Raw genomic sequence first — 57,671 nt, 5'->3', positions numbered from 1 at the left:
CTTCAATCGCCGTAATGGCAAGAGTATAGATGATGTTATACAAGAGTCTTTTGAAAATTTAGATACAGAATATATAGATCTTTTTCTTATACATTGGCCATGGCCTATGTGTGGAAAAATGTATCAGGCGTTAGAAAAGCAATATCTTTTAGGTAGAATAAAGGCTATAGGTGTTAGTAATTTTCTTCCACCACACATAGAATACCTCAGAGAATTCTCTGATATAGTACCTGCTGTAAATCAGTTTGAAATAAGTTCTTTGAATACAAATAAAGGTATAATTTCTTATTGTAGAGAAAAGAATATTGCTGTTGAAGCAATGTCAACTTTTAGCCATTATCGGTCAGTAGAGCCAAGAGCAGAGATTTTTAATAATAAAATATTACTTAATATTGCTCAGCGACATAATCGTTCAGTTGTTCAGGTTGTGTTAAGATGGTTTTTACAACAAAATATAATAATGATTCCTAAGACATGGGAGACAAAGCATCTTAAAGAAAACATATCAATATTCGATTTCAAATTGTCAGAAGAAGAGATGACTTCAATTGATACTCTTAATGAAGGTAAATTTCTTAATTATATTCCATTAGGAGAGCAGTATTGGTTACCAAAGAAATATTGGAATTGGCCTGGTTTTAAAGAATGGGAAAAATATAATTCTCCCGATAGTTTTAGTGAAAAATTGAAAAGAATTTTAAGAAGATAGTATGAAGACAGTAGTTGTGTTTGGCGCGACTGGTAATCTAGGAGCTCCAATTTGTATGCAGTTGAAAGCGGATGGAAATCGTGTGATAGCTGTTGGTAATAGAAAATGTGATAATGATTTCTTTGAAGGTAATGATATTCCATATTATTCTTTGGATATAAAGAAAATAGAAACCTTTAATTCATTAGATGATATAGGAGATATTGATGCTGTATGCCATTTTGCTGGTAGTTTACCATCACGTTATGACTATGACCCACAAGATTTGATAGAATCTATAACAATTGGAACTCTCAATGTGTTACAGTTTATGCAGAAGCATAATTGTAAGAAAATTATATTCCCACAGAGTCCATATGACTTAGCTGAACATTTTGAAGGATTTAAAAATGGAGGTAAGTTAGGGGCAGATTTGCGAAGAGGATTTCCTCTGACAGGAGACCATGCTGTTTATGCTATAGCTAAAAATGCTGCTGTAGATTTGATAGAGCATTATCATGCTTCTTATGGGATAAATAGATTTATCTTGAGATTTTTCACAATATATGAGTATCATCCTAATGCATATCACTATGCTGATTTTAAGCGAAGAATGATGCCTTTTAGAATGTTGATGGATAGAGCTTCAAAAAGTTTACCTATTGAAATTTGGGGAAATTATAACAAGAAGAAGGAGATGGTCTATATTAAAGACTTCACACAACTTGTTTCTAATTGTGTCGCTTCTGATATAGAAGGAGGTATATATAATGTTGGAAATGGTTGGCAAGTTTCTCTTGAGGATCAGATTAAGGGTATAATTGAGGTGTTCTCTCCAAAAGAGAATCCTTCTAAAATTATTTATGTTAGTGATAAACCAGATCCATTGGAAAATGCATTTGATGCTACAAAGACATTTAAAGAACTTAACTGGAAGCCAAAATACTCATATTTAGAGCAGCTAAAGGATTTTAAAGAAGAGATGAAATTGAATCCTTATGAAAAGTTATGGGGTAAACCAGAAGACTATCATTTAGACGCAAAAAGATAATATGTATCAGTATTTCTTTAAAAGATGTTTCGACATTGTTTTATCTTTGTTGGCGATTATTTGTATTTCGCCAATACTGATAGTTTTTTCTATTCTCTTGTATTTTGCAAATAATGGTGCAGGCGTTTTCTTTTTTCAGCCCCGTCCAGGATATAAAGGCAAAATTTTTAAGGTAATTAAGTTTAAGACAATGAATGATAATAAAGGACCAGATGGGAATTTATTACCAGATACTCAAAGAATTACTAGAATAGGAAAATTTGTAAGGAATTCTTCTATAGATGAATTACCCCAATTTTTTAATGTTCTTAAAGGAGATATGAGCTTGATAGGACCACGTCCTTTACTTGTTAAATATTTACCTTTATATACAAGTGAACAGATGCGTCGTCATGATGTGCTTCCTGGAATTACGGGCTGGGCACAATGTCATGGTCGTAATGCAATGACATGGAAAGAAAAGTTTGAGTATGATGTTTGGTATGTTGATCATATTTCTTTTGTGACAGATATGAAAGTTATATGGTTTTCTATTAGGGCTGTATTGTGTCGTGAGGGCATTAATACTAATAATGATAATGTGACAGTAACTATGGAAGAATTTAATGGAAAAAATTAAATTACATACCCCTTGTTTTATACTTGATGAACAAGATGTAGCTCATAATATTTGTGAGTTCAAAACAGCGTTAAGTACTTACTTTGCAAAGAGTATTATAGGGTATTCTGTGAAGACTAATTCTTTACCTTACATATTAAAAATAGCAAAGGATAATGGTTGTTATGCAGAGGTTGTATCATACCACGAGTATCAACTTGCCTTAAAGGTAGGATTTCAGAAGGATCATATTATATATAATGGTCCTATGAAATCAAAAGAAACTTTTCTTGATGCCATCAAGCATCGGGCAATAGTGAATATTGAGACATGGAGAGAAGTAGATTGGTTAGATGATTTGCCTAAGGATCAAGTGTATGAAATTGGTATTAGAATAAATATTAATACTTCTCTCGTATCTCCTGAAGATGAAGATCATCCAGAAGATGATAGTCGATTTGGCTTTTCTTTTGAATCAGGTGAATTGGATAAAGTCATCAATTTAATTCTCAAAAAGAATAATATAAAGATTGTTGGTATTCATTCCCATAGAGAGCCTAAAACGAGAAGTGTGAGGTTTTATGAAAGAGTTATATGTTATGTACAAGAAATAATTCTTAAATATAATCTTTCTCTCAAATATTGGGACTTGGGTGGAGGTTTCTTTGGGTGTATGCCTAACAAGCCTACTTATGATGAGTACTCTAAAGCATTTTTTAATGCTTTAGATGTTAAATTACGTGATATTACTTTTATTGTTGAGCCAGGTAACGCTATCGTCGCTTCTGGTTTTGACTATGTTGCAGAAGTTATAGATATAAAGGATCATGATGGTAAAACATATGTCTGTACAGATGGAACACGTAATGATATAGATCCTTTTTTTCGTAAATCAGATTATTTTAAAGAGTTTTGCTGTCAAGGTGATATTTCTGTTTTTAGTCAATTACCACAGGTTGTAAGTGGCTTAACTTGTCTAGAGTATGACAGAATGTTTACAATCCCTGCAGGAGAGAGGAAACTTAACATTGGTGATCGAGTGATTTTTCATAGGGTAGGTGCCTATACAATGAGTTTAACACCTTTATTTATTCATTATTTTCCAACGATTTATTTAAAAGATTCTAAAGGTCATTTATTCGTAATCCGTGAAGAATGGTGTGAGGATGAATTTATTCAAAAATCAAAATATTAATTGCATATGAAGAATATTATGTTTTGCAGTTGTGGACGTCGTGTACAACTGTTCAAGTTTTTAAAAGATTCATTAGGTGATAGTTGTAAGATTATAGCAACTGATAATCAAAGCATAGCTCCTGCATTATATGCTGCTGATGAACATTATTTGACACCACGTATAGATGATCCTAATTATATTAATACTATCTTGAAGATTACAAAAGATAATGATGTAAAGGCTATTACAACATTGATAGATCCTGAGATAGAGTTACTTGCAAAGAATAGAGATAGATTTGAAGCTGAGGGTATTATTGTATTAGCACCTTCTAAAGAAACAGCTGCATATTGTTTTGATAAGTATGAGATGTTCCGTTATCTTGAAAAGAACAATATTCGTACAGTTCTTACTTATGATAGCTTAGAGCATTTCAAGACAGGGTATAAGAACAATGAAATAACTTTCCCTGTATTTATTAAGCCTAGAACAGGTAGTGGAAGTGTAGGTATTCACAAATGTATTACGATGAATGAACTTGAAAATTATTTTTCAGAGGGTAAGTTTGATTATATAATTCAGGAGTTCATGGACTGTGAAGATTGTGATGCAGATGTTTATATTGACTGTTACAGCCATAAACCTGTTGCTGCATTCTCTAAGAATAAACTTGAAACCAAAATTGGAGGTGCAAGTAAGACAATTTCTTTTAAAGATCAAAAATTGTTTGATTTTATTGAAGAAATATGTCAGGTGTTAGAATTTAATGGCCCTGTAGATATGGATTTCTGGTACAAAGATGGTCAGTATTATTTGAGCGAAGTTAATCCTCGTTTTGGTGGTGCTTATCTTCATGCTTATGGGGCTGGAGTTGATTTCTTCAAGTTGATTCAAAATAATATGGAAGGAAAAGTTAACGAAAGTATTATAGGTAAGTATGATGATGGTGTTTTAATGATGATGTATGACAGTGTTGTTATTGTTAGCAAGGATGAACTTGTAAAATAGAGTAAAATGGAAAGAAATCGTGTTTTACTTTGTCTCGCTCACATGAGTGGTAACGAGATGAAATACATCCAAGAGGCGTTTGATACCAATTGGGTGGTGCCATTGGGACCAAATGTCAATGGTTTTGAAGATGACTTGAGACGTTTCTCTGTCTCTGTAAGTCCTTCAGGTGAAAGGAGAAACTTCCTTGAAAAAGAGGAATATCCACAGACAATTATGGCGCATGAGGATAATCCTGATAATCTTTGGAAGGAGTCTTTACCAGAATTGAAGGATAAGCGTATAGTTGCACTCTGTTCTGGTACCTCTGCTGTACACCTCGCTTTAGTTGCATTGGGAGTTAAAGCAGGCGATGAGGTCATCTGTCAGAGTTTTACCTTTTGTGCCAGTTCACATCCAGTAACTTACCTTGGTGCAACTCCTGTGTTTGTTGACTCAGAGAAGGAAACATGGAATCTTGACCCTGCACTTTTAGAGGAAGCAATCAATGATAGAATTGCCAAGACGGGTAAGAAGCCAAAGGCAATTATCGTTGTTTATCTTTATGGTATGCCTGCGAAGATAAAAGAAATTCTTGCAGTAGCAGATAAATATGATATCCCTGTTGTAGAGGATGCTGCAGAGGGTTTAGGTTCAAGATACGAAGGACAGGTATGTGGTACCTTTGGTGAGTATGGTGTTCTGTCATTTAATGGAAACAAGATGATTACCACATCAGGTGGTGGTGCACTTGTTTGTCCTAATGAAGAGGCTCGTAATAATGTGATGTTCTATGCAACACAGGCTCGCGAGGGTTATCCATACTATCAGCATGAGAAGATTGGTTTCAACTATCGTATGAGTAATGTTTGTGCTGGTATCGGTCGTGGTCAGATGACAGTTTTAGATGAGCATATTGCTCATCACCGTCATATTGCTCATTTGTATGAAGAGGCTTTCAGTAAGATAGATGGTATTACCTTCCATGCAAACCCTTCATCAGAGTTTGATTCTAACTTCTGGCTGAACACAATGGTTCTTGACCCTTCTGTTAAGGTGAAAGGTCAGGAGAATGCATATAAGACAACAGTACAGGGAGCAGTAGGTGGTGCAGCTGGTGTTATTCATTCAGTAGATAATGCTCATACAGATTGTGAACCAAATGCTAATGTTGAGGCTATGCGTGTCTTCCTTGATAAAGCCAATATTGAGAGCCGTCCTCTTTGGAAGCCAATGCACAAGCAACCATGTTATAAGGATTGTCCAGCATACGTAAATGGTGTGAGCGAAAGTCTTTTCAAAGTAGGTATGTGTTTACCAAGTGGACCATTAGTAACAGATGATGATGTGAAATATATTGTGGAGAAGATAAAAGAGGCAATGGAGTAAACACCTTCTTTTATAACCCATATTAAGGGCTGACGTCGGAGATCTTAATGTCTTCGGTGCCAGCCCTTGTTGTGTTTCTCCATATATTAGATTATGGTAATATCTGATTTACCTTACCTTCTTATCCTCTACATAAAAGCCGTTGGATTTTCAAATGAATAAATAAAAATCTCAATCTTTATTAGGTTTGTATGTCAAGTGGATAAAAGGCATGATTTTTCTGCCATTTTTGATATGTACGTGTCGCAAAAGTACGAAAAAAAACTGAACGAACGAAGAAAAGAATAGAAATTTAGTACTTATTTTTCAAGTTTTATTTTCTCTTCTTTTTTGATAATATCTTTTACATTATCTGGCGTTGTAGATGGTAATAACATCGTAGAAATCAATGAGTTGATAATTGTCGATATGTTTTTTAATTGCGTCGTTTTATTATCTTTATTGGTCGTGTTGTCTGTTATTTTCGACAAAGAATCCTTTGGCAATGTAGCCTCATAATTTGTCCAACAAGCAGTAGCCATACGTTTTATCTGTGCAAGTCGTCCCTGCACATTTTCTTCCTGTTTATACTGGTTATAAATCTTTTCAGCATTCATATATTGGTCATATGCAGGTTTCCATGATTGAAGAAACATATTGCATAGACCTAACCGATAATAGACATCCCCTTTTTCTCGTTCATAACATACGGTTAGTGTTTTCTCATAATAGGGGATTGCTTCCTTGTATTGCTTTAAGTTAAACTTACTTTCTGCAGTGGTATAATAGTAGACTGACCGCTCATGTGGCGCAAATACTTCCAGTTTAGGCATAACACCCTCTAAGTATTTAACTGCTGCTTCATAATCCCAATCATGGTAATAGCAAAGACCTATATAAGCCTTAAAACGTTCGTTAAGCTTATATTCTTTATCCAATCGCTGAAAGATAAGCAGGGCTTCATGATACTTTGCTGAAGTAAAGTATTCCAGTGCTTTCCCTAATTCTTCAGCATCCTTACTCTTTTGTGCAAATGCAGGGATAGAAGTTGTAAGGCATAGCAGAAGCGTTATGATTAATTTTCCTGTTCTTCTTACAGCCATATTATCTTTTTTACAATCTTCTCGCCATATTGTGCGAGGTCAATATCAATCAGAACTTTTCCTATTTGATGATTTTCGTGAGAGTCACCCATAGTTTGTTCTATTTCCTTTAAGCATTGTATTACTTGGTTGAGAGATAATTTTGTATCAAAAGTTCCTATACAATTCAAGAATTTGTCAGACTTTATTCCAATCGGTTCAGTCCATTGTGCATCAGAGAATTTGACACCCTCGAAACGTTGTTTCAGCAGTGTCTGAGCTTTGAAAATATTCTCCTCCTGATTATAATTTGAGCCAAGTGCAATGATTGTCTTCATGAATACAAAGTTACGTATAAGTTTTGAAATCTTTGTGAGATTTAAGATAATTCACTTTGTATTATATAATAAAACCCGTATTTTTGCAGTTATATAATCTAAAAAGAACTTTTTATGAAGCGATATATCTTCCTTTTTATCTCATTCCTCTATATGTTTTCTACCGTAGCGTCGGGACAGGCAAGGTGGAATCAAGTTTATCAATCCTATATTGATCAGTATAAAGACATGGCTATTGAAGGTATGCTGAAGTATGGCGTACCTGCAAGTATCACGTTGGCACAAGGTCTGCTCGAGAGTGGGGCAGGGCGTGGAAGACTTGTTCTTCTTGGTAATAATCACTTTGGTATCAAATGTCATGGTTGGCTGGGTCGTACGATTTCGCATGATGATGATGCAAAAGGAGAATGTTTCCGTGCGTATGATAGTGCGTTAGAAAGTTTCGAAGATCATTGTAAGTTTCTTCGTGACCGTCCCCGTTATAGAAGTCTGTTCAGTTTGGATAGATCCGATTACCGTGGTTGGGCGTATGGGTTGAAGCGAGTAGGTTATGCTACTAATCCTGTCTATGCACAGAGTCTCATTAATCTTATTGAGCTTTATAAGCTTTACGAGTATGATAAGGCGAAAAGTTATGACCGCTTTATGGCTCATCATAGTGGTGAGAATTCTGTTGTTCGTGGCATAGAAAATGGTCGTCCAAATCCTGTTCAGGTTTTGGGTGCACATCCTATCAATAAATACAATGACAACTATTATGTTATTGTAAGACAGGGAGATTCTTTTAAGTCGTTAAGTAAAGAATTAGAAATTAGTGTAGGTAAGTTGGCTAAGTACAATGAACGTGATAAGCATGAACGTCTGATTCCTGGAGAGTATATCTGGTTGAAGAAGAAACAAAAGAAAGGTCCGAAGGAGTTTAAGAAGCGTCCATATTATGTACGTAAGTCAGAGAGTTTGTATGATATTGCACAACGTTATGGTATTCGTTTGAAGAGTCTTGTGAAGAAGAACGAAAAGATTGCCGAGCGTGGTCTGAGAATTGGCGATGAGGTGATATTATATTAATCCCCAATCTCTGTATTCATTGCAATTCATATTGTAAACTTAGAGCTTTGGATTAAACGTAATATCTCTCTAAAATGGTTTATCTGATACCTGCCCAATCAGTCATAAGACTAAAGAAAGTTTAGGCTTTAATGACTAATAGGAGGCCAAGATAATTATTAATACACATAAAAAAGCCCTTATTTATCTGCTTATAGATAAGTAAGGGCTTTGTTATTTGTTTGTCTTTACGCTATTTGCTACGCCTTTGCAACAAATGCAAACAATCTGTTCGACAGTAAAATAGTTAGAGTTCCTAAGAAGCGGATAAGGACCAATGACTGATTAGAAATCAGTCAGACAGGTATCCAATGCTTTGGTGATAGCCTCTTTGTCGAGGTCTTGACCAATAAATACGAGTTTCTGCATTCTGTCACCGTATGGCTCCTCCCAATCTTTCTTAAGTTTAGGATTATTCTCAAGGAACTCGCGCAACTGGAATGGTGGCATAGTAGCATACCATTGACCTGCATTGCGAAGGCTCACCTGCTTACCAGCCTGCTCAAAGACATAACAGATATCCTTCTCATTAGAGAAATAGCAGAGACCTTTACAACGAATAATCTGCTTAGGCCACTGACGTGCTACGAAGTCATCAAAGAAATTGATGTCGAATGGACGGCGTGCATAGTAAACGAAGGTCTGGATGTTATATTCCAAAGCTTCACCGCTTTCTTCATTTTCCAAACCGTGATGATGGTGGCAGTGGTGGTGATGGTGATGCTCGTGATGCTCGTGATGATGCTCGTCATGCTCATCGTGGTGGTGTTCATGCTCATCATGGTCGTGATGATGTTCATGTTCATCCTCCTCATCATCGTGACCTTCTATCTCTGCAATCCATGAAGCAGAGGTAGCAACCTTGTCAAAGTTGAAATCTCCTGTATTGAGGATTTTGTCTAAGTCAACATCTCCATAATTACACTCGATAATCTCAGCCTTTGGTTGAAGTGAACGAATAATCTTCTTCACCAGTCCTAATTCCTCTTTGCTGACATCATCCACCTTATTAAGAAGGATAATATTGCAGAACTCAATCTGCTGGATAAGTAAGTTCTCAATGTCATCTTCTTGCAAGTCTTTCTTCAAAAGGTCGTTTCCAGCAGAGAACTCATCACACATACGACGTGCATCAACAACGGTCACAATAGAATCAAGTACTGCCTTACCTTTCTTAGCAAGGTCTGGATACATTTGTGGATATGCGCAGATAGTCTGTGCGATAGGGGCAGGCTCGCAGATACCACTTGCCTCGATAACAATGTAGTCGAACTTCTGCTGTGAAACAATTTCGTTCAACTGCTGCACTAAGTCCATCTTCAGCGTACAACAAATACAACCATTTTGGAGTGCAACGAGCGAATCATCCTTCTGATCGACAACGCCACCTGCCTCGATGAGGTCAGCATCAATATTCACTTCACCGATGTCGTTGACAATAACGGCAAACTTAATACCCTTCTTGTTGGCAAGAATCTTGTTTACTAACGTTGTCTTACCGCTGCCTAAATAACCTGTAAGCAGGAGGACAGGAGTCTCTTTTATATTCATCTTATGTGTCTTTTGTTTTATAATTCTTAGACTACAAAGTTACAAAAAATATGCCAAGTGACATATTCAATACGATGAAATATTATGTAATTTAGTCTTTCTTATTCTTTAATTGAAAAAGAGTGGCTATGCCAATCAACGCATAGCCACTCTTTTGGGATGTATATTGATCTCTAATATGCTTTATAGACAAAGGGAAGCCTCAACTACTTATCCTATTGAAAATAGTTCTATATCAAAAACCAACGTGGAAAAAGCAGGGATATCACCATCGCGTTTTGTTCCATAACCCTCTTGATAGGGGATATGAACACGCCAATGGTCACCCTTATGCATCGCACAGAGTGCCGTTTGAAATCCTGTAATCAGTTCGTTTACACGGAATGCCTCTGGAATACCTCTCTGCCAACTATCATCGAAAACATTGCCGTTAATAAGACTACCACGGTAATGACAGGTGGCAATAGAACGTTCTGTAACTTTTCCTTCACCGCTTCCTTCCTTTATTACTTCGTATAGAATACCATTAGGAAGTTTCTTGATACCTTCCTTCTGACTAAGTTCTCTAAGGTATTCTTCATTCTTTAATTTGTATTCTTGTTTCTTTCCCATACATTTTAATTCTACATTAATGCACGCAAAATTAGCCAATATCTTTTGATTTCACAATTAATTCAATTACTTTTGTTTCGGCATAGTATTTGTTCTATAGCTTATAAACGTACGATATGAATTTTGATAGAATAGAGAATGATACACGTCGGGCAGAGTTGATTCGCGTGTTGGAGCATTCAATAGAGCGATTGTCATTGGCAGAATTGGAAGCTTTGTATTACGACCTTGTTGCTAAGGATTACATAAGGGAGTAGCGAAATGCAGTTGTTGGATAACTGGAACAAGGAGATTTTACGCCTTGCCATCCCCTCTATTATAAGTAATGTGACTGTTCCATTGTTAGGTCTTATTGACTTGGCGGTGGTAGGGCATATTGGTAATGAGGCTTATATAAGTGCGATAGCAGTCGGTTCGATGATATTCAATGTGATGTACTGGTTATTAGGATTCCTACGTATGGGAACGAGTGGAATGACATCACAAGCATATGGACGACAAGACGGACAGGAGTGTATGAATATTCTTGTGCGCACACTGACAATAGGAGTGGGAATGGGAGTCCTCTTTATCGTGGCACAGCGTGGTATAGAGTGGGGGATGCTTCGGCTGATGAATACGCCAGAGGCTTCGTGGCACTTTGTTGCTACCTACTTTAGGATCGTTATATGGGGTGCGCCAGCTATGTTGGGACTCTATGGACTGACTGGATGGTTTATCGGAATGCAAGATACGCGTACACCAATGATGGTGGCTGTGTTGCAGAACGTAGTTAATATCCTTGCCTCTTTATTCTTCGTTTTTGTATTAGACTGGAGAATCAGTGGTGTTGCAGCAGGTACAGCTTTGGCTCAGTGGGCAGGCTTTGTAGTCTCTTTATATGCTGCATACAAGCGGATAACATCAAGAAAAGAGCGAGGATTGGCTTTTGGGAAAGAACGTTGTGTAGTCTTGCAGACAACCTTCCGTCATGTATTTATCATGAGAGGAAAATGGGGTGAGTTCTTCCGTGTAAACAAAGATATCTTCTTGCGTACGCTTTGTTTGGTGGCAGTGAACTTCTTCTTTACGTCAGCTGGAGGAAAGCAGGGGGCTATGATGTTAGCTGTGAATACATTATTAATGACCTTGTTTACGCTCTTCTCTTATCTGATGGATGGTTTTGCCTATGCTGGAGAGGCGCTTAGTGGTAAGTATTATGGTGCAGGAGATAAAGAAGGACTGCACATAACAGTTTGTCGACTCTTTGGTTTTGGTGTCATTATGGCATTGATGTTTACTGCGGTTTACGTCTTTGGCGGCGTAGGTTTCCTTCGTCTTCTCACAAGTGATACGGCTGTTGTGACAGCTGCACAGCCTTATCTCTTTTGGGCTTACCTTATTCCTATAGCAGGAATGGCGGCTTTTGTGTTAGATGGGGTCTTTATCGGCTTGACAGCTACTAAGGGAATGTTATTTTCAACAGCTATGGCAATGATAACCTTCTTCGTTGTCTATTATTTGTTTTGGAATAGTTATGGAAATAACGCCTTATGGATAGCTTTTCTATCGTTTCTTGGAATGAGAGGATTTGCCTCTATTCTCTGGGCACGTAGATATTTAGTGATAATTTAAGAAAAAGATTGTAAGATGGGTTATGGTTGGATAATTGTGTTTCTTTTGGTCCTTTTGCTGGGCTGTGGATATGTAAGTTGGCATGTATGGCAGATTCTGCCCCTTGCTGTAGTAGGTAAGTGGATTGTCGTTGGAGCATTGTTGCTTTGCATCGTATGCTTCTTTACCAATTTTATCTTAGGCTTGGATAATAAGCCAATGCCAATAGCTATAACTTTGTATGAAGTTGGCAATTCTGCTGTGTTTGTCGGGCTGTATCTGTTGTTACTCTTCCTTGTGCTCGACTTGGGAAGATTACTTCATTTTGTTCCTCGTTCTTTTCTTTATAATAGTTGGACAGGTACAGTGTCAGTAGTTGTCATTATGATAGGATTGTTCGTTTATGGATATTTCAATTATTTGCACAAAGAGCGTGTACCCTTAACTTTGCAGTCGGCAAAACCGATGAAACAGCAACATCGTTTGGTAATGATGACCGACCTTCATTTAGGTTATCATAATCGTGCAGATGAGTTTAGAAAGTGGGTTGATAAGGTGAATGAAGAGCAACCAGAGGCTATTCTTATAGCAGGGGATATTATTGATGGTAGTATTCGTGCATTAATAGACCAAGATATGGCAGCTGAATTTCGTCGTCTGAAGGCTCCTGTTTATGCATGTTTAGGCAACCATGAATATCTAAGTGGGGAACCTCGTGCAAAGAAGTTCTATCAAGATGCAGGGATTCATCTGCTCATTGATAATCATAGTGTGGTGCCTTTGGCAGGTGGTGACTCAATTCTTATTGTAGGACGCGATGATAGGACGAATAAAAAGCGTGCCAGCCTACAGCATTTGATGAAGTTTGCTCCAAAGGGTTATTTTACAATTCTTATGGATCATCAGCCTTATCACTTGGAGGAGGCACAGCAGGCAGGTATAGACTTTCAACTCTCTGGCCACACGCATTATGGTCAGGTGTGGCCTGTGAGCTGGATAGAAGACCTTATCTATGAGGATGCTTTCGGACCTTTACAGAAAGGGAATACTCAATATTATGTGTCTTCTGGAATCGGTATTTGGGGTGGTAAGTTCCGTATCGGAACAAGGTCTGAATATGTAGTAGCTGATATCAAGTAGGGATTAACCATTCTGTTTGTTTAGAACAATATTTTAAACAAACTACTTATAGCATAATATGCTTATTGTTAGTGGTTTAATTTATATCATTAAATGATATCTACAAGTTGAATTCTTCATCATCTGTTATAACGTTCATGCTGCGCACATATGGTGCGGAGCATGAACACAATAGGTGCGGGGCGTAAGCACCATTGGTGTTCATGGTTTAATGTTTTATTCTTTTTTGTTGAGAGGGGGCTATGCATTGTCGGAAAAGAAGCATATAACCAAATATAAACGATAAGATCGGTAATTGTACGATTAATTAAGAAATAAAACTTCATTATCGCCTATCACCAGAGTGAGATATTAAGACAGAATAATTCTAAAGATGTTCCAACGTTTTCTTAATAAGATAAGTCGTTCGTTACGATGTGTTGAAGAATCTAAAAAGAAAAACAGATATTAGTTTGCGGTTATCAGAAAATAGTTGTATTTTTGCAAAGAATATATTTCGATCGATGAAATAAGGAAAGAAGTTCCTTTGTTTTCGTTCGTTTTTATTTTGCTAAAATTAATGTTGATAGTTGACTACACGTTATTTGTTCAAATGAAAAAAATTATTTTCTCCCTCATAGTTACGGCTATGATTATGACCATGACGGGATGTGGCTCAAGTAAGGGCTTTACTTACTTAGAAAACGCTGATTCTATTAGCCTTGCTGCTTCACGTGGCTTGTATGATGCACGCATCATGCCAAAAGATGAATTGACGATTACTGTAAACACTACTGACCCAGATGCTGCAGCTCCTTTCAATTTGCAGGTGCGTAACCAGTTGGGTAGTGGTAAGCAGGTTGCTTCGGGTGGTGGCTCTTTGCAGGGTTACTTGGTAGACAACTCTGGATTCATCAATTTCCCAGTAATTGGTAAGATTCATGTAAGTGGCTTGACAAAGCCTGAGTGTGAAGACCTTATCAAGAGTAAGATTCAGCCTTATTTGGCACGCACTGAGAATCCTATTGTGACTGTTCGTATGAGCAGTTATCATATAACCGTTCTTGGTGAAGTTGGTAGTCCAGGTGTTATTCCTGTATCAACAGAGAAGATGAGCGTCTTGGAAGCAATTGCACAAGCTGGTGACCTTGGTGTTTATGGAAAGCGTGATAACATTATGTTGATTCGTGAAGATCCAACAGGTCAGAAGCATGTTGTACGTTTGAATCTCAATGATGCAAACTTGCTTAACTCACCTTACTATTATCTTCAGCAGAATGATGTCCTCTATGTTCAACCAAACAGTGTAAAGGCTAAGAATTCTGGTATCGGTAGTTCTACTACCCTCTGGTTCTCTTTCATTGGTATTGTGACATCAGTGGCATCGTTGCTTGTAAACGTATTGAGAAAGTAAAATACTGTCCTTAGAGGCTTGTCTATAGCCTTTCTTTGGATAAAATATAATAGGAATGAGAATATCTTTGATATCCATGTCTTGGGTAGACCTTAGTGGACTACTAAAAAGAGAGGGTGTGAGAGGTATTCTCTTTTTGAATTTGGGGTAACTGATTGTATAAGGATTATGTGTGGAATTGTAGGATACATTGGAACAAAGCGTGAAGCTTATCCCATTTTAATTAAAGGCTTACAGCGCCTTGAATATAGGGGATATGACAGTGCAGGTGTAGCATTGATAAATAAAGGTAAGGAACTGAATGTTTATAAAACAAAAGGAAAGGTTGCTGACCTGGAAGAGTATTGTTCAGATAAGGACATAACAGGTAATATCGGTATTGCTCATACGCGTTGGGCAACACATGGTGAACCTTCATCATTAAATGCACATCCACATTATTCACAGTCGAAGAATCTTGCTATTATTCATAATGGCATTATTGAGAACTATGCTGAAATTAAGCATAATCTCATGGAAAAAGGAATGACATTTCAGTCAGAAACTGATACGGAAGTATTGGTACAATTGATTGATTATATACAGACAAAGAAAAACCTCAGTTTACTGGAAGCTGTTCAGTTAGCACTTCATCAAGTCATTGGTGCATATGCTATAGCTATACTTGACAAGCGCAATCCAGACACTATTATTGCGGCACGTAAGCAGAGTCCATTAGTAGTAGGTATTGGTGATGGGGAGTTCTTCCTTGGCTCGGATGCAAGTCCTATTGTAGAGTATACGGATAAGGTAGTATACTTGGATGATGGCAATATCGCCGTTATGAAGTTAGGAGAAGAACTGAAGGTTGTTAATATTCTAAATGAAGAACTGTCACCAAAGGTGCGTACAGTAGATATTAATCTTGGAGAGATAGAGAAAGGAGGTTTCCCTCACTTTATGCTCAAAGAGATTTTTGCACAGCCAGAGTGTTTGAAGAATTGTATGCGTGGACGTGTACATCCAGAACATACTCAGGTAACATTGAGAGCTTTGATAGATCATCGTGATAAGTTGTTGAATGCAAAGCGCATAATTATTGTTGCTTGTGGTACAAGTTGGCATGCAGGACTAATTGGTAAACAGCTCATAGAGGAGTATTGTCGTATTCCTGTTCAGGTCGAATATGCAAGTGAATTCCGTTATGGCAATCCTGTGGTTGGTGATGGTGATGTTGTAATAGCCATCTCACAGAGTGGTGAAACAGCAGATACACTTGCTGCAGTAGAACTTGCAAAATCAAAGGGGGCTTTTATTTATGGTATTTGTAATGCCATTGGTTCAAGTATTCCACGTGCAACAGACACCGGAACTTACATTCATGTAGGACCTGAGATTGGTGTAGCATCAACGAAGGCTTTTACAGGACAGGTTACAGTGTTGACAATGTTTGCGCTTGCACTTGCCAATGTAAAGGGAACTATCAGCGAAGAAGATTACAAGAAAGTGATAAAAGAGTTGGCTGAAATGCCATCTGTTATAGAAGAAGTCTTAAAGACAAACGATCAGATAGCAGACTTAGCACGTACGTTTACTTACGCCCGTAACTTCCTCTATCTGGGTCGAGGATATAGTTATCCGGTAGCTCTGGAAGGAGCATTGAAGTTGAAAGAGATATCCTATATACATGCTGAAGGCTATCCAGCAGCAGAGATGAAACATGGACCAATAGCTTTGATAGATTCAGATATGCCTGTCGTAGCTATTGCAACACATAATGGAATGTATGAGAAGGTTCGTAGTAATATCCAAGAGATAAAGGCACGACAAGGACGCGTGATAGCTTTAGTTTCAAAGGGTGATACAACCATCTCTAAGATAGCAGATGCTGTTATAGAACTCCCAGACATGATGGAATGTCTTGAGCCATTAGTAGCAACGGTTCCATTACAGCTGTTGGCTTATCATATTGCTGTATGTAAAGGCAAGGATGTTGATCAGCCAAGAAATCTGGCTAAGTCTGTAACAGTAGAGTAGGGGGAGGTGATTGGTTGACGCCAAACATTATAAGACATAGTCTGTGTATTTATTCTTAATGAATATAACGAATGCACAGACTGTGTTACTCCTAATAAAGTGAAGTTTATATTCATCTTCCTTTTTATTAAGGGAGACATGAAGATAGATATACGATTTTAAAAGTAAAAGAAAGATAGAAAACCTTATCAATGGAAAAGAACATTCATGAAGACTGCGGTGTGGCAATGATTCGATTGCTGAAGCCGCTTGAGTATTATCAGGAGAAGTATGGCACCTGGATGTATGCACTGAACAAACTCTATCTGATGATGGAGAAACAGCATAACCGTGGTCAAGAGGGAGCTGGTATGGCTTCTGTAAAACTGGATTCTGAGCCAGGTAATGAATATATGTTCCGTGAACGTGCAGAGGGTAAGAATGCTGTCGCTGAGATTTTTGCTAATGTTCATAAGCATTATAAGAACCTTTCACAGGAGCAGTTGTCTGATGTTTCTTTTGCTAAAACTAATCTCCCCTTTGCGGGAGACCTTTATATGGGCCACCTTCGGTACTCTACTACCGGCAAGAGTGGCCTTTCTTATGTTCATCCTTTCTTGCGTCGCAACAACTGGAAAGCAAAGAATCTCTGTATGTGTGGTAACTTTAATATGACTAATATTGGAGATGTCTTTGAGATTTTGACTGAACAGGGACAGTGTCCACGTATCTATAGTGATACGAACATTCTTTTGGAATTGATGGGACACAGACTTGATCGTGAGGTTGAACGTAACTTTGTGGATGCGCAGAAGTTAGGTTTGGAGAAGCGTGCTATCACCAACTATATTGAAGAGAACGTACAGATGAGTAATGTTCTCAAGACAACGATGCAGCACTTTGATGGTGGCTACGTTATCTGTGGATTGACTGGTTCGGGTGAGATGTTCTCTATTCGTGACCCATGGTCGATTCGCCCAGCTTTCTATTATAAGAATGATGAGATTGTTGTTTTGGCAAGTGAACGTCCTGTTCTGCAGACTACATTCGACCTTGAGTGTGATGATATCCAAGAGTTGAAACCTGGTCAGGCACTGATAGTTAATAAGCGTGGTGAATGTTCGCTACAGCAAATACTTGAACCTAAGCAGAATGCAGCTTGCTCTTTTGAGCGTATCTATTTCTCACGTGGTTCAGACCGTGATATTTATAAGGAGCGTGAGACATTGGGACGTCAGTTGACAGAGCCTGTATTGAAAGCAGTTGACTATGATACAGAGCATACAGTTCTCTCGTATATACCTAATACTGCGGAGGTTGCGTTCTATGGTCTTGTTCACGGCTTTAAGGAGCAGATTGATAAGAAGAAGGTTGAGCAGATCGCAGCTTTAGGTTCTAAGGCTTCTTCAGAGGAGGTCTATCGTATTATACATCAAGATGTACGCTCTGAAAAAGTGGCATGGAAGGATATTAAGTTACGTACCTTTATCACAGAAGGAAACTCGCGTAATGACCTTGCATCGCATGTTTATGACGTAACATACGAGTGTATTAAACCTTATGAGGATAATCTTGTCATTATTGATGACTCTATCGTTCGTGGAACAACATTGAAGGAGAGTATCCTTCGTATTCTCGATCGCTTGCATCCTAAAAAGATTGTTGTCGTATCCAGTGCGCCACAGATTCGATTCCCAGACTACTATGGTATTGATATGCCACATCCAGAAGAGTTCTGTGTCTTCCGTGCAGTAATCGAACTGATACGTGAACGTGGTATGGAAGACTTACTTCGTGAGGTCTATGAGAATTGTAAGAAAGAATTGGCAAAGCCTAAGGGAGAGACCATTTCAAATGCTGTACGTGCAGTTTATAAGCCTTTTACGGTAGATGAGATTAATAAAAAGATAGTTGAAATGCTGCGCCCAGAAGGTATGACAACACCTGTAGAACTCGTGTTCCAGAGTGTGGAAGGACTACATAATGCAATACCTAATCATCCAGGTGATTGGTATTTTACAGGAAACTATCCAACTCCAGGTGGTATGCGATTGGTCAATGAGGCCTTCGTAAGCTATTATGAGCGTGAACATCTAAATACAGTAAAAGCGTAATAACCGCTTGTCTGTGAATTATCATCATGAAAAAAAAGAATTATTTTCATGAAAAGAAAGATTTCTTTTCACGATAAAAAATATTTCTTTTCATGAAAAGAAATTTCAATCCAACAATACTATAAGCAATGAGGAACGTAACTTTAGTCTTAAGTGACGGAACAAAATTCCATGGAAAGTCGTTTGGATACGATGCCCCAGTAGCTGGTGAGGTGGTCTTCAACACTGCGATGATGGGCTATCCAGAGAGCTTGACTGACCCTTCATATGCGGGTCAGCTACTAACAATGACCTTCCCATTGGTAGGTAACTATGGTGTACCACCTTTTACTATTGAGGAAAGTGGTATCCCAACCTTCATGGAGAGTGATAAAATCTATGTCTCAGCCTTGATAGTGTCTGACTATACAGAGGAGCATTCACATTGGAATGCTGTGGAGAGTTTGGCTGACTGGCTGAAGCGTGAACACGTACCAGGTATTACTGGTATTGATACACGTGAACTTACTAAGGTTCTACGTGAGCACGGTGTGATGATGGGTAAGATTCTCTTTGATGATGAACCTAATAATATCCCAGAGGCTGATTATGAGGGAGTAAACTTTGTTGATCGCGTTTCAACAAAAGAGATTATCCACTACAACGAGGGCGCTGGTAAGAAGGTTGTCCTTGTTGACTGCGGTGTGAAAGCTAATATTATTCGTTCATTGATTACCAGAGGAGTTGAGGTTATCCGTGTACCTTGGAACTATGATTACACTGGTATGGATTATGATGGCCTTTTCCTCGGTAATGGTCCTGGTGACCCTGATATGTGTAATGATGCTGTTGAGGTTATTCGTAAGCAGATGAGTATGAGTAAGAAACCTATCTGTGGAATCTGTATGGGTAATCAGTTGCTTTCAAAGGCTGCAGGAGCAAAGATTTATAAGTTGAAATACGGTCATCGTGGACATAACCAGCCTGTTCGCATGGTAGGTACTGATAAGTGTTATATCACCTCACAGAATCACGGTTATGCGGTTGATGCTTCAACATTAGACAAGGATTGGCAGGAACTCTTCGTTAACATGAATGACGGTAGTAATGAGGGTATTCGCCATAAGGAGAACCCTTGGTTTACCTCACAGTTCCACCCAGAGGCTTGCTCTGGTCCGGTTGATACTTACTTTATGTTTGATAAATTTGTAGAAACACTGAAATAATGAAAGACGAGTCAATAAAGAAAGTCCTGATACTTGGTTCAGGCGCATTGAAGATTGGTGAAGCAGGAGAGTTTGATTACTCTGGTTCACAGGCGTTGAAGGCATTACGCGAGGAGGGTGTTTCTACGGTTTTGATTAACCCAAACATCGCAACAGTACAGACATCTGAGGGTGTAGCAGACCAGATTTATTTCCTTCCAGTTCAACCTTACTTTGTTGAGCGTGTTATAGAGAAGGAACGTCCTGATGGAATCCTCCTGTCTTTTGGTGGTCAGACAGCACTAAACTGTGGTGTTGAGTTGGATAAGACAGGTGTTCTGAAGAAGTATAATGTAAAGGTTTTAGGTACCCCTGTTAAGGCAATTATGGATACTGAAGACCGTGAACTCTTTGTTGAACGACTCGATGAGATTGATGTAAAGACAATCAAGAGTGAGGCATGTGAGGATATTCAGCAGGCACGTGTGGCTGCAAAGAATCTCGGTTATCCTGTTATTGTTCGTGCTGCATACGCATTAGGTGGCCTTGGTAGTGGATTTGCTGATAATGAGGATGAGTTGAATACACTCTGTGAGAAGGCTTTCTCGTTCTCCCCTCAGGTATTGGTGGAGAAGAGTTTGAAGGGTTGGAAAGAGATAGAGTACGAGGTTGTTCGTGACCGTTATGACAACTGTATCACAGTTTGTAATATGGAGAACTTCGACCCGCTTGGTATTCATACCGGTGAGTCTATCGTTATTGCACCATCTCAGACCCTTTCTAATAGCGAGTATCATAAGCTCCGTGCACTGTCTATAAAGATAGTACGTCATATTGGTATTGTTGGTGAATGTAATGTTCAGTATGCTTTCGACCCAGAGAGTGAAGACTATCGTGTTATTGAGGTAAATGCTCGTTTGTCTCGTTCTTCAGCTCTTGCCAGCAAGGCAACTGGTTATCCTCTTGCTTTTGTTGCGGCTAAGTTGGGTATGGGCTACGGACTCTTTGAGTTGAAGAACTCTGTTACAAAGACCACATCAGCTTTCTTCGAGCCAGCACTCGACTATGTAGTCTGCAAGATTCCACGTTGGGACCTCAGTAAGTTCCGTGGTGTGGATAGGGAGTTAGGCTCAAGTATGAAGTCTGTTGGTGAGGTTATGGCTATTGGTCGTAACTTCGAGGAAGCCATTCAGAAGGGTCTTCGTATGATAGGACAGGGTATGCACGGCTTTGTTGAGAACAAAGAATTGCAGATAGACGATCTTGATGTAGCGTTGCGTGAACCTACCGACAAGCGTGTGTTCCTTATTTCTAAGGCGATGCACAAGGGATATACAGTTGATCAGATTCATGAGTTGACCAAGATTGATCGTTGGTTCCTCAACAAACTCAAGCATATCATAGACATTGATGAGGAACTGAAGACTAAGAATATCAATACACTTGATAAGGAACTTCTGCGTACAGCAAAGGTTTATGGCTTTACAGACTTCCAAATCGCACGTGCTGTTGGTTTGGAGGAAGAGTGCAAGAAGATGCATGAAGCGATGAGAATCGTTCGTCGTTTACGTAAGAGCTTTGGTATTCTTCCTGTTGTTAAGCAGATAGATACATTGGCTGCCGAGTATCCTGCACAGACCAATTACCTCTATGTTACATACGCTGGTGTAGCTTCAGATGTTACGTTCCCTAATGATCGTAACTCAGTTATCGTACTTGGTTCAGGTGCTTACCGCATTGGTAGTTCTGTAGAGTTCGACTGGTGTGGTGTTCAAGCATTGAATACCATCCGTCGTCAGGGCTATCGTTCTATCATGATTAACTATAATCCAGAGACAGTGTCAACGGATTATGACATGTGTGATCGCCTCTATTTCGATGAGTTGACCTTCGAACGTGTTATGGATATCATTGATGCAGAGAACCCACATGGTGTGATTGTATCAACAGGTGGTCAGATTCCAAATAACCTTGCTATGTATCTTGATGAGGAGAATGTGCCTATTCTTGGAACATCAGCAAAGAATATTGATAACGCTGAGGACCGTGCTAAGTTCTCGTCAATGCTCACAGAGAATGGTATCAATCAGCCAGAATGGAGTGCATTGACAAGTATGGACGATATTGATAAGTTCGTTGACCGTGTTGGCTTCCCAGTACTTGTACGTCCATCTTACGTGCTTTCTGGTGCAGCTATGAATATCTGTTCTAATAGAGATGAGCTCACTCGCTTCCTTCAGTTGGCTGCTAATGTCAGCGAAGACCACCCTGTTGTGGTAAGTAAGTTCATTGAACATGCAAAGGAGATTGAGATGGATGCTGTTGCACAAGATGGTGAGATATTGGCATACGCTATCTCTGAGCATATTGAGTTTGCTGGTGTTCACTCTGGTGATGCTACAATTCAGTTCCCACCTCAGAAACTTTATGTTGAGACAATGCGCCGTATAAAGCGCATTAGTCGTCAGATTGCAAAGAAATTGCATATCAACGGACCATTCAACATTCAGTTTATGGCACGTGATAACGATATCCTCGTTATTGAGTGTAATCTCCGTGCGAGCCGTTCATTCCCATTCGTTAGTAAGGTGTTGAAGCTCAACTTCATCGACTTGGCTACTAAGATTATGCTCGGTGCGCCTGTTGAGAAACCAAGCAAGAACCTCTTCGACCTTGATTACGTAGGTATTAAGGCATCTCAGTTCTCTTTCAACCGCTTACAGAAGGCCGACCCAGTATTGGGCGTTGATATGAGTTCTACAGGTGAGGTAGGTTGTTTAGGTGATGATACCTCTACAGCTTTGTTAAAGTCTATGCTGTCTGTAGGTCTTAGAATACCAAAGAAGACAGTCTTGTTGTCAACAGGTGGAGCAAAGCAGAAGGCTGAAATGCTTGATGCTGCAAAGATGTTGAAGCAGCATGGTTATGAACTTTATGCAACAGTCGGTACATCAAAGTATCTCGCAGAGAATGGAATTGAGAATACATGTGTATATATGCCTTCGGATGAAGGACAGCATCCACAGGCACTCGATCTCTTACACGAGAAGAAGATAGACATGGTTGTGAACATGCCAAAGGACCTTACTCCACGTGAGTTGACCAATGGTTATAAGGTTCGTCGTGCAGCAATCGACCTCAATGTACCATTGATTACAAACAGCCGATTGGCAAGTGCGTTTATCTCAGCCTTCTGCAATGTCAGTTTAGATGATATTGATATCAAGGCTTGGGGAGAATATTAATAGTCTTCTGGGGTTAAAGGAGTTAAGGGAGTTAGAAGGAGTTTAGTTAACAATTATCATTGTTGGGGTTGATACCTTTCACTAAACTCCCTTGACTTCCAAAGCAAGGATTAGGAAATAATGTCTAAACTCCTTCTAACTCCCTTAACCCCTTTAGCTTCTTAAAGATGAAACAACATTCAATGAAGTTACTGCCCTTAGTCTTTGTGGCTATCTCTGCAGTAGCTTTTATGTCTTGCTCTGGCTGTTCTTCGCGAGGAGTAGGACATTATGATACAACACAGGTCGACACTATGTTGGCTGTCGATCTTGATAGTAATTCGTCAGGTGATGGGACGTATGTTTCTTCATGGACCTATCTCAACGATTCTGCAGTAGCTAATATGCAGAGTGCTCCAAACAAGAAGTCGCAGATAACGCCTTCTAATCGTATGAACATTCGTGTACGTTATCTTGGACGTGTAGGTGTTGAAGCATGTATGATTCTTGGTGATGGCGAACAGTTTGCGGGTAACAGTTATGATACAACCAACTATGTTCGTGTCTATGCGTATGGAGAAGAGGTAGGGCGTTTCAAATATAAGCCGGGTATCAGTAAGCAGACTGACTCTGCCTTCGTTCAGACTCCAGAAGCATTTGTTGAATGTCTTAGGAAATATCGTTCTTTTAAGATTGAAACAACGACTTTTACCAGTGGCACACTCGTTTACAGTTTTGATGCTATTGCTGCATTAGCAAAGAGAAAACAAAAGTAAGGTGTTACCTTTATTGTAACCTTTGTTTTACTACAATAGCATTGTTTATATCTTTGATTATCAGAATATAACATTATAAAAAGGCAGTATTTAAAGGATAAAACATAATGAAGAAAGGATTTGTATTAGAAGGAGGAGCCATGCGTGGATTGTTTTCTGCTGGTGTAATGGATGTTCTGATGGAAAATAACATATGGCCTGATGGCGTTATTGGCGTTTCTGCGGGTGCGGCTTTTGGTTGTAATATGAAGTCAAAGCAGGCAGGACGGGCGATAAGATACAACAAGAAGTTGGCAAACGACTGGCGTTATGCTTCTTTGCGTTCACTCTTAACAACAGGTGATTACTATGGTGGTGAATACGCTTACCATTATATGCCTCGTCATATTGATTACTTCGATGTTGATACTTTCCGTGAGAATCCAATGGAGTTTTGGGCTGTATGTACAAACGTTGGAACGGGTAAAGCGGAGTATAAGCGACTGATGGAGGTTGATAATAATTGTTTAGAGTATATTCGTGCCTCTGCATCTATGCCTATTGCTGCTCGTATTGTGACGGTAGAAGGCAAGAAACTTCTGGATGGTGGTATTGCTGATTCTATCCCTCTCCGCTTCTTTCAGGAGCAAGGATATGAGCGTAATTTGGTTGTTCTTACTCAACCAGAGGGTTTTGTGAAAGAGCCAAACTCACTGATGCCTCTTATGCGTATGTGGTTGCATCGTCATCCACGTGTCGTAAAAGCTTTGGAGCAACGCCATATCATGTATAATGAACAGTTAGCATACGTTCGTGAAGAAGAAAAGAAGCCTAACACCTTAGTGCTTCGTCCTAAAGCAAAACTAACAATAGGGCATTTCTCACACGACCCAGCAATGATGCAAGCAACCTATGATCAGGGTAGGGAAGTAGCTTTAGAACATCTAAACGAGATAAAGGAATTGTTTGGAGTAAGTGAGGTAGAATAAGTTATGCGTTCTCCTAAAAGAGAAATCATACCTTATAATATTAATAAGTATAAATCAAATTAATCAATAGACAGTGGAGAATCTGTCAAAAATATGAGATAAAAATGGATACGACAACAAATGAAAAAGTGAGTATTTTGTTTATTTGCTTAGGTAATATTTGTCGCTCTCCGGCTGCACATGCTGTGATGCAACATCTTGTTGAGGAACGAGGCTGTGCAGACCGATATATGATTGACTCGGCGGGAATTGGTAATTGGCACGTTGGACAATTACCTGATAAGCGCATGCGTGAACATGGTAGACAGCGTGGATATAGCGTTGATCATCGTGCTCGTCAATTTGATGCGCGTAGAGATTTTGAGTTATTCGATAAGATTGTCGTAATGGACGAGGATAATTATCGTAACATTACGTCTCAAGCACCTAATGAAGCGGCACGAGAAAAGGTCGTACGAATGGCAGATTTCTTTACTCAACATCCTTCTACTACTTGTGTTCCTGACCCATATTATGGTGATGCTGATGATTTTAACTTAGCTCTTGATTTAATTGAAGATGGTTGTGAGGGTATTCTTAATACTATCTAAGGCTTTCCGTTTTAGGGTAGTATAACTCTTCTCTAACCACAAACAATACTCATTTTAATAGCCTATTGTTAGGTATTAAGTACTCCGCACCATTGGTTTTAAGCGTTAGCACACATGGTGCTAAGCATCCGCACGATGTGTGCGGAGCGTTAATACGTCAGTAGAAAATGGACTAAAAAGGTCATAATAAGTATTATAAAAAACTCCCATAACAAACCATTGTTGGTAATGTTATGGGAGTTTTCTTTTTTATTCTTTGGTATCTTAGACTATTCCATAGTCTTCAATATCTCCTGACAGAGCATGTAGCCCTTAATCATCATACGTGGAACGTGGAACGGACCCTTGAAGATATTACCCTTTGCAGGCTGTGCAACGGTTCCGTCACGATGGAGATAACCATACCATTCTGGGTAGTCTTGGTCAGGGAAGTGAGCGTATGTCCACTCGCTAATACGCTGATGACGATAGAGATATTCCTCGTCGCCAGTTCCAAGGTAAGCATAGAGGGAGGCAATGATAGTCTCGCACTGTGGCCACCAGAACTTCATATCCTGCGAGTAGTCCTGTGGTGGGAGGTTACGACAGTCTCTGAAGTTGATGATACCACCATATTGCTTGTCCCATCCCCAGTCCCATGACCAATCGAAGATGGTGAGGGCGGTGTCGAGTAAGTCTTTATCCCAGTTGCGCAACTTAGCTTCCTCCATGATAAACCATGCGGTCTCAATACAATGACCAGGGTTGATAGTACGTGTTGCATTGGTATCAATGAACTCTCCCTTAGGGCCGACTGTTTCAAGTAATGCCTTAAACTCTGGGTGCATGAAGTAGCGACGGAGCAACGAGATAGACTCGTCAATCTGCTGGGTTAGTGTTGGGTCGTCAATCACTGTACGCAGACGTGAACCAACGTTGATAAGAATCATGATAATAGAGTGGCTCTGCATCTCTACACCTGCCTCATATTTAGCTGGAAGGAAGCCCGGAGTAGAGAGGAAACGCTGTGCATCGTGGAATACCTGCAACGCTCTTTCTGCATAATGCTTGTCACCTGTTGCCAAAGAGTATTCGGCAAAAGCTATTGCGGCGAAAGTCTCTGAGAAAACATAGCGACGCTTACGCAGTGGTTTGCCTTCTGCTGTTACCTCAAAATACATGTGCCCATCCTCGTCAAAGCAATGCTTCTCAATGAAGTCAATGGCAGACTTTGATGCCTCAAGCCATTCCTGTTTCTTCTCTACATTATTGTATGCAAAAGCGCAGATGAAGGCCCATCGTCCTTGAAACCACACCGACTTGGTCGTGTCCATCAATGATCCATCACGATCCAAGCAGGTGTATATACCGCCATTCTCCTTGTCCCAACCATGGTTCAACCAGAAAGGCATAATGTTGTTTGTTAGGTCGTTCTTGTAGGTTTCAGCCCATGAACGTAAGTATTCTTTCTTATCCATAATTTTAGGTGATATAGACAATGTGTTAATTTCTTAATGGATTGTAAAGTAAGGAGGACAGTCTGTACCGTTGTATAGCTGTCCTTTACTACTGTCCTTTGGCAAAATTAGGACTAATTTATCAATTATCCAAAGAAAAGAATTGAAAACTCTTTCTTTATTGCATAATAGAATATGTCTTACTTTAGTACTTTTGCAAGGAAGCGAGAAGTGTAGCTCTCTTTGTTCTTTACCACAACCTCTGGTGTACCACAACTCAACATGCGACCGCCACCACGACCACCTTCTGGTCCCATGTCAATGATGTAGTCTGCAAGTTTGATGACATCGAGGTTGTGTTCGATGATGATAACGGTGTTGCCACGGTCAACAAGTTTCTGTAATACGTCCATCAAGATACGAATATCTTCAAAATGAAGACCAGTTGTAGGCTCATCAAGGATGTAAAGTGTCTTACCAGTGTCACGCTTTGCAAGTTCAGTTGCCAACTTAACACGCTGGCTTTCACCGCCAGAGAGGGTGGTGGAACTTTGTCCAAGCTTGATATAGCCCAAGCCAACATCTTGTAATGCCTTGATCTTTGGCAGAATCTGTGGTACGTTCTCAAAGAATTCTACAGCCATATTGACTGTCATATCCAATACGTCTGCAATAGATTTACCCTTAAAACGTACTTCCAATGTTTCTCGGTTATAGCGTTTGCCGTGACAAACTTCACAAGGTACCATCACATCAGGTAGGAAGTTCATTTCAATGGTTTTGTAACCATTACCTCCACAGGTCTCACAGCGTCCTCCTTTCACATTGAAAGAGAATCGTCCAGGCTTGTAACCACGAATCTTAGCTTCGGGAAGATTGACGAAGAGTTGGCGGATATCGGAGAACACGCCTGTATAAGTTGCAGGGTTACTGCGTGGAGTACGGCCAATAGGACTTTGGTCAACGTTCACCACCTTATCAATGTTGTCAATGCCTTCAATCTTTCCGTAAGGCATAGGACGTTTCAGTGAGCGGTAGAAGTGTTGTGAAAGTATAGGCTGTAAAGTCTCATTGATGAGTGTACTCTTTCCTGAACCAGACACACCAGTGACGACAATTAGTTCGCCAAGTGGGAAGGTAACGTTCACGTCTTTTAGGTTATTACCCTTACAACCTGTGAGTTGTATGGTCTTTCCATTTCCTTCTCTGCGCTCTTTAGGAAGCTCAATGGCACGTTCACCATTTAGATATTGTGCTGTAAGTGTGTGTGTCTTGAGCATGTCTGCAGGCTTTCCTTGAAAGACAACCTCGCCACCTTTGCGTCCAGCTTTTGGTCCGATGTCTACAATCCAGTCCGCAGCACGCATCATGTCTTCGTCGTGTTCAACAACGATAACCGTGTTTCCCATGTCACGCAACTCTTTCAGAGAGTTGATAAGACGCTCGTTATCGCGTTGATGAAGACCGATAGAAGGCTCGTCGAGGATGTAGAGTACGTTGACAAGTTGTGAACCAATCTGTGTAGCAAGGCGAATACGTTGGCTTTCACCACCAGATAGCGTAGCACTTTGACGGTTTAATGCAAGGTAATCAAGGCCCACATCGAGTAGAAAGTTTATACGTTTACGAATCTCCTTTATGATTTCAACGGCAATAGTACGTTGCTTCTCGCTCATGTGTTCCTCAACATGATCAACCCAGTCTTTCAGCTCGTTGATATCCATTTCTGCAAGATCAGCAATGTTTTTATCCCATATTTTATATGACAGAGCCTCACGATTCAAACGATGACCATGACATTCTGGACATTGTGCTTCGGCTATGAACTGGTCTGCCCACTTCTTACCAGCTGAGGAATCATCGTTCTCCATAACCGTACGGAGATACTTAATGATGCCATCAAAGGATACAAAGTAATCGGAGGTAGTGTGGACAAGCTCCTTGGCTATCTTCAACTTTTCCAAAGAACCATACAAAACCTCGTCCATAGCTTCCTTTGGAATATCCTTGACAGGGGTCTTGAGGTAACAATTATGCTTCTTTAAGAGTGCGTCTATCTGCCAGAATATCATCTGGTTCTTGTATTTCCCTAAAGGAACTATTGCACCACTGTAGATGTCTTGTTTGTTATCTGGAATTACTTTCTTTAGGTCTATCTCATCAATAACACCCAAACCTTTACACTGTGGACAGGCTCCTTCGGGTGAGTTGAATGAGAAAATGTTTGGCGCAGGGTCTTTATAAGCAATGCCCGTAACTGGGTCCATCAGTCGTTTAGAGAAGTACTTGGCTTCGTCTCGCTCGTTATCAAGAATCATAATCAAGCCTTCTCCTTGCTTCATTGCCGTTGAAACGGTCTTTGCCAAACGCTCACGTAGCGTGTTATTCTCTGTACCACCGAGTTTCATCTTGTCGATAACAACCTCAATATTATGGTTCTTGTAACGGTCAACTTTCATACCACGTGTTAACTCTTGTACCTCTCCATCGACACGGATATACAAGTAACCCTTGCGTCGCATCTGCTCAAAGAGTTCACGATAATGTCCTTTACGGTTGCGGACAAGTGGTGAGAGAATATATATCTTGCGGTCTTGATAATCAGACATAATCATATCCACCACTTTCTCCTCAGTGTATTTCACCATCTTTTCACCGCTCATATAAGAGTAAGCCTCACCTGCACGTGCAAAGAGAAGGCGGAGGTAGTCATATATCTCTGTAGTTGTACCAACGGTAGAGCGGGGATTCTTATTGGTTGTCTTCTGTTCAATGGAGATGACAGGGGATAGTCCTGTAATCTTATCTACGTCAGGACGCTCCATGTTTCCAAGGAAGTTGCGTGCGTAAGCAGAGAATGTCTCAATGTATCGACGCTGACCTTCGGCGAAGATTGTGTCGAATGCAAGCGAACTTTTGCCTGAACCAGATAGTCCAGTGAAGACAGTAAGTGAGTTGCGTGGGATAGTTATGTCTACATTCTTCAGATTATGTACTCTGGCTCCGAAGACTTCTATTTTTTCGTTCATGGGGTTGTTGGGTGTTAAATGTTTGGTGTTTGGTGTTGAATGTTTGGTGTTGATGGATAGTTGGGTGTTTGGTGTTTGGTGATGGGTGTTGATGATTAGTACTGTGTTGATGGTTTCCTTGAAGATAACCACTGATGAAAATCGCTATTCATCACCATCCATCATTCTTCATCCATCACCCACCCATCATCATCTCGTCGACTGTGTGTAACCTCTGAGGAGGTTGACATCTCGTCGGATGTGGAACTCTTTGCCGTCAGCTCCTTTGGCGGTTACATTGACGAAGTAAGTTCCTTGGGCAACATCTTTGCCTTTATACTTACCATCCCAGCCACCAGCAGGGTCGTTCCATTCGTATATCTTTTGTCCCCAACGGTTAAAGATGATAGCTTTAAACTCTACAATACTCTTATATCCAGGCTTTGCACGATAGATATCATTGATACCATCTCCATTGGGTGAGAAAGCATTGGGCATCTGTAGGCTACTCTCACTGATGGAGAAACTAATAGCATTGTAGCGTGTTGTGTCATTATTCAAGATTTCATAAAGCACAACTCTCGTTGTTCCTGCCTCTGTAAAGGTGTATTCGGTATTCTCATCATAACGGATAAGGAAAGCCGAACGTGGGTTATTTTGATTGAAGAAGTGCCATTCGTAATGGGTTGCTGCGTCCCTTGTTGTAGGTGGATTGGCTGAGAACGCAATTGTCAAAGGAGCCGAACCAACATAAGTGTCACCTGCGGCAATTGTATTGGTTTCACCATTTGCATCGGTATATTTACCTGAGGGTTGGCAATCTTGTGCCCATGCTATAGAAGAGAGAAGCATAGACACCATTACCCCCAATAGCCTAAATTTATATTGTTTCATTTCAATAGTTCGTTTGATGTTACCTTGAAAAATGTATAATCGTGCAAATTTACACAATTTTTCCCATACAAACAAGTAAATCTATCTGCCTGAATAGGATAATAATATGTATTTCTATCTGATAAAACTTAAATAGTATATTCTCTTGTTATGGCACTTCTTAAGAACTGACAATATTGTATTCTCTTTAAGAAAGGAAGGCTTTATATCAATTCAGTCTTGTTCGGGTGGGGTGTTCTAACTCTTTTTCTAACAACGAAGTGGCTTAGTTCTAACAATATTTTGTAAGGTGTTTAATAGTCCGCACCATTGGTGCTTAGCCTTAGCACCATTGGTGTTGATGCTTCGCACCACTGGTGTTAAGCATCAACACCATGAAAGAAAATGGTAGGAAAGGCTGATTGGTGTCGTAAAATAATATCTAATAAGAGATTATTGGAAACTCAGATAATAATGCTTTATTTGCTAATAATAAATGAAATGCTGTAAGCGTTTTTGTGTTTTTTATCATTCTACATCTTTTGATTACAGATTTCTTTTGTATATTTGCAGTTGTAATTTGTTACTGATTGAAAACAAAAGTATGTTTATGAGAAATTATTTAAAATATCTTATGCTATTTTTGGCTATGACTTTTAGTTATAGCGTGTTGGCTCAAAGTGTTCAATGGCGTGATCAACATAAGGTGAAACGTAAGGAAACTATCTTTGGTATTGCTAAAGAATATGGTGTTACAATTCCCCAACTTCTTGATGCTAACCCTGCAATGAAGCAGGCTGGTTATGAACTGAAGAAAGGTGATTTAATCTTTGTACCATATTCAAAGGAGGGCGATTTCCTTCCAGATGGTTCTGTGAAAGGTAAGACGGATAAGAAAGCTGCTGCAAAGTCTACTGTTGCTCAGGCTCCTGTTAAGGCTGTTAATGCTATCCGAGTTGGTGTTATGCTTCCTTTGCATAATCAAGATGGAGATGGAAAACGTATGGTTGAATACTATCGTGGTATCTTATTGGCTCTTAATCAATTGAAGAGTGAAGGGATTACTACAGAGGTTCACGCTTGGAATGTGCCTAAGGGTGCAGATATCCGCAATACCTTACTTGAGCCAAATGCTTCAAAGTTAGATATTATCTTTGGTCCTCTTTATTCAGAACAGGTAAAACCATTGGCGGACTTCTGTCGTGCGTACGATATTAAACTCGTTATTCCTTTCTCTATATCAGGCAATGATGTAGAAACAAATCCTAATATTTTCCAAGTATATCAGACGGAGGCTTCGTTGACAAACAAGGCGATAGCATCTTTCTTAGAGCGTTTCCAGAAGTCACATCATCCAATCTTTATTAATTGTAAGGATGAGACAAGTCAGGTGGGTGAGTTCACAACAAGCTTGAGAAAGCAGCTCGATTTACAGAAAATCAAGTATAATCTCACAAGTTTAAAGTCATCTAATGCAGACTTTTCTAAGCATTTTGATGCTACTCGTCCTAATGTTGTGATTCTTAATTCAGAGAAAAGTCCACAGTTGAATGAGGTCTTTAACAAACTGGCTCAGCTGAAGAAAGCGCGTCCTGGCATTGCGATTAGCCTTTATGGTTACAACCAGTGGTTTGTTTATCAGGATTATTATCTTGATCAATACTTCAAGTATAACACTTATATTCCATCTACCTATTATTATAATAAGGCAGCGGATAAGACTAAGGAGCTCGAAGCGAAGTATACAGAGCAGTATGGTGAGCCAATGTCAAGACAGTATATTCCACGTATGGCAATCACTGGCTATGATCAAGCAGAGTTCTTTGTACGTGGCTTGAAGGCTAATGGAAAGAACTTTAAGGGTACTGCTGCCGAGGTTAAGTATCGTCCATTGCAGACACGTTATGACTTTGTTCGTGTAGGACAGGGCGGATATATCAATGATAACTTCCAGCTGGTTCACTTCAAGACAGACCAGACAATGGAGAATCTTGTCTATTAAACTGTTGTAGAGAACCTTATTCAAAAATGAAGAATAGAATCTCAAGATTATTAGTTGTTATCCTACTTGCGCTGCCGCTGACTGCTTCAGCGCAGATAGGAGACCATCGTAACGACTTTGCTATTGGTGTAAATGGTGGTTACGTACTCTCTAATGTGGGCTTCACTCCGAGTGTAAGACAATCTATGCATGGTGGAGTAACTGGAGGATTGAGTGTTCGTTATGTGTGCGAGAAGTACTTTAATACTATTTGTTCTATCTATGGTGAGGTGAACTATGCCTCAATCGGATGGAAAGAGAAGATTTTGACTGGTACGGATCAGCCTGTTATCAACTCTAATGGGGCTGCTGAAGCTTATTCACGCACTGTTAACTATATTCAGATTCCGGTCTTTGCACACCTCGCATGGGGGCGTGAACAGAACGGTTTTAACTTCTTCTTCCAAGCAGGACCACAGTTAGGACTCTACCTTGGAGAGTCAACATCAAAGAACTATGACACCCCAAATCTTGCTACTGATGGTACAGGGCGAAGCAATGCGGTAACAGCACAGGAGTCAATGCCAGTAGAAAAGAAGTTAGACTACGGTATTGCAGCTGGCTTAGGTTTAGAGTATAGCAACCGACATGTAGGTCATTTCCTACTTGAAGCCCGTTACTACTATGGATTGAGTAATATCTATGGAAGTTCAAAGAAAGACTATTTTGGCAAGTCTAACTATGGTAATATCGTAGTTAAGGCTACCTACCTTTTTGACATTGTAAAAACAAAGTAATAATTAACCTATAATTTTATCATTATGTTTGAGAACCAACCTAAAGCACTGTATGCATTGGCATTAGCCAATACTGGTGAGCGTTTCGGCTATTATACCATGATAGCTGTTTTCTCTTTATTTTTAAGAGCCAATTTCGGGTTATCTGGTAATACAGCTGGCTTGATTTATGGTGTTTTCCTTGCCTTAGTTTATTTCTTGCCATTGGTCGGTGGTATCATGGCCGACAAGTTTGGCTATGGAAAGATGGTGACTATTGGTATTATCGTCATGTTTGCGGGCTATCTATTCTTGTCTATCCCATTGGGTGGAGGAGTAATGGGTTATGCAGCAATGTTTGGTGCTTTGTTACTTGTTAGTCTTGGAACAGGCTTGTTCAAGGGTAACCTACAGGTGATGGTGGGTAATCTTTATGATGCACCAGAACTGTCAGCAAAGCGCGATTCAGGTTTCTCTATCTTCTACATGGCAATCAACATTGGTGCACTCTTTGCTCCTACAGCAGCTGTGAGAATTAAGGAGTGGGCTGAGCATTCGCTTGGTTATTCTGGTAATGATGCTTACCACTTCTCTTTTGCAGTTGCTTGTGTTTCCTTGATCGTTTCTATGATGATTTATTATGCTTTCCGCAGCACATTCAGACATGTTGAAGCTGGTGCAGGTAAGAGTAAGAAGACTGACACTACAGTTGCTACAGAAGAACTCACCCCACAGCAGACTAAGGAGCGTATCGTTGCACTTTGTCTTGTTTTTGCTGTTGTTATCTTCTTCTGGATGTCGTTCCATCAGAATGGTCTTACACTGACTTTCTTTGCTGATGAGTTTGTTAGTCCAAAGTCAGAGGGTGTGCAAACAATGGCATTTGATGTAATCAACCTTGTGATGATTATCTTCATGATTTACAGTCTAATGTCATTCTTCCAGAGTAAAACTTCTAAGGCTAAGCTGATTTCTACTGTTGTATTCCTTGCAGCCGTAGGAGTATTGGTTTATAAGTATCATAATATTGGTGGTCCTGTTGATGTTAGTGCTCCTATTTTCCAGCAGTTTAACCCATTCTATGTAGTAGCTTTGACTCCTGTCAGTATGGCAATCTTTGGTGCTTTAGCAGCTAAGGGCAAGGAACCAACTGCGCCTCGTAAGATTGCTTACGGTATGATTATCGCAGGTAGTGCTTACTTGCTTATGGTTTTGGCATCACGTGGTTTGCTAACTCCTAACGAGCAGGATGCAGCAAAGGCTGCTGGCGAGACTGTTCCATTTGCTTCTGGTAACTGGTTGATTGGCACCTATCTCATTCTTACTTTCGGTGAGTTGTTGCTTAGTCCTATGGGTATCAGCTTCGTTAGTAAGGTTGCTCCTCCAAAGTATAAGGGTACAATGATGGGTGGATGGTTTGTTGCTACAGCTATCGGTAACCTGCTTGTCAGCGTTGGTGGTTTCTTGTGGAACGACATACCTCTGACAATTGTATGGTCTGTCTTTATTGTACTTTGTCTCCTCTCCGCTGGTTTCATGTTCCTTATGATGAAGCGTTTGGAGAAGGTTGCATAAAGGTAGCCTCTCGCGGATTTAGATTTTATGATATAATAAAAGGCTGAACTCAAAGAAAGAGTTCAGCCTTTTATCATGTAATCATATTTGAATGATCAATATATCTATCATATAAGTAAGTCGATTAGCGTCTTACTATCTTATTATAAGGGTGATAATCCTTCCTTCTTTTTATCCTTTTATCAACGTATTGTTGCCTAAAACATAATGTGCGAACGCCCCGCACATGTTGTGCGGAGCGTTCGCACTAATGGTGCTAAGCACTAAATACCTTGTAATCTATTATTAGAAGGTGTGTAATTTATTATCAAAAAAGGGCTACACAGTCCTAAACACATATTGCTTATTTGATTAGGGGCTTGCTACGCTAAGTTATAGAAGTTCATCTACTTTAGCTTTTCAGCTAAATACTTACCTGTCAAACTCTCCTTGCAGCGAGCCACCTCTTCTGGTGTAGCAGCTATTACGAGGTTTCCACCCTTATCACCTCCATCAGGACCAAGGTCGATGACATGGTCAGCACACTTGATGACATCAAGGTTATGTTCGATGACTAATATCGTATGTCCACGTTCGATGAGCGCATTGAAAGCATGCAGTAGACGATCGATATCATGGAAGTGTAGACCTGTTGTTGGCTCATCAAAGATGAAGAGTGTTGGCTCTTGCTGTTCTTGTCCAATGAAGTAGGCAAGTTTCACACGTTGGTTCTCACCGCCAGAGAGGGTAGAAGAACTTTGTCCGAGTTTGATGTAGCCTAATCCAACATCTTCCAAAGGCTTCAATCGGTTGACAATCGCTTTGCGTTTGTGCTCACTGAAGAATTGGATAGCCTCAGACACAGTCATGTTCAAGACGTCGTTGATATTCTTACCTTGGAACTGTACGTCAAGAATCTCACGCTTAAAGCGTTGTCCGTGACACTCCTCACATTCTAAGACAAGGTCTGCCATAAACTGCATCTCCACTGTAATGACACCCGCACCCTTACATTCTTCGCAGCGTCCCCCCTCTGTGTTGAATGAGAAATACTGTGGTGTAAAGCCCATCTGCTTTGATAACTGCTGGTCAGCAAATAGCTTTCTGATTTCGTCGTATGCTTTCACGTAAGTCGCAGGGTTAGAGCGTGTACTCTTACCGATAGGGTTTTGATCTACAAACTCAACGTGTTTAATCTGCTTCCAGTCACCTCCAAGAGAAGAATATTCACCTGGTGTGTCGGCAACCTCATCCAAATGGCGTTTGAGGGCAGGGTAGAGTATACCTTTCACAAGGGAAGACTTTCCGCTACCACTGACTCCTGTCACTACAGTAAAGACATTCAGAGGGAACTTTACGTCAACACCCTTAAGATTATTCATGCGTGCTCCCTTCAATTCTATCGCCATATTCCATGGTCGACGACTTGTAGGTGTTTCGATAACTTCCGTTCCTGTGAGGTATTTAATGGTATATGAACGGGGGTACTGCTCCAATAATTGCTGTGATTGGGTATTCTTTTTTTCTTTAATGCCTCCCTCTATTCGCTTGATATCAGATACTTTACCTTCGAAAACAATCTCTCCGCCAAGTCTACCTGCATCTGGTCCAACGTCAATCAAGTAGTCGGCAGCACGCATGATTTCCTCATCATGTTCCACGACAACCACTGTGTTACCTAATGCTTTAAGTTCCTTCAGTACATGAATGAGGCGGTCTGTATCTCGACTGTGCAAACCAATGGAAGGTTCGTCAAGTATATAGAGAGAACCAACGAGAGAAGAACCAAGGGAGGTTGTGAGATTGATGCGTTGACTCTCACCACCACTCAATGAGTTTGATTGGCGGTTAAGAGTGAGATAGCCCAATCCTACATCTAAAAGGAACTGCAAACGACTTGTTATCTCGGTCATCAGTCGCTTACTGACTTCCTGTTCATGCTCTGTTAGTTTCAGATTGTCAAACCATTGTTTAAGGTTGATGATTGGCATATCAACGAGGTCGGTGATAGCCATGCCACCTATCTTCACCCATGTAGCCTCCTTCTTTAGCTTCGTACCGTGGCAGTCTGGACAAACTGTTTTACCACGATAACGACTGAGCATGACGCGGTATTGAATCTTGTATTGGTTCTCTTTCAGCATTTGGAAGAAGGCGTCAATACAGATACGGTCGTGAATGTCTTTCTTTCTTTCGCTTGGTAGACCCTTCCAAAGGCTTTCCTTCTCTGCCTTTGTTAGCTCAAAATAAGGCTTAAAGATAGGGAAGTTGTCTTTTGCAGCACGTCTGCAGAACTCATCTTTCCATGCTGCCATCTTCTCGCCGTGCCAACATTGTACACAGCCATCATAGACAGAAAGAGACGAGTCAGGGATAACTAACTTCTCATCGATTCCGATGACACGACCAAAACCCTCACAAGTCGGGCATGCACCGAGGGGAGAATTGAACGAAAACATGTTGTCGTTCGGTTCTTCAAAGCGTATGCCGTCTGCTTCAAAGCGTGTGGAGAAATCATAAGTAAGCTTAGCTGGTAGAATCATTAACTGCATATTGCCGTCGCCCTCATAAAAAGCGGTCTCGCAAGAGTCAGTGAGTCGGGTCAGTGTATCTTTGGAGTTGTCAACTGACAAACGGTCAATAACGAGATAGATATTCTTTGCTTTATCCTTTGCCGTGCTTTTATTGTCATCATCAGCAGGGTTTTGTTCAAGCCAGTCTTCTATGCGGATAAAGTCATTATCTACATAGATACGTGCATAACCTTCCTGCATCTCCATCTCAAGTTGGTTCTGTACGCTTCGCCCTTCAACGATGTGAAGAGGAGCAAGGATACAGAACTTTGTTCCTTCTGAGTAGGACATGACTTTCTCAATGACGTCTTCAACGGAATGATGCTTTACCTCTTCGCCAGTAATAGGACTAAAAGTCCTACCAATACGGGCATAAAGAAGACGGAGATATTCGTATATCTCGGTAGAAGTGCCCACTGTTGAGCGTGGGTTACGGGATATAACCTTTTGCTCAATGGCAATAGCAGGGGGGAGTCCTTTGATAAAGTCGACCTCAGGTTTAGACATTCTGCCTAAGAACTGACGGGCATAAGCAGAAAGACTTTCCACATATCGGCGTTGTCCTTCAGCGTAGAGTGTGTCGAAAGCAAGCGATGACTTGCCCGAACCTGATACGCCAGTAATGGCAACAAACTTACCTTGAGGGATTCTTACATCTATATTTTTTAGGTTGTTAACCTTAGCTCCTTTTACCTCAATATATTTATTCATATTTTTCAACTTTATTCTACATTTATCCTTACATACTCTTAAAAGAGATTTAAAGGATTAATCGCAATATGCAAAATTACAAAAAACTTTGGTTCTTTCTGATATTTACTTTATATTTGCACGCGATATTTGATTTTAAAAGAACACAATTATGAGAGTTAAGAAATTATTGGTTATTGCTTTGTTAGCCCTTCCAATGATGGGTATGGCACAAAGCTCATATGAGCAGATAGGTGAATCTGCAAGCATTACACAGTTTGAAAACAAGCAGAATAGCGCAGCTTACCAGCAATGGTTAAGCCAGTATGAAGAGTGTGGTCGTCAGATCAATGCAATATCTGAGCAGTATCAGCGTGAGGTTGAGAAACGTGGCTATCCAAAGAAGAAGACTGTCAAGGCTAAGATGGCACTTGTAAATCAGTATATCAGTTTGTTGCAGCAGCAGCGTGATTCACCAGAACTGAATCAGGGTGTTGATCTTGACAAGGTGAATAGTAAGATTACTATGTGGCAGGAACAGCTTGAAGGTTTGGCTGCTTTGCTGAAGAAGATTTAAATCGTATTATATTGTAATATTAAAAGAGCTGTAACCGCTTTGGCAGTTACAGCTCTTTTTTGTTTTATTGCTCTTCACCATCAGTGTTAAGCAGAATCTTTTTATTTCCTTTCTTTGCTTCGAAATAAGGTGATTCATCTCTTAGCGATATACTGTCATAGATGAAAGGTGCAATAATAGTATCCTTACCGTCAGGAAGTATCAAGCCAAGTTTACCATCTAATTGGGCTATGAGCGGCATTGTTAGTAAGTCGTCAACATAGACATAACAAGTACGAAGGAACTCATACTTCGGTTCAACGAGTGTACGTCCTCTGTGATCGAGAATACCAAACTTTCCTTTTCGTTCGATAACCTCATGATACTGAATATAAATCTCACGTATAAGGTTCAGATACTTCACCATCTTTCGTTTATCGTTGACCAATGTTACAAGGTAATCGAAGGTGTCAGAGTAGTTTGCCATAGCACGAGCTAAGACAATCTTCATGTCTAATCCTTTGATAACCTTGCGGTTCAAGTCGATGTATCGTGCAATAGCAGCCTCCTTTTCCTTCATCGGTAGGTCTTTCAGATGCTCTTCAAAGCGTAACATCTGTTGTTTGCTGCCGTGCATGGCTTTGATGTATCTATGTATCTGTCGCCCCATTTCGATACACACGAAATGGCGAATCTGCTGCTCCTCTATAGGGTCAGCGTATTCCTGGTTGAAGTTGTCTTGCGTAATCATGGGCTTTTTCTCCTTTGTTTTTGCCAAAGATACTGACTTTTAATAGTTCTACCAAGGATTTAAAAGAATTTAATTCAAATGTTTTTGAAATGTCTTTATTTTCGGCTTTAGACTAAAAGTTAAGCTCAACATCTTTACCAAATGGCGCAAGGGACAGGCCTGCCATTTTGAAGTGTTGCTTGGCAAAAGGAATACCTATAATCGTGATGGCAAGAAGTAGTCCAAAGAAGATGTGGATAAGACATGCCCATAAACCACCAAAGATTATCCAAATGATATTGAGTGGAATGGTGATACAGCCTGAAAGACTTTCTCCATCTCTCACTTCTGCCCCAAAAGGCCATAGGCACAAGAGTCCGAGCTTGAATGTTTGTACTGCAGCTGGTATGCCGATAATGGTGATGGCAAGTGCTAAACTACCTGTGAAATAACCGATAGCAGCCTCTAATCCGCCAAATATCCACCAAATGATGTTTCCAAGAATACGCATAATTTATTGTTGAATTAAGATGTTAAAGTGCAGAGGACTCCTCTGCTTAAATGTTATAAGGTAAGTTCCGAATCTAATTCTACCAACATCTTGCTTTCGTTTCAGCATCATGTTGTGTGGTGTGGAGCGTTAACACCATTGGTGCGAACCATTAGCACCATTGGTGCGGAGCATCAGCACGTCGCTTGAAGATAAGAAGAATGATTCGTTATGGTCGTTACATTATATGTATAAGATGCTAATGAATAACCTATGTGGGATATGTAGAATAGATAACAGAAATCGTTTATAAGGATTATATGAAGTCTGTAATTTCTTCTAATGTCTTCCGCTTCTTCTCATTCGTTGGACAGTCGTCAGCTATGTGGCCGATAGGAATGATGGCAACAGGCTCAAAACCTGTATATGGAAAGGTCTCCTTTAGTTTGGCTACATTAAAGTTACATACCCAACAACTACCTAAGCCTCGCTCTGTTGCAGCCAAGCAAAGATGTTCAGTAGCAATGGCAACATCAATATCGCCATGCTGCTTGTTGTCTTCTTTGCGTATCCAGTTCTTTTCAACCTCACGCATACAAATGATGTAGAGCGGTGCCGACTTGAACCATTCGCGGTCGTAGCATTCTTGTAGTTGCTTGCGTGCCTCATCCGACTTCACTATAACAAACTTCCATGGCTGTTTGTTGACAGCCGATGGTGCCATACGTGCCACCTCAAGGATATATTGTAAGTCTTCTTCTGATACAGGGGTGTCACTATATTTGCGTACAGAAAAGCGTTTTTTGGATAATTCTAATATGTTCATAACCTGATAAATATAAGCTTTCCAAGTGGATTTAGCTATGAAGTAATTTGTTATTTATACTCTCGCTATAAAGGATTTTATTTATTGTAATTCCTCTTTATAATATAGTATTGCCTTGATAGCAATCTGTTCAGCTTCCTCGATGGTACAATTTAGTCTTCCACCTGATGCGTCAGCGTGACCACCACCATTGAAGAATTTTGCTGCCATAGGTTGACAGTGGAAGCCATTGCAAGAACGAAGACTCACGAGTACAGTCTTAGGTTTCTCTGTATCTTCTCGCAATGAGATACTTAGTTTGAGTCCTTTAATCTGCTGTGGAATATTAACAAGTCCTTCCATGTCACCCTTGATGAAATGGAACTGTGCCATTTCCTCTTTTGTTACGGTATAATAGGATGCGTGCAACTCTTCAATCACCTTCATTTTATTGAGGATGATGTGTGCACGGAGGCGGAGGGCATTGGTAGAGTAGTTGTGGAATACACGGTTATAAATCTCGTCCTTATCAATGTTCTTTGCAAGAAGCTGACCGATAATATAGAATATTTCTGGGCGTGACGAATTATAGGTGAAGCCACCTGTGTCGGTCATCATACCACAATAAATGCAGGACGCACATTGGGTTGTCATCTTCTCGTAGCCATCTAACTGACTAATCAGACGGAAGACAATCTCACATGTACTTGACATTTCTGGATGTGAGACTGTCAATGCGTTGTTTGTTTCAGGTTCTAAGTGGTGGTCGATGAGTAGGCGAGGGGCTGTGGAAGACTCCAAAACTTCTTGCATTGCATCTACACGTGAGTTTTGGTTGAAGTCAAGACAGCAAACGAGGTCCGCTTCCTTAAACGCCTTCTCAACCTCCTTTGGTCGTCTGTCATAACGAATAACGGAATTATGTCCTGGAAGCCAATGCAGGAAGTCGGGTGTAGCGTCAGGCATACATACCTTGATATTGGTCTTACCAATTTGGTTTAGGTAATGCATCCATGCCAGTGAAGAACCTGTTGCGTCACCATCTGGTGACTTGTGCGCACAGATTACTATGTTTGTTGCATTGTAAAGAAGATTGCGAAGTGTTGCAATCTCTTCTTGATTTAGTAGGTTTAATTCCATTATAGCTGTAAGCTTTGGTGTGTGTTTGAAAGGTGTTTGGGTTGTTATACCCGATGTGTGTAGAAATGAGAGAAATAAAAATCCCTGCCTGGATACTCGTCTTACATCTTGAATAATATTGAAGAATGTATGCGGAAATAGTACCCAGGCAGGGTTATGAATTAGAACAATTTAGCTGGATATGTACCATCATCAACCAGTGACTGAATCTTTTCAACCACGCTCTGACGATCGGCAGCGTATGTTACGCCAAACCATTTGCTGGTAGTGTCAAGCACCTTCACGGTAGATGTACCATCGTTGATGAGCTTGTTTACCATCAATGGGATGAAGTATTCAGACTTCTTATTCTCCATGTTCTTTGGATCAGAGAGGAACTCCTTGAAGTAAGCCTCGCTGTACTCGAAGTAGTCTGGTGTGAAACCCCATACATTCATAGATACAGGAGTGTTCTCACCTACAGCTACCCACTCACCATTGTCGTCTTTATACTTGATTTCGCCATCGCGACGCTCAATCTCTGTACGCTCAACAACAGTTGTCAAGTTTCCTTCAGCATCTGTAGAGCAGATACCACGAGCAACAGTACCATTCTCGCTCAGTGTGTTACCTACGCGGAAACCAACCATTGCATACTTGTCTCTTGCACCTTCTGGGAGGTCAGCAAGGAACTTACCGATAACCTTGAAGCAATCGCGGTTATAGAAGTCATCGCAGTTGATAACGCAGAATGGCTCTTTGATAACATCCTTTGCCATCAAAACAGCATGGTTTGTACCCCATGGCTTCTCACGACCTTCTGGTACAGAGAATCCTTCTGGCAGTGCATCAATACTTTGGAATACAAGTTCTGCAGGGATATGACCCTCATACTTTGAGAGAACTTGGCTACGGAACTGCTCCTCGAAATCCTTACGGATAACGAAGACAATCTTACCAAATCCTGCCTGAATTGCATCATAGATAGAATAGTCCATAATGGTCTCGCCATTAGGACCCAGTTCGTCGAGCTGCTTCAGCCCACCGTAGCGGCTTCCCATACCTGCCGCAAGGAGTAATAATGTAGGTTTCATTTTCTTTTTTATATCGTTAAATTATATATTATGTTCTGAATGCAAAGGTAAGAAAAATATGGGATATATAATTATTTTATGTTATGAATTATGAGAGTTAAATATGTTGTTCGTTTTTAACTTTTTCAAGTTTAATTCAAATCACTCGTTATACCCTAACATTTATCATTCTTATTTAGAATGGTATTGTTTATTACTATCTTTCATTTTCTTATCAATATTTCGTCTATCTTTCTAATTTTTCATACTCTACAACGCTATATTACAAAGTATTATGTCATATAAAGGTGCCCTTATTTATAAGTTTTCTGAAAGGTAATAATATTCTTGGTGTTTTGAATTTTATTTACATTATTTCTTGTTTTACATCTTTAAAAATAAGCAAAAAATAGGCGTAATGGACATTTGGTAGGCTGAAAACCTCTCGGGTTTTAGTAATGGACATTTGGTAGGCTGGTTATTCCAGCCTACTTTTTTGTATTTATGAATCCATCTATAAACTTCTTCTTGTTAGCTTCATTCAATCCATTATGATTATGTAGTGCTCTTTTAAGTTGTGAGTTAAATCCTTCCAACAGGTTTGTTGTATTAGGTATTTGCATATCCGGATACTCCTCACACGTATAGATCCATGGCAGATGTGTCTTAATAGAACGTCTTGCCGTTCTCAGCCTTCTGTGTGTATAAGTTGTCTTGCCCGAGATTAGGAGAGTTCGTTCGTTTAGGAACTCTTTCCATTTATCACACCATTTATCAAAAGCGGTTATAAACTCTTCTTTTCTCATAGAGAACATCCTTCTCATTAATGCCAACAGTTCAACGCCTGCAGGCAAATGTGGGTTGTTAGTAAGGAGTCTTCTAACTATCTGAAATTGGTGAAATTGACACATTTGTACGGGACAGAAACTTATAGCTTGTAAAAGTCCTACATGCCCATCACACACCACTGCTTTTATCATAGTTCCACGCTCCGTAATATACCGAAGTCCATCAAGATAATCTCTGTTAGTTTCGTTTTTGACAAACTTGCGATAGAGTATTTTGCCTGATGAAGCATCCTGAAACAGCATCACACCAAATGTCTTGGAAAAGTATGTTGTATCCAATATTATTACTGCAGATTTGGGGTAAGTAGCAGTAAAGCTATCTACTACTAAGCTCAACCTACGTCGTATGGTTCGTTCTGAACATTTATAAAGAGTGGATAGATCAGATATCGTTCGATTTGCCGTCAGATAGTCGTTCCATAGAGAAATATTATTTATACGCAGACCACCTTGAAATTGTCTACCACAATCCTTGCAGGAATACATCTGAACAGAACGTCGATGCCCATTCTTTTTAACATTTGAGCTATTACAGAAGATACAGTTTTTTTATTCATAGATTTTCAAATGCTGCAAAGGTAGTAAATAAAAGAATTCCGAGAGGTTTTCAGCCTACCAAATGTCCATTACGCCAAAAAATACTATTTTGAGTGCTTTTGTAACTCTCTTGTTATGAATTAGTTACAAGGTTAGATTTTAAAAGGTGCTTACTTGGCTTTCAAAAGGGCGTTAGTAAGACCTCAAAAGGGCATCTTTTGCAAGTCAATTAGGCGTTAATTTGAATGCAATTTGTGCTCTTTTAAAAATGATTATATGAAAAAATATGACAAAAGGGTTGTTTTTATTCTTTCTCTGACCGTATGATTAGCGTCCAAATGGAAGTAATAGAGTGGGGAAGTGTTAGGCACGTTTCATGAGAATAGCGCGCTCTTTGGGTGAGAACTTCTCAATTGCATAACGTAGCATGGTACGGGGCATGTCTGCTCGATGGCTCATCACGTAATCATAAAGTCGCTCAGAATCACGCTTCCCAGCTTCGCGAAGCATCCAACCAATAGCTTTGTGCATGAGGTCGTGTGGGTGCTGCATCATGAGGTCGCTAAGTGCATAGGTGTCTTCTAATTGTCCTTTACGAATGAATGCGTATGTTGATACGATAGCGATACGATTATCCCATAGTAGTGGACTTTGAGCTAAATGATAAAGAATGTCACGTGATTTGTCAAGTAAGTATTCGCCTATGATGAAGCGACAAGATAGGTCAATAAGGTCCCAGTTATTGATTCGCTTAGTTTGAGAAAGGTAAAGATTGAATAGCTCTTTGCGTAAAGCTTCGTCTTTTTTCTTACTATTCTCTACCATTATGATTAAGGCACAAAGGCGCACTTCATGCCATTCTGACTGTATCAGCTCCCGTATCTCCTCTATGGATATGTCTTTGTGTAACTTGGCAATAGCTCTGATATTGGGTACGGTAACACCTAAGAAACGGTCGCCTTCACCATATTCTCCTTTGCCAGCCTTAAAGAACTTAGGGAATATCTCTCGCTTCTCCGCATCTGATAGTGCTTGAAGTTTATTTGTTATAGTCTTGGTAAGTTGCTTCATTGTTAACCCTTTATTAATTTATCAACTTCTTTTCTAATGCAAAGATAATTATTTTCTTTTGTTTTTAGTCGAATAGGTAAGAAGAACTGACAGATTGTCAGTAAGTCCTTTTGGCATAGTTTTCGTATAATTGAAGGCGAAATGACTTGGTGACAGGTCATATACAGAATGAAAATTAAAATCTTAAAACATATACAATTATGACAATTAAACCTTTAGCAGACAGAGTCCTCGTGCTTCCAGCACAGGCAGAAGAGAAAGTTGGTGGTATTATCATCCCAGACACAGCCAAGGAAAAACCACAGCGTGGTAAAGTTGTTGCCGTTGGTAATGGTACTAAGGATGAGGAGATGATTCTCAAGGTTGGCGATGAGGTTCTCTATGGTAAGTACGCTGGTACTGAACTTGAGAATGAGGGTGAGAAGTATTTGATGATGCGTCAGAGCGACGTGTTGGCAGTTGTTGAGTAACACTTCTCCTATTCTCTCTTTATAAAAAGGTCTTAAAATAGCTGTAGTTTGGCTATTCTGTTATATCTTGTAGAATGATGTTATACATATAAGAGATAAAAAAGAATAGCAAACAACGCATAAATAAACAATCAAAATAAGGAATAAAGAAAATGGCAAAAGAGATAAAATTCAATTCAGACGCACGTGAACTCTTGAAGAGTGGTGTTGATCAGTTGGCAAATGCAGTGAAGGTAACACTCGGTCCTAAGGGGCGTAATGTTGTTATCGGTAAGAAGTTTGGTGCTCCACAGATTACTAAGGACGGTGTTACCGTTGCTAAGGAGGTAGAGCTTGAGGATAACTTTGAGAATGCAGGTGCACAGCTTGTTAAGAGTGTAGCAAGCAAGACTGGTGATGATGCTGGTGACGGTACAACAACTGCTACTATCCTCACACAGGCAATTGTTACTGAAGGATTGAAGAATGTTACAGCAGGTGCAAACCCAATGGACCTTAAGCGTGGTATCGACAAGGCTGTAGCTAAGGTTGTTGATCATATTAAGGCTTCTGCAGAGGTAGTTGGTGACAACTATGACAAGATAGAGCAGGTAGCTACTGTAAGTGCTAACAACGATCCTGAAATAGGTAAGTTGCTTGCAGATGCTATGCGTAAGGTATCTAAGGATGGTGTTATCACTATTGAAGAGAGCAAGACTCGTGAGACAAGTATCGGTGTTGTTGAGGGTATGCAGTTTGATCGTGGTTACCTCTCTGGTTACTTCGTAACAGATACAGATAAGATGGAGTGTGATATGGAGAACCCATATATCCTCATCTACGATAAGAAGATTTCAAACGTTAAGGACTTCCTTCCAATCCTACAGCCAGCTGCTGAGAGTGGTCGTCCATTATTGGTCATTGCAGAGGATGTTGACTCAGAGGCATTGACAACATTGGTTGTAAACCGTCTTCGTGCAGGTTTGAAGATTTGTGCTGTTAAGGCTCCAGGCTTTGGCGACCGTCGCAAAGCAATGCTTGAGGATATCGCTGTGTTGACAGGTGGTGTGGTAATCAGCGAGGAGAAGGGTCTTTCACTTGATAAGGCAACTCTTGAGATGTTGGGTACAGCTAAGAAGGTTACCATTTCTAAGGACAATACAACAATCGTTGATGGTGCTGGTGAGAAGGAAGCAATCAAGGACCGTGTGGCTCAAATTAAGAACGAGATTGCAGCTTCAACAAGCTCATACGATAAGGAGAAGTTGCAGGAGCGCTTGGCTAAGCTCTCTGGTGGTGTAGCTGTTCTCTATGTTGGTGCTAACTCTGAGGTAGAGATGAAGGAGAAGAAGGACCGTGTTGACGATGCTCTTTGCGCTACTCGTGCTGCAATGGAAGAGGGTGTAGTTGTTGGTGGTGGTACCACTTACATCCGTGCTCAAGAAGCATTGAAGGACCTTAAGGGTGAGAATGCTGACGAGCAGACAGGTATCAATATTGTTTGTCGTGCTATTGAGGAGCCTCTCCGTCAGATTATCGCTAATGCAGGTGGTGAAGGTGCTGTTGTAGTAAATAAAGTTCGTGAGGGTAAGGGTGACTATGGTTACAATGCTCGCAAGGATGTTTATGAGGACCTTCGTGCTGCAGGTGTTATCGACCCAGCTAAGGTTTCTCGTGTTGCACTTGAGAATGCAGCTTCAATTGCAGGTATGTTCCTGACAACTGAGTGTCTTATTGTAGACAAGGTTGAGGATACTCCAGCTATGCCAGCTGCTCCAGGTATGGGTGGTATGATGTAATAAGCTTTTTATCAAGATATTATAAAATAAAAGGAAGACATTTATAGCGTCTTCCTTTTATTTTTTTAATTGTCTCAATAATATATATTCCTTTTAGACAGTTCTATTTTTTAAAGATAGATAAAAGTGACATGATATTTCCTGCACAGAATAAAAGTTATAGCGTTTGATGCAAAAAAGCCCTAATAGAAGAGTATAGTTTCTTTACTTCAAAAGGAGCATGAGTTATAATGAAGACTTCGCCTGTATTATTAATAGCCATATAATCTCCATCATTTAAATTCTTAATCGTATAATATGTATTTCCTTCGAACTGAAGTTCATTAATATCACCTATATCTATTTTCTTTAGTTCTTCTGGCGAAAGTTTTTGCGAAAGCATTTGTATGATGTCTTTCTTTCCGTTTGAATGATTTGCATAATTATTTTCTTTCAGTGTATTAAGAGAAACTTTATGCCAATCTAAATGGTTATATTTAGAATTAAAATAATAGCCAATTATTGTACCAAACGAAATATATAGTTGTACTTCTACATATTCTCGTTTTTTCTTGTTCCAAATATAAATACCTGATAATGTTACTAATTCTGGATATTTATAATTACTATAGTCATAGTATTCTCTATTGAGAACCAAGTTGTAGAATCCCTTCCCATAAAGTGTATTTTTACATTTTCCTATAATGAATCTGCTATTTATTTGCTTTATTAAAAAGTCCCATTTAGTTGGCAAGATACAAATTACATTTTTAAGAAAGTAGAAATCCTGCTCCTCTATTTTATTTTTATTAAAAAGACTAAACATCTTATTTTGTTTTTACTCATTATTCGTATACGGTCCAGCTTTCGTAAGTAGCACCATGGACATAAGTCCTAATATCTTCCACACTTACAATGACAACTCCTATTTTCGTAAAAGTCGGCAGAGAGTTCTTATATTTAGAAGATACGCTTGTCTGATTTCCAAATAGTGTAAACCCCATTACTTATTTATGCTTAAAGATATTATTTTTCAAGGGCAAATATACAACTTTATTTCGTAAATATACTTTTAAGCAATAAGAAAATAGGCTGGTACGTTATGTGTTATTTTCCAAATGTTACATATGGAATTACTATGAAAAACCTAATCTAATTTTAATTGCTGTCATTTTTAACATTCTGCGTAAATTGTTTATTGTTAGATGCTTAGTTGGAGAAAAGAGGTGATAGGAGTGAAAGCACAATAGAAAAGGTGTGTAGTTCTCTTTTGTATTTTGAATTGTAAAGATATGTCGATCCGTAGCGTGTATAGATGTTTGGCAGTAAGGATATTTAAGGCAATTATACGTCAATTTTAATATGAGCTTGTTAGAATGTTGTATATAATATCTCTTATTTTGTCAATGTCAACAAAGTTTTTTAATATTATGATATAGATAGACATTCCCAATATAATGCATATCGGTAGTATGAAGAAGAAGCAATAAGTTGGGATTATCCTATTAAATTTATGCTGGGAATATTTCTTATACAAACGCTCTACCATCTTCTTATTTCCATATTTCATTGTAACAAAACCTAAGATTGAAATGAAATATAAAATAAAAAACGCGGTATTAATTCTACCACCTTTCCGTGCTATCTCGAGTACGACACCTGCTATCGGAAGAAGAACAAACATAAGTACGCATGATAAATACAAAATACTATTTAACATAGCAGAATCATGTTTTGCTTTATAAGCCATATGTATCCTAAAAAATATATAATTTATAATCATCTGATTCTATCTTATTACCAGTTAAGTACTCGATCATTTATATTGTGTTCCACCCTATAACGTTTAGCTTCTTTCCTCATTGGAATCAATCCCATGAAATCTAAGATTCTAATAGGATTCGCATAGACCGTCTAACGTAAGGTTCATTGATAACAGACGCTTACGCTGCTTGTCGTAGGTATGGATAGTTTCCGTATCATTGTCAAGATTTATGTAGATTGTTTGACCATTCTTATTGTAACCTATCCTGTCAACAATAACGCTTTCATTCCCTTCCTTATTGCTCGTAAGCCAATAATTATAGAGGAAGTTCAGGGATTAGGATTCTTGATTTATGCTTCGATACGAGTTTTATGTCAAAACTATTTCTTTTTTTTATTAAACTATCTCCTACCTGAACTGTATGTAGATCCCACTTTGAAGAAATATCTAATTTAAGAATCTGTCCCTTTCTATCGATACCATAAACATAATATTCGCGTGCTTCTTTCTTTATGCTCAAGACTTTCACACAATATGATTGCCCTTTAACGTATTGATTATAAGAGTTATTACTCAGATCATCTTGTTTAATAAAAATAAAAAAGAGAATAACACAGAACATTGGCCATAAAATACGTCTTCTTAAAAAAATGGTATCCATGTGCGTCCTCCTCCTTTTGACATATCAAACCTTGCTGGATTGGCATTTAGACTCACTCCATACGACCTTGAAAAATCAGTTTTATTATATCCATTTTCACCCTGTACAGCACTTGTCCCATATAAAAGTCCCAAGTTTCCTACAGATAAGCCCTTTGATATCCCAAGACCTATATAACAATCAAATGAGTTTAAATCATTTTTGTTTAGATACTCGCACATAACAAAAAATCTTATTTATAATCAGTAAAACAAAAAACTTTCGACTTTCCAGTATCTTACGTTGGTAAGAATCCTGCTTAATTGTCCATTCTCATAAATCATATTTCCACAGTAATCGGTTTTCAATGTTAAAGCGACATTAGTAGATAGAGGCGGAACGATGCTGCCCATAGGTACAAAGAGGTTAATCTTCGAGGTTCTATAGGTGACAGAGAGTTTACGCCCTATCTGTCCAAAGAGTAATTATTCTATTTGTTTGTATTTTAAATTATTAGTTTCTGCAAATATAAAAAACTAATTTTAGAAATCAAAGTTTGAAGCTTACTATTTATTGCGATTTCCTAATAACAAGCTATATACACCCCAGTTAAATATTGTAAGGTAGTTTTGATTAACACTGCTTATTGGAGCTTCGTTAGCTTAGGGAATTTCTCCTAATATTACTTTGGTAACAATCAATTATTCAAAATAATATAACGCAAAAATAATAAGGCTTCTTCATCATTTAAATTATTACCTTTAATATAATTCGTAATACTATCTGGAATGATTTTTCTGTCAGTTCTCAGATATAATGCTTGTTTTCTAAGTTTATCAACATTGTTAACCCTATGAATAATAAACCTCATCTTATCTCTTTCATTAGAGAAGTCAGGTTTCTTATCGAAGAAATCACTACCATAAGTTAATCCGTATTCTGCAAATAAATACTTGTAGACACCAGATAAAATGGACTTTATATAACTGTTAGTTTGATGTTTTGAAGATAGAAAATGACAAGCTTCAAGTAATACACCTGTTGTATTCTCGAAGCCTAAGCTTTCTATTGTATAAGGTGTATTATTACTTATAAAGAAAACTCTCGTTGGGTAATGGGGTTGATAATTTAATCGAAAAGTGTACACACCATCATGTTTTTTTCCTTCAACACAACTTAATTTTGAGATAGTTGATTTCCAAGTTGTATTATAATGATACAGCTTATATAAACTCTTTCTTAAATTACTCGGAATAATATTATTCTGAGAGTATAAAGGTCCTGAGAATATTAACATACTAATGATAAATATCCCCAATAGGTATTTGTGCTTTATCTTATAATTTTCTTTTCTCATTTTGATTGTCTTTATTTTTCTTTAGTTCTTCTCTAAACTTAGCTTCCATTAGCCTTGCCTTCCTTTCATAAATAAATTCTGAAAGCTTTTTCTGACCTGGCTGACTGGAACGTATATCTCGATTAACCTCTACAGGGTCAGCTGCATGCACAGATTCATGAACACCTTCTGCTCCCATAGCTTCACTAAAGCTTAAACCCTAATTTTCAAGTCCCTTTATGGTTGTTGATTGCTTTATAGTTTCTACATAAAATGTTATTTGCTCCCAAGTTGATTTTCTGCCAACGGATCCACACACACATCCATCTTCCCAGCACAGCATCATAGTGGCGTGCACCATAATCATACCAATCCAATCCGTGCATACAGTCAAGTTCCTTGCCGTTGTACTTGTAAGGCTGTGCGCCTCCGCCTGTACTCTCACTCATCAGTCCACCAAAGGCATAGTAATGATTCACTTGCTCCACTTTTCCATGCTCATCTATCACTACACGGTTGTTTCCAAGGTGGTCCTACAAGTAGTAATGGTATGTTGGAGTGGAATTTGCAAGTGTGATGTATCCCATGTCGGTAAGAATCTTGCTTAATTGTCCATTCTCATAAATCATATTTCCACAGTAATCGGTTTTCAACGTTAAAGCCACATTAGTAGATTGAGGCGGAACGATGCTGCCCATAGGTATAAAGAGGTTAGTCTTCGAGGTTTTATAGGTGACAGAGAGTTTACGTCCTGCCAGTCTAAAAGGTTATTGTTCTATTTGTTTGTATTTTAAATTATTAGTTTCTGCAAATATAAAAAACTAATTTTATAAATCAAAGTTTGAAGCCTACTTTTTTATTGTAGTTTTCTAATGACAAGCGGCATACACCCCAACTAAATATTGTAAGGTAGCTTCGATTATTACTGCTGATGTCGGGACAGTAGATATTTAGTGGGGATAGGCATATATTTTGGCAAGCCTAAAAAGAAAGAAACTTTTATCTACAACTCCTCTTAAGTTAGCCCTAAATAGTTTTATTTTTGCATTGAAGGATTCCGCAGCAGCGTTTGTAGATCTGTTAATATAAAAGTTAAGTATGTCTTCGTAATGCTCGTAGAAAGTTGCAGCAATGACATTAAAGGAATGAAAGCCAGCTTCTGCGACGTTATTATACCATTTTGCCAATGATAGTCTGGCTGCATCTTTGATAGTATTCTTAGCAAAAATCATTCTTAGCGAATGTGATAAACCGTAAGCCTTCTTAATGTCAGGATATTCTCTGAACAGTATTTTGGCTCTTAGCTTCTGTTCATCAGTCCATTTCTCTGATGATTTGAACAACAGGTACCTACTTCTTACCAGCAGTTCACTACGTGTATCTCCATTTTCAAAAGTCAGTGGTTGATACGCTATCTTTTCTAACTTTGCATTCTCTTTCTCGTCATTTGCTTGCTGTAAAGCTGCCCAGCGATACTCTATTCTCATCTGTTGCACGGCATCACTTGCAAGTTTCTGTATATGAAAGCGATCAATCACTCGTTTAGCTTTTGGAAAACAATGCCTTACAATCTTACGCATACTATCGGATAAGTCCAAGGTGACCTCTTCTACGGCTTCCCGTTTCTTTTCATCTATCTTATCCAATACCTTGCAGACATCCAAGGATTTGGTTCCAGCAACAATGGCTACAAGACATCCTTGCTTGCCGTGTTTGTCCCTATTAGTGATAATCGTATAGAGTTCACCATTGGACAAGGATGTCTCGTCTATTGCTATATTCTTACCAATATTATCCTCAAAGAGAAGCCACTTCTGAGCATGAGACAACTGATCCCAGGACCTGTAACCACTTAGTGTTTCCTTGTATTGTTTCTCAAAACTACGTCCATTGATATGATAGAATTCCTCAAGCGTACGGCAGGTCACTGGGGATGTCTCCATACGTTTCTTTTAAAAAAGCTCCGAACTCTTTGGAATAACGAGTGCCGGAGGCTGTAATATCTATCTGCAAGGGAAGAGAGAAACTCTTACCTGTACGAATATCTATCCAGCGACGTCGACGAAGAACCAAAATAACCTTATGGTCACGAATCGGAAAGTCCGTCACCTCGACAGCTTCCATAAAGCCTTTTGATTCAAAATGAAGATCATCGGAAAGTTCTTTCTCCATCTTCTCGTCAAGATGGATACGCAATAATGAAGGACTAGGTTCTATTTTAACTACAGAGAAGTATTTCAATACATCCTTAGGGAGAACCAACGATGCTAAATGATATAGATAAGTATCTTCCATAATACAAAGGAAAGAAAAATATATTAATTAAGAAAATTTCCCCACCTTTTTTCTACTGAGCCCTGATGTCTATCATTGGGGGGATTATAGCACACAGATACTAAGACAAAAGAGGAATATCCTTGCGGATATTCCTCTTGTTGTTTCAAGTGATTCGCATGGGGCTCGAACCCATGACCCCAACATTAAAAGTGTTGTGCTCTACCAGCTGAGCTAGCGAATCTCCCTATGCTTTTATAAAGCGAGTGCAAAGGTAACAAGAATTTCTGATAATTCCAAATTATTTATAACTTTTCTTGTGCCTTTTTATTAATACATGGCTATTTGATGAAATCTTTTAGTGTTAGACATGATGATTTTCAGCAGGATAAGAGTTAACCCCAAATCGGTTATGTATAATTCTTATTACTATAGTGTTGTTTCTAAACATCTTTTATTTTCTTATCGGTATCTTGTGTGTCTTTGTAACTTGACGTAGCCCGCTACGCCTGCGTTATAACGACAGGCAATCTGCTCGATAAGAAACACAAAATATGTTTAGGCTCCAATGACTGATTTGGGTTAAACTAACATATCATCCGATACAATCTTAGTTAGAGTAGTTTATTTTCTGTTTATTTTATATTTGTAAAATATTTTGAGTTATCTCGTTATTAATATATGCTCTTTTAGCATTCAATTAACGTCCAATAGGCTTTCAAAAGACGCCCTTTTGAGGCCTTACTAACGCCCTTTAAGAAGCCTATTAAGCATCTTTTGAAATGACTTAACTTAAGTGGTTGATTCCCTGTTGGTTAGAAAGATGATATTTATGTGTGTTTTTTGTCTTTATTTTAATAGGTTCATTTAGATTTATGTAAAGTCTTTTCAATGCGGTATGTATAGTTGAAGTATTTCATGATGAGATTTTCAATGTAGGCAGATGAGAGATATAAATGAGTTTATGAATGATAATTACACCGTTAATTGGATCATAAAATAGCAGCAGATTGAACTCTGCATGATGAAAATGTTAATACAAAAGTAATTTTGTGATTAACTCAAAAAGTTGCTTTTATCGTTGCTTTGTAAAAGATAAAATACTATATTTGCGGCGTAAGATTGATTATTTAATCTGTTACTAAACAATCTAATGTGGTATTATCCACTAATCTATTACTAATATCTAAACTATGTAGCCGATGAATGTATTAGACTATGTAAAAGCGTTCAATGAGTTTTTGTGGAATAGTTTTCTCATGTACGCATTGTTAGGAGTAGGCATTTTCTATACTGTCTACCTTGGTTTCCCACAGATTCGCCATCTAAATTTGGCGTTTAAGTATGCTTTTGGTCCAATATTCAAGAAGCGAAAGCCTGGTGAAACAAAAGTTAATTCATTCCAAGCATTAGCCACAGCTGTAGCCGCTCAAGTTGGTACTGGTAATATTGGTGGTGTGGCAACAGCTATTGCAAGTGGTGGTATGGGAGCTATTTTCTGGATGTGGGTATCTGCATTGTTAGGAATGAGCACCATTTTCTCTGAGGCAGTACTTGCCCAGAAGTATAAGAAAGAGTATCATGGCGAGACGGTCGGAGGCTCAGCCTATTATCTTTATTATGGACTTGGTAGTAAGTGGCTTGCTGTTTGTTTTTCTGTTGCTATTGTTCTTGCGTTGGGATTCGTTGGAAATATGGTACAAGCAAACTCTATCTCAATAGCTTTGAATAATGCTTTCCATATACCTTCTTATATTATAGGTATTGTTTTAGCAGCAGTTGTGGGTGTAGTAATTATTGGAGGACAACGCCGAATCACCGCTATAGCCGAACTTTTAGTCCCTTTCATGGCGGTTGTATATATCTTGGGTTCGCTTGTTATCATTTATATGTTTGCTGATCAGTTGCCTCATGTTATCCGTACAATCTTCCAAGATGCTTTCTCTATGAAGTCAGCAGCAGGTGGAGCCGCTGGTACGGTGATGAAATATGCCATTCGCTATGGTGTTGCTCGTGGTCTGTTTTCGAATGAGGCTGGTATGGGTTCAACACCTCATGCTCACGCTTTGGCTGATGTTAAAGACCCTTCTGAGCAGGGATTTGTAGCTATGGCAGGTGTTTTTGTTGATACCGTTCTTATCTGTACATCAACAGCTTTTGTCATTATGCTGACAGGTTCTTTCCAAAATCTAAGCTTAAAATCGGTTGCTATTACGCAAGAAGGTTTCGAGATAGCTTTTGGAAATGGTGGAATTATCTTTCTTGCCATCAGTCTAATCTTCTTTGCTTTCACAACAATTATTGGGTGGTATATGTTTGCTGAGATGAATATCAAGTTTATGTTTGGTAAGAAGGGTATTCTTTCTTATCGTGCACTTGTTGTTCTCTTTGTCTTTCTTGGCTGTCTTTTTGCAGCAGATATGGTATGGGAATTGGCAGATACCTTCAATGGTCTGATGGTAATTCCTAACCTTATTGGTATTATTTTCCTTGCACCTCAGGTAAAGAAAATATATAAGAACTTCTTGGCAAACAGAAAAGAAAATAATTCTTAAGCCATTTGCCAACTTCTATCGTTATTTTCTTTTGATGTTTCTTCTTATTATGTTGAAACCAATCAATTGAAGAATAAACAACTATTTTGAGCGGTGAGCTACATGTTGGTATGTGCTCACCGTTCTTATGATTAGGCTTAGTAGTTATAATTATCCTTTTAAGCTAAACTGCCTGTTAAAGCCTAAACTGCTTTTGTTTTATAATTGAGCAGCTTATCTATCTTTGGGTTAAAGGTATAGCGAGCTATGTTAAGTTACATAAATAGACGATCAATATAGAATTATGGTATAATGTATATATTTATAACGCTTATGTAAATAACAATTATTTGAAAATACGGATGCTATTTTGTACCTTTGTAACTAATCCTGATTATTATAGCATGTTAAGATCATGATTGGATGAAACAGTATGAAGCAAATCAATAATACGAAAATGAAAAGTACCTTTGTAACTAAGATGGTAAAGCCAATAGAAGAGAATTCTCTTTTCTTTATGTTTATGCTGTTGGTTGGTGCCTTTACGAATGTGAGTCATCGTAATGTTTTTGGTTATATAGAATTGATTGCGGATCTATATATTATTTGTTTTTTACTGAGTCTTTGTCAACAAACAATACGTCAAGGGTTGGTGATTATGTTGAGTAGTGTTGTTTATGTGGTAGCCATAATAGATACTTGTTGTAAGACACTCTTTGATACTCCAATTACACCGACAATGCTTCTTTTAGCGCAAGAAACTACAGGCAGAGAGGCTACAGAGTTTTTCTTGCAATATCTTAATCTAAAACTTTTCTTTTCCGCAGCTGATATTATTCTTTTTCTTGCACTCTGTCATATTGTTATGGCGGTAAAGAAGATGACATTTCCAACCTCTTATCTCAAGCAACCTTTTGTTGCCTTTGCTTTAATGTTTACAATCTTTGTAGGAATAGCTTTAAGTGTTTATGATAAGGTTCAGCTTTATAGAGTTAAGAATCTCTCAGAACTTGAGGTTGCGGTTACTAATGGTTTTGCACATCTTTATCATCCAGTCGAACGTATTGTTTATGGACTTTATTCAAACCACTTGATAGCAAAGCAGGTTGATGGAGTCATTATGGCTAATCAGCAAATTAAAGTAGATTCATGTTCTTTCACATCTCCTACAATTGTACTTGTTATAGGTGAAAGTGCCAACCGACATCATTCTCAACTGTATGGCTATCCCTTGCCAAC

Annotated in this window: 46 protein-coding genes, 1 tRNA gene and 2 pseudogenes (2 of these 49 running past the window's edge); 26 read left to right on the top strand and 23 right to left on the bottom strand. The window is 39.1% G+C overall.

Features of this window, described 5'->3' with window-relative positions; translation table 11 throughout:
* The 6 genes in view from HMPREF0659_RS04485 to HMPREF0659_RS04460 are tightly spaced (at most 6 nt apart) and all read left to right on the top strand, a layout consistent with a single transcriptional unit that may run on beyond the window.
* A protein-coding gene (locus tag HMPREF0659_RS04485; protein WP_013264405.1) for an aldo/keto reductase family protein crosses the window boundary here: on the top strand, positions 1–709 show its 3' portion. It extends 272 nt beyond the left edge of the window; only the last 709 of its 981 coding nucleotides appear in the window; its start codon lies beyond the left edge, outside the window; its stop codon occupies positions 707–709.
* A gap of 1 nt (position 710) precedes the next feature.
* The gene (locus HMPREF0659_RS04480) at positions 711–1,739 is read left to right on the top strand and encodes an NAD-dependent epimerase/dehydratase family protein (RefSeq protein WP_013265027.1); all 1,029 of its coding nucleotides are present in this window, start codon (positions 711–713) and stop codon (positions 1,737–1,739) included.
* A 1-nt stretch (position 1,740) separates the two neighbouring features.
* Positions 1,741–2,358 carry a sugar transferase gene (locus tag HMPREF0659_RS04475; RefSeq protein WP_013263923.1) on the top strand — a complete coding sequence of 206 codons (618 nt, stop codon included), beginning with the start codon at positions 1,741–1,743 and terminating at the stop codon, positions 2,356–2,358.
* Positions 2,345–3,532 carry a type III PLP-dependent enzyme domain-containing protein gene (locus tag HMPREF0659_RS04470; protein WP_013263880.1) on the top strand — a complete coding sequence of 396 codons (1,188 nt, stop codon included), beginning with the start codon at positions 2,345–2,347 and terminating at the stop codon, positions 3,530–3,532. The genes HMPREF0659_RS04475 and HMPREF0659_RS04470 overlap by 14 nt, the downstream gene beginning before the upstream one ends.
* A gap of 6 nt (positions 3,533–3,538) precedes the next feature.
* Entirely contained in the window at positions 3,539–4,522 is a 984-nt protein-coding gene (locus HMPREF0659_RS04465) for an ATP-grasp domain-containing protein (protein ID WP_044045878.1), read from the top strand.
* Positions 4,523–4,528: 6 nt separating this feature from the next.
* Positions 4,529–5,890, top strand: a complete 1,362-nt coding sequence (locus HMPREF0659_RS04460) for an aminotransferase class I/II-fold pyridoxal phosphate-dependent enzyme (RefSeq protein ID WP_013264039.1) — start codon at positions 4,529–4,531, stop codon at positions 5,888–5,890.
* 299 nt (positions 5,891–6,189) lie between these two features.
* Here the strand turns inward: HMPREF0659_RS04460 and HMPREF0659_RS04455 are convergent, their stop codons facing one another.
* Positions 6,190–6,972 carry a tetratricopeptide repeat protein gene (locus tag HMPREF0659_RS04455; RefSeq protein WP_013263932.1) on the bottom strand — a complete coding sequence of 261 codons (783 nt, stop codon included), beginning with the start codon at positions 6,970–6,972 and terminating at the stop codon, positions 6,190–6,192.
* Positions 6,963–7,289, bottom strand: coding sequence for a 2-amino-4-hydroxy-6-hydroxymethyldihydropteridine diphosphokinase (locus HMPREF0659_RS04450; RefSeq protein WP_013263853.1), 327 nt, complete (start codon positions 7,287–7,289; stop codon positions 6,963–6,965). The genes HMPREF0659_RS04455 and HMPREF0659_RS04450 overlap by 10 nt, the downstream gene beginning before the upstream one ends.
* Positions 7,290–7,403: 114 nt before the next feature.
* Here HMPREF0659_RS04450 and HMPREF0659_RS04445 point away from each other — a divergent pair, with 114 nt between their 5' ends.
* Positions 7,404–8,357: a glucosaminidase domain-containing protein gene (locus HMPREF0659_RS04445; RefSeq protein WP_013264103.1), complete on the top strand. Its 954-nt coding sequence runs from the start codon at positions 7,404–7,406 to the stop codon at positions 8,355–8,357.
* A gap of 324 nt (positions 8,358–8,681) precedes the next feature.
* Here the strand turns inward: HMPREF0659_RS04445 and HMPREF0659_RS04440 are convergent, their stop codons facing one another.
* Together HMPREF0659_RS04440 and HMPREF0659_RS04435 are read right to left on the bottom strand one after the other, a co-directional pair.
* Positions 8,682–9,947: a GTP-binding protein gene (locus tag HMPREF0659_RS04440; protein WP_013264133.1), complete on the bottom strand. Its 1,266-nt coding sequence runs from the start codon at positions 9,945–9,947 to the stop codon at positions 8,682–8,684.
* 210 nt (positions 9,948–10,157) lie between these two features.
* Positions 10,158–10,559, bottom strand: a complete 402-nt coding sequence (locus tag HMPREF0659_RS04435) for an FKBP-type peptidyl-prolyl cis-trans isomerase (protein ID WP_013264817.1) — start codon at positions 10,557–10,559, stop codon at positions 10,158–10,160.
* 116 nt (positions 10,560–10,675) lie between these two features.
* On the opposite strand from HMPREF0659_RS04435, the gene HMPREF0659_RS12735 reads away from it, so the two are divergent.
* From HMPREF0659_RS12735 to HMPREF0659_RS04385, 11 genes are all read left to right on the top strand, one after another.
* A complete protein-coding gene (locus tag HMPREF0659_RS12735; RefSeq protein WP_004361231.1) occupies positions 10,676–10,816 on the top strand; it encodes a hypothetical protein in 141 nt (46 codons plus the stop codon).
* Positions 10,817–10,820: 4 nt separating this feature from the next.
* Positions 10,821–12,173 carry an MATE family efflux transporter gene (locus HMPREF0659_RS04430; protein ID WP_013264364.1) on the top strand — a complete coding sequence of 451 codons (1,353 nt, stop codon included), beginning with the start codon at positions 10,821–10,823 and terminating at the stop codon, positions 12,171–12,173.
* A 15-nt stretch (positions 12,174–12,188) separates the two neighbouring features.
* Positions 12,189–13,292 carry a metallophosphoesterase gene (locus tag HMPREF0659_RS04425; protein ID WP_013263819.1) on the top strand — a complete coding sequence of 368 codons (1,104 nt, stop codon included), beginning with the start codon at positions 12,189–12,191 and terminating at the stop codon, positions 13,290–13,292.
* 592 nt (positions 13,293–13,884) lie between these two features.
* Positions 13,885–14,685: a polysaccharide biosynthesis/export family protein gene (locus tag HMPREF0659_RS04420; protein ID WP_044045877.1), complete on the top strand. Its 801-nt coding sequence runs from the start codon at positions 13,885–13,887 to the stop codon at positions 14,683–14,685.
* A gap of 168 nt (positions 14,686–14,853) precedes the next feature.
* Positions 14,854–16,701: a glutamine--fructose-6-phosphate transaminase (isomerizing) gene (glmS, locus tag HMPREF0659_RS04415; protein ID WP_013263870.1), complete on the top strand. Its 1,848-nt coding sequence runs from the start codon at positions 14,854–14,856 to the stop codon at positions 16,699–16,701.
* Between the two features lie 191 nt (positions 16,702–16,892).
* Positions 16,893–18,794, top strand: coding sequence for an amidophosphoribosyltransferase (locus HMPREF0659_RS04410; protein WP_013263973.1), 1,902 nt, complete (start codon positions 16,893–16,895; stop codon positions 18,792–18,794).
* Between the two features lie 128 nt (positions 18,795–18,922).
* Complete coding sequence (gene carA / locus HMPREF0659_RS04405) at positions 18,923–19,999, top strand: glutamine-hydrolyzing carbamoyl-phosphate synthase small subunit (RefSeq protein WP_013263963.1); 1,077 nt, start codon at positions 18,923–18,925, stop codon at positions 19,997–19,999.
* Positions 19,999–23,223, top strand: a complete 3,225-nt coding sequence (gene carB, locus HMPREF0659_RS04400; RefSeq protein ID WP_013264645.1) for a carbamoyl-phosphate synthase (glutamine-hydrolyzing) large subunit — start codon at positions 19,999–20,001, stop codon at positions 23,221–23,223. The genes carA and carB overlap by 1 nt, the downstream gene beginning before the upstream one ends.
* 167 nt (positions 23,224–23,390) lie before the next feature.
* Positions 23,391–23,978, top strand: coding sequence for a hypothetical protein (locus HMPREF0659_RS04395; RefSeq protein ID WP_013264816.1), 588 nt, complete (start codon positions 23,391–23,393; stop codon positions 23,976–23,978).
* 107 nt (positions 23,979–24,085) lie between these two features.
* Positions 24,086–24,946 carry a patatin-like phospholipase family protein gene (locus HMPREF0659_RS04390; RefSeq protein WP_013263990.1) on the top strand — a complete coding sequence of 287 codons (861 nt, stop codon included), beginning with the start codon at positions 24,086–24,088 and terminating at the stop codon, positions 24,944–24,946.
* 104 nt (positions 24,947–25,050) lie between these two features.
* The gene (locus tag HMPREF0659_RS04385) at positions 25,051–25,536 is read left to right on the top strand and encodes a low molecular weight protein-tyrosine-phosphatase (protein WP_013264658.1); all 486 of its coding nucleotides are present in this window, start codon (positions 25,051–25,053) and stop codon (positions 25,534–25,536) included.
* Positions 25,537–25,805: 269 nt separating this feature from the next.
* On the opposite strand, the gene HMPREF0659_RS04380 is transcribed toward HMPREF0659_RS04385, so the two are convergent.
* From HMPREF0659_RS04380 to HMPREF0659_RS04370, 3 genes are all read right to left on the bottom strand, one after another.
* Positions 25,806–26,993, bottom strand: coding sequence for an AGE family epimerase/isomerase (locus HMPREF0659_RS04380; protein WP_013264440.1), 1,188 nt, complete (start codon positions 26,991–26,993; stop codon positions 25,806–25,808).
* A gap of 179 nt (positions 26,994–27,172) precedes the next feature.
* Positions 27,173–30,001, bottom strand: coding sequence for an excinuclease ABC subunit UvrA (gene uvrA / locus HMPREF0659_RS04375; protein ID WP_013264676.1), 2,829 nt, complete (start codon positions 29,999–30,001; stop codon positions 27,173–27,175).
* A 189-nt stretch (positions 30,002–30,190) separates the two neighbouring features.
* Entirely contained in the window at positions 30,191–30,874 is a 684-nt protein-coding gene (locus HMPREF0659_RS04370) for a gliding motility-associated C-terminal domain-containing protein (protein ID WP_044045876.1), read from the bottom strand.
* 589 nt (positions 30,875–31,463) lie between these two features.
* Here HMPREF0659_RS04370 and HMPREF0659_RS04365 point away from each other — a divergent pair.
* The 3 genes from HMPREF0659_RS04365 to HMPREF0659_RS04355 are packed head-to-tail and all read left to right on the top strand — an operon-like array spanning position 31,464 to position 35,185.
* Complete coding sequence (locus tag HMPREF0659_RS04365) at positions 31,464–32,855, top strand: amino acid ABC transporter substrate-binding protein (protein WP_044045984.1); 1,392 nt, start codon at positions 31,464–31,466, stop codon at positions 32,853–32,855.
* Between the two features lie 26 nt (positions 32,856–32,881).
* Positions 32,882–33,631 (top strand): porin family protein, encoded by a 750-nt coding sequence (locus HMPREF0659_RS04360; RefSeq protein ID WP_013264820.1) that lies wholly within the window; start codon positions 32,882–32,884, stop codon positions 33,629–33,631.
* Positions 33,632–33,655: 24 nt separating this feature from the next.
* Entirely contained in the window at positions 33,656–35,185 is a 1,530-nt protein-coding gene (locus tag HMPREF0659_RS04355; RefSeq protein ID WP_013264444.1) for a peptide MFS transporter, read from the top strand.
* 386 nt (positions 35,186–35,571) lie between these two features.
* Here HMPREF0659_RS04355 and uvrA (HMPREF0659_RS04350) read toward each other — a convergent pair whose 3' ends face one another.
* Entirely contained in the window at positions 35,572–38,448 is a 2,877-nt protein-coding gene (uvrA, locus tag HMPREF0659_RS04350; protein ID WP_013263872.1) for an excinuclease ABC subunit UvrA, read from the bottom strand.
* A gap of 151 nt (positions 38,449–38,599) precedes the next feature.
* Between uvrA (HMPREF0659_RS04350) and HMPREF0659_RS04345 the strand changes: the two genes are divergently transcribed.
* Positions 38,600–39,004, top strand: coding sequence for a hypothetical protein (locus HMPREF0659_RS04345; protein WP_044045875.1), 405 nt, complete (start codon positions 38,600–38,602; stop codon positions 39,002–39,004).
* Positions 39,005–39,068: 64 nt separating this feature from the next.
* On the opposite strand, the gene HMPREF0659_RS04340 is transcribed toward HMPREF0659_RS04345, so the two are convergent.
* The 8 genes and pseudogenes from HMPREF0659_RS04340 to HMPREF0659_RS04310 all read right to left on the bottom strand — a co-directional run bounded on the left by HMPREF0659_RS04340 (position 39,069) and on the right by HMPREF0659_RS04310 (position 45,656).
* The gene (locus HMPREF0659_RS04340) at positions 39,069–39,734 is read right to left on the bottom strand and encodes a hypothetical protein (protein WP_013264031.1); all 666 of its coding nucleotides are present in this window, start codon (positions 39,732–39,734) and stop codon (positions 39,069–39,071) included.
* 112 nt (positions 39,735–39,846) lie between these two features.
* A complete protein-coding gene (locus HMPREF0659_RS04335) occupies positions 39,847–40,224 on the bottom strand; it encodes a YccF domain-containing protein (protein ID WP_013264763.1) in 378 nt (125 codons plus the stop codon).
* Between the two features lie 295 nt (positions 40,225–40,519).
* Entirely contained in the window at positions 40,520–41,029 is a 510-nt protein-coding gene (locus HMPREF0659_RS04330; RefSeq protein ID WP_013263940.1) for a nitroreductase family protein, read from the bottom strand.
* Between the two features lie 81 nt (positions 41,030–41,110).
* Positions 41,111–42,148: a DHH family phosphoesterase gene (locus tag HMPREF0659_RS04325; protein WP_013264155.1), complete on the bottom strand. Its 1,038-nt coding sequence runs from the start codon at positions 42,146–42,148 to the stop codon at positions 41,111–41,113.
* Positions 42,149–42,309: 161 nt separating this feature from the next.
* A complete protein-coding gene (locus tag HMPREF0659_RS04320; protein ID WP_013264718.1) occupies positions 42,310–43,221 on the bottom strand; it encodes a sugar phosphate nucleotidyltransferase in 912 nt (303 codons plus the stop codon).
* A 467-nt stretch (positions 43,222–43,688) separates the two neighbouring features.
* Positions 43,689–44,534: an IS256 family transposase, variant Zn-binding type gene (locus HMPREF0659_RS04315; protein ID WP_013264277.1), complete on the bottom strand. Its 846-nt coding sequence runs from the start codon at positions 44,532–44,534 to the stop codon at positions 43,689–43,691.
* Positions 44,535–44,540: 6 nt separating this feature from the next.
* Positions 44,541–44,588, bottom strand: a pseudogene (locus HMPREF0659_RS13065) (hypothetical protein); the annotation flags it as partial.
* Between the two features lie 360 nt (positions 44,589–44,948).
* Positions 44,949–45,656: a DNA alkylation repair protein gene (locus HMPREF0659_RS04310; RefSeq protein ID WP_013264704.1), complete on the bottom strand. Its 708-nt coding sequence runs from the start codon at positions 45,654–45,656 to the stop codon at positions 44,949–44,951.
* A gap of 200 nt (positions 45,657–45,856) precedes the next feature.
* Here HMPREF0659_RS04310 and HMPREF0659_RS04305 point away from each other — a divergent pair, with 200 nt between their 5' ends.
* Positions 45,857–46,126, top strand: coding sequence for a co-chaperone GroES (locus tag HMPREF0659_RS04305; RefSeq protein WP_004361204.1), 270 nt, complete (start codon positions 45,857–45,859; stop codon positions 46,124–46,126).
* 152 nt (positions 46,127–46,278) lie between these two features.
* Complete coding sequence (gene groL, locus HMPREF0659_RS04300; protein WP_013263821.1) at positions 46,279–47,904, top strand: chaperonin GroEL; 1,626 nt, start codon at positions 46,279–46,281, stop codon at positions 47,902–47,904.
* Positions 47,905–48,061: 157 nt separating this feature from the next.
* On the opposite strand, the gene HMPREF0659_RS04295 is transcribed toward groL, so the two are convergent.
* From HMPREF0659_RS04295 to HMPREF0659_RS04250, 7 genes and pseudogenes are all read right to left on the bottom strand, one after another.
* Positions 48,062–48,709: a hypothetical protein gene (locus tag HMPREF0659_RS04295; RefSeq protein ID WP_044045874.1), complete on the bottom strand. Its 648-nt coding sequence runs from the start codon at positions 48,707–48,709 to the stop codon at positions 48,062–48,064.
* Between the two features lie 2,276 nt (positions 48,710–50,985).
* Positions 50,986–51,645, bottom strand: coding sequence for a hypothetical protein (locus HMPREF0659_RS04275; protein WP_044045870.1), 660 nt, complete (start codon positions 51,643–51,645; stop codon positions 50,986–50,988).
* On the bottom strand, positions 51,626–51,823 hold the full coding sequence (locus HMPREF0659_RS04270; protein WP_013264151.1) for a hypothetical protein: 198 nt from the start codon (positions 51,821–51,823) through the stop codon (positions 51,626–51,628). Before HMPREF0659_RS04270 ends, HMPREF0659_RS04275 begins: the two co-directional genes overlap by 20 nt.
* Positions 51,824–51,938: 115 nt before the next feature.
* A pseudogene (locus tag HMPREF0659_RS04265) lies at positions 51,939–52,280 on the bottom strand (RHS repeat domain-containing protein); the annotation flags it as partial.
* A gap of 294 nt (positions 52,281–52,574) precedes the next feature.
* Positions 52,575–53,567, bottom strand: coding sequence for an ISAon1 family transposase (locus tag HMPREF0659_RS04260; protein ID WP_013265017.1), 993 nt, complete (start codon positions 53,565–53,567; stop codon positions 52,575–52,577).
* Positions 53,533–53,919, bottom strand: coding sequence for an ISAon1 family transposase N-terminal region protein (locus HMPREF0659_RS04255; RefSeq protein ID WP_044045868.1), 387 nt, complete (start codon positions 53,917–53,919; stop codon positions 53,533–53,535). Before HMPREF0659_RS04255 ends, HMPREF0659_RS04260 begins: the two co-directional genes overlap by 35 nt.
* Before the next feature lie 150 nt (positions 53,920–54,069).
* Positions 54,070–54,142: transfer RNA gene (locus HMPREF0659_RS04250), tRNA-Lys, on the bottom strand.
* Positions 54,143–55,100: 958 nt separating this feature from the next.
* On the opposite strand from HMPREF0659_RS04250, the gene HMPREF0659_RS04245 reads away from it, so the two are divergent.
* The gene (locus HMPREF0659_RS04245; RefSeq protein WP_013264076.1) at positions 55,101–56,453 is read left to right on the top strand and encodes an alanine/glycine:cation symporter family protein; all 1,353 of its coding nucleotides are present in this window, start codon (positions 55,101–55,103) and stop codon (positions 56,451–56,453) included.
* 412 nt (positions 56,454–56,865) lie between these two features.
* A protein-coding gene (locus HMPREF0659_RS04240) for a phosphoethanolamine transferase (RefSeq protein ID WP_013264263.1) crosses the window boundary here: on the top strand, positions 56,866–57,671 show its start. Its footprint extends 952 nt past the window's final position; 806 of the gene's 1,758 nt are visible here — the first part of the coding sequence; it begins with the start codon at positions 56,866–56,868; its stop codon lies beyond the right edge, outside the window.

This window comes from Prevotella melaninogenica ATCC 25845, from assembly GCF_000144405.1.
GTDB classification, from domain to species: Bacteria; Bacteroidota; Bacteroidia; order Bacteroidales; family Bacteroidaceae; genus Prevotella; species Prevotella melaninogenica.
Note: the sequence above shows the minus strand (reverse complement) of the source record. Positions and strands in the feature narration are given on the sequence as shown.

Coding starts and splice junctions, on each gene's coding strand:
- groL (WP_013263821.1), top strand. CDS start 46,279: ATGGCAAAAGAGATAAAATTCAATTCAGACGCACGTGAACTCTTGAAG.
- HMPREF0659_RS04390 (WP_013263990.1), top strand. CDS start 24,086: ATGAAGAAAGGATTTGTATTAGAAGGAGGAGCCATGCGTGGATTGTTT.
- HMPREF0659_RS04355 (WP_013264444.1), top strand. CDS start 33,656: ATGTTTGAGAACCAACCTAAAGCACTGTATGCATTGGCATTAGCCAAT.
- HMPREF0659_RS04255 (WP_044045868.1), bottom strand. CDS start 53,919: ATGGAAGATACTTATCTATATCATTTAGCATCGTTGGTTCTCCCTAAG.
- carB (WP_013264645.1), top strand. CDS start 19,999: ATGAAAGACGAGTCAATAAAGAAAGTCCTGATACTTGGTTCAGGCGCA.
- HMPREF0659_RS04380 (WP_013264440.1), bottom strand. CDS start 26,993: ATGGATAAGAAAGAATACTTACGTTCATGGGCTGAAACCTACAAGAAC.
- HMPREF0659_RS04445 (WP_013264103.1), top strand. CDS start 7,404: ATGAAGCGATATATCTTCCTTTTTATCTCATTCCTCTATATGTTTTCT.
- HMPREF0659_RS04310 (WP_013264704.1), bottom strand. CDS start 45,656: ATGAAGCAACTTACCAAGACTATAACAAATAAACTTCAAGCACTATCA.
- HMPREF0659_RS04370 (WP_044045876.1), bottom strand. CDS start 30,874: ATGAAACAATATAAATTTAGGCTATTGGGGGTAATGGTGTCTATGCTT.
- HMPREF0659_RS04325 (WP_013264155.1), bottom strand. CDS start 42,148: ATGGAATTAAACCTACTAAATCAAGAAGAGATTGCAACACTTCGCAAT.
- HMPREF0659_RS04360 (WP_013264820.1), top strand. CDS start 32,882: ATGAAGAATAGAATCTCAAGATTATTAGTTGTTATCCTACTTGCGCTG.
- HMPREF0659_RS04410 (WP_013263973.1), top strand. CDS start 16,893: ATGGAAAAGAACATTCATGAAGACTGCGGTGTGGCAATGATTCGATTG.
- HMPREF0659_RS04395 (WP_013264816.1), top strand. CDS start 23,391: ATGAAACAACATTCAATGAAGTTACTGCCCTTAGTCTTTGTGGCTATC.
- HMPREF0659_RS04295 (WP_044045874.1), bottom strand. CDS start 48,709: ATGTTTAGTCTTTTTAATAAAAATAAAATAGAGGAGCAGGATTTCTAC.
- HMPREF0659_RS04335 (WP_013264763.1), bottom strand. CDS start 40,224: ATGCGTATTCTTGGAAACATCATTTGGTGGATATTTGGCGGATTAGAG.
- HMPREF0659_RS04340 (WP_013264031.1), bottom strand. CDS start 39,734: ATGATTACGCAAGACAACTTCAACCAGGAATACGCTGACCCTATAGAG.
- HMPREF0659_RS12735 (WP_004361231.1), top strand. CDS start 10,676: ATGAATTTTGATAGAATAGAGAATGATACACGTCGGGCAGAGTTGATT.
- uvrA (WP_013263872.1), bottom strand. CDS start 38,448: ATGAATAAATATATTGAGGTAAAAGGAGCTAAGGTTAACAACCTAAAA.
- HMPREF0659_RS04365 (WP_044045984.1), top strand. CDS start 31,464: ATGAGAAATTATTTAAAATATCTTATGCTATTTTTGGCTATGACTTTT.
- HMPREF0659_RS04460 (WP_013264039.1), top strand. CDS start 4,529: ATGGAAAGAAATCGTGTTTTACTTTGTCTCGCTCACATGAGTGGTAAC.
- glmS (WP_013263870.1), top strand. CDS start 14,854: ATGTGTGGAATTGTAGGATACATTGGAACAAAGCGTGAAGCTTATCCC.
- HMPREF0659_RS04430 (WP_013264364.1), top strand. CDS start 10,821: ATGCAGTTGTTGGATAACTGGAACAAGGAGATTTTACGCCTTGCCATC.
- HMPREF0659_RS04470 (WP_013263880.1), top strand. CDS start 2,345: ATGGAAAAAATTAAATTACATACCCCTTGTTTTATACTTGATGAACAA.
- HMPREF0659_RS04480 (WP_013265027.1), top strand. CDS start 711: ATGAAGACAGTAGTTGTGTTTGGCGCGACTGGTAATCTAGGAGCTCCA.
- HMPREF0659_RS04275 (WP_044045870.1), bottom strand. CDS start 51,645: ATGAGAAAAGAAAATTATAAGATAAAGCACAAATACCTATTGGGGATA.
- HMPREF0659_RS04455 (WP_013263932.1), bottom strand. CDS start 6,972: ATGGCTGTAAGAAGAACAGGAAAATTAATCATAACGCTTCTGCTATGC.
- HMPREF0659_RS04315 (WP_013264277.1), bottom strand. CDS start 44,534: ATGTATTCCTGCAAGGATTGTGGTAGACAATTTCAAGGTGGTCTGCGT.
- HMPREF0659_RS04345 (WP_044045875.1), top strand. CDS start 38,600: ATGAGAGTTAAGAAATTATTGGTTATTGCTTTGTTAGCCCTTCCAATG.
- HMPREF0659_RS04320 (WP_013264718.1), bottom strand. CDS start 43,221: ATGAAACCTACATTATTACTCCTTGCGGCAGGTATGGGAAGCCGCTAC.
- HMPREF0659_RS04270 (WP_013264151.1), bottom strand. CDS start 51,823: ATGGGAGCAGAAGGTGTTCATGAATCTGTGCATGCAGCTGACCCTGTA.
- HMPREF0659_RS04425 (WP_013263819.1), top strand. CDS start 12,189: ATGGGTTATGGTTGGATAATTGTGTTTCTTTTGGTCCTTTTGCTGGGC.
- HMPREF0659_RS04450 (WP_013263853.1), bottom strand. CDS start 7,289: ATGAAGACAATCATTGCACTTGGCTCAAATTATAATCAGGAGGAGAAT.
- HMPREF0659_RS04245 (WP_013264076.1), top strand. CDS start 55,101: ATGAATGTATTAGACTATGTAAAAGCGTTCAATGAGTTTTTGTGGAAT.
- HMPREF0659_RS04305 (WP_004361204.1), top strand. CDS start 45,857: ATGACAATTAAACCTTTAGCAGACAGAGTCCTCGTGCTTCCAGCACAG.
- HMPREF0659_RS04420 (WP_044045877.1), top strand. CDS start 13,885: ATGAAAAAAATTATTTTCTCCCTCATAGTTACGGCTATGATTATGACC.
- HMPREF0659_RS04440 (WP_013264133.1), bottom strand. CDS start 9,947: ATGAATATAAAAGAGACTCCTGTCCTCCTGCTTACAGGTTATTTAGGC.
- HMPREF0659_RS04330 (WP_013263940.1), bottom strand. CDS start 41,029: ATGAACATATTAGAATTATCCAAAAAACGCTTTTCTGTACGCAAATAT.
- uvrA (WP_013264676.1), bottom strand. CDS start 30,001: ATGAACGAAAAAATAGAAGTCTTCGGAGCCAGAGTACATAATCTGAAG.
- HMPREF0659_RS04385 (WP_013264658.1), top strand. CDS start 25,051: ATGGATACGACAACAAATGAAAAAGTGAGTATTTTGTTTATTTGCTTA.
- HMPREF0659_RS04475 (WP_013263923.1), top strand. CDS start 1,741: ATGTATCAGTATTTCTTTAAAAGATGTTTCGACATTGTTTTATCTTTG.
- HMPREF0659_RS04260 (WP_013265017.1), bottom strand. CDS start 53,567: ATGGAGACATCCCCAGTGACCTGCCGTACGCTTGAGGAATTCTATCAT.
- carA (WP_013263963.1), top strand. CDS start 18,923: ATGAGGAACGTAACTTTAGTCTTAAGTGACGGAACAAAATTCCATGGA.
- HMPREF0659_RS04465 (WP_044045878.1), top strand. CDS start 3,539: ATGAAGAATATTATGTTTTGCAGTTGTGGACGTCGTGTACAACTGTTC.
- HMPREF0659_RS04435 (WP_013264817.1), bottom strand. CDS start 10,559: ATGGGAAAGAAACAAGAATACAAATTAAAGAATGAAGAATACCTTAGA.